Below are 57671 nucleotides of genomic sequence, written 5' to 3'. Positions count from 1 at the left end.
GGGTTGTTGGTGCGTACGGCCCAGCCCTCGATGAAGGCGTGCGGGACGACGTACGGACCGCAGGCGAAGGCGACAGCGGCGGCCAGTGACTCGGACGAGGCATCGGAGTACGCGCCGGCATCCAGCAGGATCTGGGCCTCCACCTTCACCAGGCGGCCGTCGGCGTCCGCGTGGTGGCGGTACCGGAGCAGGGTGGGGTGGCGGTGGGCGTGGCCGAGGAAGGACTCCTCGCGGGTGGCCGTCAGCTTCACCGGGCAGCCGGTCTTCAGCGCCAGCAGGCCGAGCGGGATCTGGAAGCCCGGGTCCTCGCGGTCGCCCGTCGCGCCGGGCACGCCGGTGACGACCAGCTTCACCTGCTCCGGCGGCAGACCGAAGCAGGCGGCGGCCAGATCCCGGTCGGTGTGGGGGTCGGTGGACGCCGTGTAGATCTCGACACCGCCGTCGGGACGCGGCACGGCGAGACCCGCCTCGGCCCCGACGGGGGCCGGGTCCTGGCGGCCGATCCGGTACAGGCCCTCGACGACGGTCGCCCCGGTCGCCTCCGGGTCGCCGTAGCTGAGCGGGATGTGGCGGATCAGATTGCCGTCGGGGTGCAGCGGGTCCGCGGCAAAGGCCTTCTCCGGGTCGGTGACCGGCTCGAGGATCTCGTAGTCGACCATGATCGCGGCCGCCGCGAGACGCGCGGTGTCGGGATGGTCCGCGGCGACCGCCGCGATCGCCTCACCGTGGTGGCGGACGGTCTCGGACGCGAAGACCGGGCGGTCCGCGACCCGGCGGCCGTACGCCGCGTCTCCGGGTACGTCGGCGTGGGTGATGACGGCCCGCACGCCCGGCATGTCGGCCGCGGCGGTGGTGTCGATGGCCGTGATGCGGGCGTGGGGGTGCGGGGAGCGCAGGATCGCGGCCCACAGCAGGCCCTCTGCCCACAGGTCGGAGGCGTACGGGAACGTGCCTTCGGTCTTGGCGCGGGCGTCGGCCTGCGGGAGGGATGCGCCGAGGCCGTGCGCGGGCGGTTCCTGCTGGGGGCCGTCGACCGCCTGGGGCGTCGCGGTGGCCGCGGGGGGCGCAGTGGCCGCGTCGTTGCTCACGCCATGCCTCCGTCATGCGGGTGGGGCTGCACACTACCCGCCCCGGGGGGCGCCTGGTGCGGGATGCGAGCCGCTTCGTCGGCGGCGGGCTCGGCAGCGGCCGCGACGCTCGCCTCGCGCTCGGCGACGACCTCGCGCACGGCGTCGAGGACGCCGCGGTAGCCGGAGCAGCGGCAGAGGTTGCCGCAGAGCGCCTGTCGCGCCTCCAGCTCGGTGGGGGCGTGGTTGCCCTCCAGCAGGTCGTGGACGGTCATGGCCATGCCGGGGATGCAGTAGCCGCACTGGACGGCACCGCACTTGGCCAGGGCGCGCTGGACATCGGACGGTTCCCCGTCCACGGCCAGGCCCTCGACGGTACGCACCTCGGAGCCGGCCGCCGTGGCCGCCGGAACGAGGCAGGAAGCGACGAGCCGGCCGTCCACCTGCACGTTGCACGCGCCGCACTCGCCCTGCGAGCAGCCGTCCTTGGCGCCGGCGAGGCCGAGGCGCTCGCGGAGCACGTAGAGCAGCGACTCGCCGACCCAGGCGTCCGTGACGGGACGGTCGGCGCCGTTCACGCGAAGGACGTAGGAGGTGTGGGGGTGCTCGTCGCTGAGGAGGGAGTCGGAGACGGGGGCCGGGGCTTCGGCTCCTGCACTCGTCGCCGGCACGTCCGCCTCGGCCTCGCCCGCCGCGGTCTCCGCGTGCGGGCCGGCTTCCCGGGCCGTCGCCGCAGCGTCCTGCTCGGGTGCGGGTGCCGACTCGGCGGTCGCAGCCTCGGGGCCCGTTCCGTGAGTCTGCCCGTCGGCCGTCCCTGCCGGGTCCTCCGGCATCGTCGCCCAGGGCGCGGGAGCACCGCCGGGCAGCGTCGCAGGGTAGGCCGTGGCCGCCGCCTCCGGTGCGGGCCCGGCGGCCGGCTCCTCGGCCGGCTCGGGACCGGGGGCGGGCTCCGGATTCGTCGCCCACGGTGCGGTGGCGCCGCCGGGCAGCGTGGCCGGAGGTGTGCCGCCACCGCTCCACTGGGAGGCCAGCACCGATGTGGTGAACTCGCCGGACTCGTCCGAAAGGTCGCCCTGGGCCACCGGGATCGTCCACTGGCCGGTGAGCTCGGTCGGCCCGTCGGCCCCCGGCGCCGGCTCCGCGACCTCCGCGAAGGTCCACTGCTGCGTCGCGTGCGGATCATGGGCCGCCGCGGCGTCCCGCGGCTCCTGAGCGGGCTCGGGCCAGGAGTGTGCGTCCCCGCCCGCTGCGCCGCCCTCGGCGCCGCCCGCGAGTTCCTGGGGCACGCTCCACGTACCCGTCGCCCCCGGGTCCGCCGTCGGGGTCAGCGGTGAGATCGGGGGCGGCACATAGCCGTGCCCCGGCGCCGCGAGCGGTGCGTCCAGCGCGCCGTCCGGGGGCAGCTGGACGAACGCCGTCATGTCGGAGTCGTACTCGCCCTGCGGGATGGGCTGCCAGCGGCCCTCGTAGCGCTGCCCCTGCCTCTGCGGCTGCGGCGGCTGCTCGTTCGGCTGCTGCGAGTCGTTCTCGTCGGTGCTCATGACAGCGCCCTCCCCAGTGCTCGTCGGGCCAGCGCGGCGACCGTGCGCCGCAGATGCAGGATCGCGGGCGGCATCTGCTCGTCGCCCTGCGGATCGGGAATGCAGGCCGCTGCGACGTACTCCCCGAAGGCGGCCAGCGCCTCGGGCGCCAGCGCCCGCTCGCCGTCCCAGTCGATCAGCGACGCGATCCAGCGTTCGGCCTCGAGGGGGCGCAGCGGCATGGGCGCGATCGCGCCGACCGCACAGCGCACTCCTCGCCGCGCCGGGTCGAGGACGACGGCGACGGACGCCGACGCACGGCCGGGGCCGGTACGGCCGGTTGCCTTGAGGAACACCTGCGGGGCGTGCAGCAGCGGCACGCGTACGAAGGCGATCAGCTCGGCCGGTCCCAGCATCTCCCGGCCGGCCAGCAGATGGGAGACCGGGATCTCGCGGCCGGCACCGCCCGGACCCGCGATGACCAGGTCCGCCTCCAGGGCGGCGAGCACGGGAAGGGCGTCGCCCGTGGGTGCGGCGCTGGCGATGTTGCCGCCGAGCGTGCCCGCATTGCGGATCTGCGGCGGCCCGGCGGCTCGGGCGGACGCGGCGAGTGCGGGGATGAGCGCGGCGAAGTCGGGCCGGCCCATCCGGGCGTGGGTGAGGCCGGCACCGAGCAGCGCGTGGCCGTCCTGGTACTGCCAGCCGCGGATCTCGTTGATGCGGCCGAGGCCGACGAGGCCGGCGGGCCGCAGCCGGCCCTTGTTGACGGCCGCCATCAGGTCCGTGCCGCCCGCGACCGGCACGGCGGCGGGCATGGCGGTGAGCGCCGCCACGGCCTCGTCGAGCGAGGTCGGCAGCGTCACGGACTGCGCCGCCTGCGGTGCGTGCGTGGTCAACCCAGCTGCCCCTTCCCGGTGTCCCCGGCTGTCCGTCTGTGTTGCCGTACCGTACGTGCTCACAGCCCGGACGTGGCAACTCTGGCACATCTTCCGAGCAGTCAGACGTGAGGGTCCGCGAAGGGCACATCCGTCCGGGACATCCAGAAGAAGGTGGATAGTCCGTTTTGCCGTGACGGTGGCGTCACGTGCGGGTTGCCGCTCTTCAGCGCTCCTTGTACGACTTTTCCCTGCGACTGTCCACGGTGCCAGGGACTCGTACGCGCGGCACCCGTCTTGAGACAGGGCTCACACGTTTGGGGGCGCCCCCTCGATCGGGCGTCCGAGCACACCCGGACGCTTCTGCCACGGCAACGGGCCTCCGGGCGGCCGGTAGTCGACGCCGAGCGCGTCAAGACGCCTGTAGTGGGAGGACATTCGGCGCTCGAAATCCCCGATGTCACGGTCGTCGGGTGCGGGGAGCGAGGACCAGGCGACCTCGGCGAAGGCGGCCAGGCGCGGGAAGACCTGGTAGTCGACGCGGGAGCGGTCCTGCATGACCTCGGTCCAGGCGTTGGCCTGGGCGCCGAGGACATGGCCCGCCGCCGGGGTGCCGGCGATTTCCGGTGGAACGGGCTCGAAGCGGTAGACGTCCTCCAGGGTGCGGACGTACCCGATCGGCATCGGCTCGTCGTCGCCCGGTGCCTGCCGGTGGTCGAGATAGACCTGCTGCTGGGGGCACATGACGACGTCGTGGCCGGCCCGGGCGGCGGCGATCCCGCCGGCGTACCCGCGCCAGGACGAGACGGCGGCGCCGGGTGCGAGGCCACCCTCGAAAATCTCGTCCCATCCGATGAGGCGGCGGCCCCGCGCGGTCAGCCAGCGGTCGAAATGGCGGATGAACCAGGACTGGAGCCCGTCCTCGTCGGCAAGCCCGAGCTCCCTGATGCGCGCCTGGGCGGCCGGGGACGCCCTCCACTGGTCCTTGGGGCACTCGTCGCCCCCGATGTGGACGAAGGGGGACACCTCTGCGGGGAAGAGATCGAGCACCTCCTCGAAGACCCCTTCGTAGAAGCGGAGGACGGCGTCGGTGGGGGCGAGGACATGCGGGCTGACTCCCCAGTCGTCCAGGACGGAAAGGGGTGTTGTGCCGGTGACGTCGGTGTTGCCCAGTTCCGGATAGGCGGCGATGGCAGCCTGCGAGTGACCGGGGATGTCGATTTCCGGAACCACCGAGATGTGTCGTTCGGCGGCGTACGCGACGATTTCACGGATGTCGTCCTGCGAGTAGTAACCGCCGTGCGGCTTCTCGTCCCAGAGCTCCGAGGCCCGGTGGCCCCATTTCGTGCGCGAGCGCCGGGCACCGACCTCGGTGAGGCGCGGATGGCGATTGATCCGGATGCGCCAGCCCTGGTCGTCGGTCAGATGGAGATGGAAGACGTTGAGCTTGTGCGCGGCGAGCAGGTCCAGGTAGCGCAGGACGTCCTCCTTGGGGAGGAAGTGGCGGGCGACATCGAGCAGGAGACCCCGCCAGCGGAAGCGGGGCGCGTCGTGGATGGTGACGGCGGGGACTTCCCACTCCGCTTTCCTGGCGACCGGGGCCCGGCGGAAGGCGTCCGGACCGAGCAACTGCCGGAACGTCTGGGCGCCCCAGAACACACCCGCCTCGCCGGCCCCGTCGATGGCGACGACGTAACCGTCGGCCGTGAAGCGGTACGCCTCCGGGCTGCCGAGCTCTTCGGCGAGCGACGGGACGATGCGCAGCAGAATGCGGTTCCAGTTGTCCGTGTGCGGTGCGAGCGGATACCCGGTGGCCGCGCCGACGGTCGTTCGGAGCCACCGTGCGACCCGCTCGGTGCCGGGGTGCGCCTCGATCTCGGTCTCGGCATCGATGACATATCCCGTGCCGCCGCCGGGCAGCGAGGCGGACAGCCTCAGCGGAGCCGGGATCAGCCCCACTTCCGGCTTCGGGAATCGGGGATGGCCGCTCATGCCGTCGCTCCTTCACCGCTCGGCCCGGGCCCGGGACCGGGCGCCGCTGTACGAGCACGAGGAAGACGAGTACCGGAATCGTCCTCATGCCGGACACCGCCATGGTCCCACCCGGTCGTCCGTCCGGCCGGCTCGAACTCCGCCCCGGCGCCGGGGGTTTCGGCCGACGGCTCCGCGGATGGCCGCTCCCCGTCCGCGTACGCCCGCGCACCGGCTGCGGCGAGCCGGGGTCGCCTCCGCCGGGAGCCCTCGGCCGCAAGGGACTTCACCGGCTCCCTCGCAGCGATGCGGTGTGAACCGCCCTTCAGGGCACCGATGTTGCCGCCTCCCATGACGCCGGGGCGTTCGCGCCCGGCGACTCGTCCGGCAGCAGCACCCGCACACAGCCGCCGTTGGCACCCTCGTCGCACACCGCGCCGGCTGAAGGCACCGCCGGTCGCCGGCGCCGATCGGCTTTGCCGCCTCGCCCGTGGCGAACGCGGTCGCCCGCCCCCGCACCCGTGCGTCGCTCCGCGCAACGACGCGGGGCCGGCGGCCGGCGGGACTCGAGCACGGCCCCAGGAGACCCCGGCCACTCCGCGCGCGGCGAGCGGCGGCGCGCCCCGAGCGAACGCAGACGGCCTCCGAGGCGCACCGCAGCGCGCCCCGGAGGCCGTCCCGAAAAGGAAGGACCGGTTACTTGTCCTTGCCGCCCTTGTCCTTGTCCTTGTCGCCGCCAGGACCCATGGACTCGTAGATCTCCTTGCACATCGGACAGACCGGGTACTTCTTGGGGTCGCGCCCCGGCACCCAGACCTTTCCGCACAGCGCGACCACCGGAGTGCCGTCGAGGGCACTCGCCATGATCTTGTCCTTCTGGACGTAATGGGCGAAGCGCTCGTGGTCGCCGTCGCCGTGCGACACCTGTGGTGTCGGCTCCACGAGGGTGCCCGTACCTGCCCCGCGCTCGGGCTCGAGAGTGCTCATAAGTGCCAAGGGTACTGAAGGGCGACCGGTTCGGGGTGCGGGGTTCAGTTGAGCGAAGGATCGTCGGGGTAGGTGGCAACCATCGCCAGCTCGTTGCGCTGGCGGCGCAGAACCGACCGCCACAGACTCTCGGGCCGGGGGGACGACACATCGCCCGGCTCGGACTCGACGACGTACCAGGCGCCCTCGGTGAGCTCGTCCTCCAGCTGGCCCGGCCCCCAGCCCGCGTACCCGGCGAAGATGCGCAGGGAGCCGAGGGCCGACGCGAGCAGCTCCGGCGGAGTCTCCAGGTCGACGAGGCCGATCGCCCCGTACACCCGGCGCCAGCCCAGCGGGCCCTCGTCGCCGGGGATGACTGCGACACCGAGCGCAGCATCGAGCGAGACGGGGCCGCCCTGGAAGACCACACCCGGCTCGCCGGCCAGACCCGCCCACGGTTCCAGGATGTCGCCGACGCCGACTGGGGTCGGCCTGTTCAGGACCACGCCGAGCGACCCCTCCTCGTCATGGTCGAGCAGGAGCACCACCGCGCGGTCGAAGTTCGGGTCCGCGAGGGCCGGAGTGGCGACGAGCAGCCGCCCTGTGAGGGAGGACACCTCGGTCATGCGAGACATGATCCCGCATATTCGCCCTCTGCGGGGAGCGGGCGGCGCTGTGTGAACCGACGCAGCTCAGGGCGCACCGCGGCAACGGAAGGGCGCGGAGCCCGGAAGAAACGGATGGTGACCCTCCGCAGGTGCGCCCGAACGGAGCGTATTGTGCCGAATTCATTACGGATACGGGTTGCCCTTGGCCTTACGAAGCAGGGGTAGGAGGGCCTTAACCTTTTCCCTGGCCCCCTGCCCGCCTCCCCCTCGCTCCGCTGGGGGGACCCCTTCGGAACGCGAGATTCATGACCGGCACAGACGATGTACTGCTTGTCCACGGCGGAACCCCGCTGGAGGGCGAGATCCGCGTCCGCGGCGCCAAGAACCTGGTGCCGAAGGCCATGGTCGCCGCGCTGCTCGGCAGTGAGCCGAGCCGGCTGCGCAACGTGCCCGACATCCGCGACGTGCGAGTCGTGCGAGGGCTGCTGCAGCTGCACGGTGTGACGGTGCGCCCCGGCGACGAGCCCGGCGAGCTGATGCTCGACCCGACGCACGTCGAGAGCGCCAACGTCGCCGACATCGACGCCCACGCGGGATCCTCACGGATCCCGATCCTGTTCTGCGGACCGCTGCTGCACCGTCTGGGGCATGCGTTCATCCCGGGGCTCGGCGGCTGTGACATCGGCGGCCGGCCGATCGACTTCCACTTCGACGTGCTGCGCCAGTTCGGCGCGAAGATCGAGAAGCGGGCGGACGGGCAGTACCTCGAGGCGCCGCAGAGGCTTCGCGGATGCAGGATCCGGCTGCCGTACCCGTCGGTCGGCTCGACCGAGCAGGTGCTGCTGACGGCGGTGCTCGCCGAGGGCGTCACGGAGCTGTCGAACGCGGCCGTGGAGCCGGAGATCGAGGACCTCATCTGCGTGCTGCAGAAGATGGGCGCGATCATTTCGATGGACACCGACCGGACGATCCGGATCACCGGTGTCGAGCGGCTCGGCGGCTACACCCACCGGGCGCTCCCGGACCGTCTCGAGGCGGCGTCCTGGGCATCGGCGGCGCTGGCGACCGAGGGCAACATCTATGTCCGCGGCGCCCAGCAGCGCTCGATGATGACCTTCCTGAACACGTACCGGAAGGTCGGCGGCGCCTTCGAGATCGACGACGAGGGCATCCGTTTCTGGCATCCGGGTGGCTCGCTCAACGCAATCGCCCTGGAGACGGACGTTCACCCCGGCTTCCAGACCGACTGGCAGCAGCCGCTGGTCGTGGCGCTCACGCAGGCGGCAGGGCTGTCGATCGTGCACGAGACGGTCTACGAGTCCCGTCTGGGCTTCACATCGGCGCTCAACCAGATGGGCGCACACATCCAGCTGTACCGGGAGTGCCTGGGCGGTTCGGACTGCCGCTTCGGCCAGCGGAACTTCCTGCACTCGGCGGTCGTGTCGGGCCCCACGAAGCTCCAGGGCGCGGATCTCGTCATCCCCGACCTCCGCGGTGGCTTCTCGTACCTGATCGCGGCGCTGGCCGCGCAGGGGACGTCCCGGGTGCACGGGATCGACCTGATCAACCGGGGCTACGAGAACTTCATGGAGAAGCTGGTGGAGCTGGGCGCCAAGGTCGAGCTCCCGCGGGGCGCCGTCGTCTGAGCCGGGGCCCGGGAGGGCCTCGCACCGATCGTCCCCGAGCGCCGGACGTGCTGGACCACCAGCCCGTCCGGCGCTCGGCCGTTTCCGGGCCGCGCACGATCGCGAGGACGCGCCGCGGACGAGCCGCGAGGAATGCCCCAGGGTGCCGCTCCGCCCGCCCGGGCCCGGCAACGTCCGTGCGGGCCATGACACCGCCGGGACACCCGCAGGCGCCCGTACGACGCGACGGAAACGGACCCGAGGATGCCGCGGCCGCCAGGCCGTGCCGCCCGGGCCGCCAGGCCGGGCCGCACGGCACGCCGTAGATCCCGGAACCGACACGGCCCGGGTGCCCGACCACGCCGACCCGGGGCCACGCCCACCAGGGCGCGGGCCCGGGAAACACCCCGGGAGACGGCAAGCATGCGCCGCGGGTACCGGGCGCGGACCCGGAAGGCATGGACCGGCCTCGACATGCCGCCGACGCACGGGCCGCACCGGCCGGGCCGCACGGGCCGCCAGGCCGGGCCGCACGGCACGCCGTGGGGCCCGGAACCGACACGGCCCGGGTGCCCGACCACGCCGACCCGGGGCCACGCCCACCGGGCCGCGGGCCCGGGAAACACCCCGGGGAATGGGCAAGGGCGGCCACCCCGCCCCGGGGTGGCCGCCCTCGTGTCCTGCCGGGGCTTACTTGCCCTTCGCGGCTTCCTTGAGCTTGGAGCCCGCGGAGACCTTCACGCTGTAGCCGGCCGGGATCTGGATCGGGTCGCCGGTCTGCGGGTTACGAGCGGTGCGAGCGGCACGGTGGGTGCGCTCGAAGGTCAGGAAGCCGGGGATGGTGACCTTCTCGTCACCCTTGGCGACGACCTCGCCTACGGTCTCGGCGAGGGCGGCCAGCACGGCGTCGGCGTCCTTGCGGGTCACCTCGGCGCGGTCGGCCAGCGCGGCCACCAGCTCACTGCGGTTCATGTTGTTACTCCCGTGTTCTTCTTGCCTGTGAGGCGTGAGATCGAAGCCGATGCTGCCAGGGCCCTCGGACAGTCCCCGGACCCGGGTCTGCCGTCAGACCCTCGCGCCCGTTTACGCATCCTGCCCCCACCACCGGCGGGAAAGCCAATCCGGCACCCTCCGGAGTCACACGAAAAGCGCCACCGCCTCATCGTGGTGACGTTCCGTCGACTCCTCGGAGACTCCCCGGAGCCGTAGCGGCCCGGAGGCGTGGCCGCCGTACGACCACAGCAGGTGCCTGCCCGGTCGCGGGCTCATGGTCCGCCACCCTAAAGGGGCGTTCCTGACCCCGCGACTCGCGACGCGCCGGGGGCGGGCGTCAGACCGACGTGTTCCCCGTCACGGTGGCGCCTGCCGCCTTCGCGGCCTCCCGTACGGCTCCCGCGACCGCGCCCGCGACCTTGTCGTTGAAGACGGACGGGATGATGTAGTTCGGGTTGAGCTCGTCCTCGGTGACGACATCGGCGAGGGCTGCGGCCGCGGCGAGCATCATCTCCGTGTTCACCGTGCGGGACTGAGCGTCCAGGAGCCCTCGGAAGACGCCGGGGAAGACCAGCACGTTGTTGATCTGGTTCGGGAAGTCGGAACGCCCTGTCGCCACAACTGCCGCCGTCTGGCGGGCGATTGCCGGCTCCACCTCGGGATCCGGGTTCGCGAGCGCGAACACGATGGCACCGTCGGCCATCGCCGCCACGTCCGTCGCGCCGAGCACGTTGGGTGCGGAGACGCCGATGAAGACATCGGCGCCGGCGACGGCCTGCTTCAACGTGCCTGTGACATTCTCGGGGTTGGTGTTGTCGGCGATCCAGCGCAGCGGCGAATCGGGCGCGGCGTCCACGAGATCCTCGCGGCCGGCGTGCACGACGCCATGGATGTCGGCGACGACGGCATGCTTGACGCCCGCCGCGATGAGCAGCTTCAGGATGGCCGTACCGGCCGCTCCGGCACCCGACATGACGACCCGTACGTCCCCAATCGCCTTGCCCACCACGCGAAGTGCGTTGGTGAGGGCCGCGAGCACCACGATGGCGGTGCCGTGCTGGTCGTCGTGGAAGACCGGGATGTCCAGGGCCTCACGGAGCCGCGCCTCGATCTCGAAGCAGCGGGGTGCGGAGATGTCCTCGAGGTTGATCCCGGCGAAGCCGGGGGCGATCGCCTTGACGATCTCGACGATCGCGTCAGTGTCCTGGGTGTCCAGACAGAGCGGCCAGGCGTCGATGCCGGCGAAGCGCTTGAAGAGGGCCGCCTTGCCCTCCATGACGGGCAGTGCGGCCTTGGGGCCGATGTTGCCGAGGCCGAGCACCGCGGATCCGTCCGTTACGACTGCGACGGAGTTGCGCTTGATGGTGAGGCGGCGGGCGTCCTCGGGGTTCTCGGCGATGGCCATGCAGACACGTGCGACACCGGGCGTGTAGATCATGGAGAGGTCGTCACGGTTGCGGATGGGATGCTTGGACTGCATCTCGATCTTGCCGCCGAGGTGCATCAGGAACGTACGGTCGGAGACCTTGCCGAGGACGACGCCCTCGATTCCGCTCAGCTTCTCGACGATCTCGTCCGCGTGCGTCGTGGAGGTGGCCGCGATCGTGACGTCGATGCGCAGCTTCTCGTGGCCGGACGCGGTGACGTCGAGGCCGGTGACCGAACCGCCGGAGGACTCGACAGCCGTGGTGAGCTGGGACACCGCGGTTCCGCTCGCGGGCACCTCCAGTCGGACCGTCATCGAGTACGAGACGCTGGGCGCCGTTGCCATGGCCGAGTTCCTCTGCTTTCCCTAGCTTCATTGCTGCATCGTCCGGCGTCGGCCGGACGAGGCCATCCGATGGTCGCACCTACCTGCCAGTAGCAGGTAATACTGGTCGTTTAGTTTTCGGAAATTATTTTCCACCATACGAGAAGTGCAAGGGAACACAGAAAAGGTCCGCGCCACCAGCGGTGACGCGGACCTCTTCCTTCGTGTTCTCAGTGGCACCGACCCGCCATGCTCGCCTCGCGGCAAGTGGTCGCTCGTGGCGACGAAGGTTGGGCCCGGGGGCTTGGATCGAGCCGGTGCCACAGACAGGCTAACAAAGAGTCCCGGAAGGTGATTCCCCGTCCGGCCAGTTGACCCCGAAAGGGACCCTACGGGAGCAATCCCCCAGGGTCTTTCGTTCGGGCTGGATCGGTGAGCGGGGTCCGGTGCGTGCGATCGCAAGGCGTTGAGGAAGGAGCCCACGCGGAGCGTGGGCCACCGACGACAACGCAGCGCGCGCGTGCCGGGGCACACGAGCCCGGCAAGATCCAAACGAGAGGCCCTAGGGTCTTTCGTTTGGATCAGGCTGGATCGGTGAGCGGGGTCCGGTGCGTGCGATCGCAAGGCGGAGGAAGGAGCCCACGCGGAGCGTAGGCGACCGACGACAACGCAGCGAGCGTGCGTGCCGGACCCCGCGAGCCCGGCAAGATCCAAACGAGAGGCCCTAGCCCTTCAGGAGGCTGGGCACACCGTCCGCGTCCGGCGCATCCGCCTTCCCCGAGACGATGGTGAGCTGCTGCGTCGCCCTGGTGAGCGCCACGTACAGCACCCTCAGCCCTGCCGAGGACTCGCCGCCCGGGGCACCGTTGGAGGAGGTGCCCCCGACGATCTCCGCCGGCGACACGACGACCGTCGCGTCGTACTCCAGGCCCTTCGCCTCCAGCGAGCCCAGCGCCACCACGCGGTCGCCGAGACCGGCCAGCCAGCGGGCGGCCTCCTCACGCCGGTTCATCGCGACCACGACGCCGATCGTCCCGTCGACCTGGTCCAGAAGACGTCGCGCCTCCTCCCGGACCGTACGCTCGAGATCGTCCCGTACGGCGACGAAGCGCGGTCGTACGCCGGTGGAGCGCACCGCGCGCGGGGACCGCATGCCGGGCATCGCCAGGGCCAGCACCCGGGCGGCGAGCTCGGCGATCTCGGATGGATTGCGGTAGTTCACGGTCAGCTCGAAGCGACGGCGCGGGCGGCTGCCCAGTGCCTCGTCCCGGGCCTCTGCCGCCTCCTCCGGGGCCGGCCAGGACGACTGGGCCGGGTCACCCACGACCGTCCAGGTGGCGTGGCGGCCGCGGCGGCCGACCATGCGCCACTGCATGGGCGTGAGGTCCTGTGCCTCGTCGACGATGACATGCGCGTACTCCGTGCGCTCCGCCGCCAGTCGCTCGGCCCGCTCGCGCTGGGTCTCCTCACGCTGCGGCATCAGCTCCTCCAGGCCGGTGAGCTGGTCCAGCGGGTCGAGCTCACGCTTCCTCTTCGGCCGGGCCGGAGTCCCGAGCAGCATCTGCAGCTCGTCGAGCATCGCGACGTCGTGCACGGAAAGTCCGTCGCGCCTCAGGCTGCGGGCGAGCCGGCGGACCTCCCCGGGGTTGAGGATCCGGCGCGCCCAGCGGCCGAGACGCCTCTCGTCGGCCATGGCGTCGAGCACGGCGCGCGGGGTCAGTTCGGGCCACCAGGCGTCCAGGAACGCGATGAACGGCTCCTCCGACGTCACGTCCTCGTCGAAGGACGACCGCAGCTCGGCGGCGAGCTCCGGATCCGTGTGCCTGGCTGTGGCGCCGGACTTGGCGTAGAGGGCGTCGAGCAGCAGTCGCCGGGCACGCGGTCGCAGCAGATTCACCGGCGCGGTGCCGCCCAGCACGCTGTGACGGATGCGCTGGAGCTCCTCGCCCTCAAGCTCCAGGCGCCGCCCGAAGGCCACGACTCGCAGCCGGCCGGGGGCGTCGCCGAGCTCCAGGGCGCCGCGCGACGCCTTGCGCAGCAGCCTCGGCATCCGCGACGAGCCCTTGATCCGGGCGACGGCCGGATCGTCGTAGGCCGTGGCCTCGGCGCCGTCCACCAGGGAGCCGAGCGCGCGGATCGCGACCTGCCCCTCCTCGCCCAGGGACGGCAGCACGCCCTCCGTGTACGCGACGAGGAGCGGGGTCGGCGAGACGACCAGGATGCCGCCCGCGTAGCGCCGCCGGTCCTGGTAGAGCAGATACGCGGCGCGGTGCAGCGCCACCGCCGTCTTTCCGGTTCCGGGGCCGCCCTCGACATAGGTCACGGAGGCGGCCGGAGCGCGGATCACCAGGTCCTGCTCGGCCTGGATGGAGGCCACGATGTCCCGCATGGTGTGGGTGCGGGCCTGGCCGAGCGCGGCCATCAGCGCACCGTCGCCGATGACGGGCAGTTCGACGCCGCCCAGTCTCGCGGTGAGCTCGGGGCGCATCAGATCGTCCTCGACACCGAGGACCTTGCGGCCCTTGGAACGGATGACCCTGCGCCGCACCACCCGGCCGGGATCGACCGGGGTGGAGCGGTAGAAGGGGGCCGCCGCGGGGGCACGCCAGTCGATGACCAGCGGCGCGTAGTCGGAGTCGAGCACCCCGATACGGCCGATGTGGAGCGTCTCCGCGATCTCGGCGGTGTTGTCGTCCCGGATGGCGTCGTCGGCCGGCTCGATCGACGTGTACGCGCCGTCGGGGCCCTTTGTGCCGTCCTTGCCGAGCAGCAGGTCGATCCGGCCGAAGAGGAAGTCCTCGAACTCGTTGTTGAGCCGGTTGAGGTGGATCCCTGCCCGGAACACCTGGGCGTCGCGCTCGGCGAGCGCACCGGGTGTGCCGACCTGGCCGCGCTTGGCGGCGTCGTTCATCAGGAACTCCGCCTCGTGGATTTTCTCCCCGAGACGTCGGTACACCTGGTCCAGGTGTTCCTGTTCCACACCGATCTCGCGGTCACGGACCGTATCGGCTCTGGTACCAACGGCTTCCTGCGCGGCCACCGAGGCCCCCTTCTGACGTGCACTGGGCAGCCGTCAACCGTACGCGAAGGGGGCCGCTGTGTCAGGCGGCGAATCTCAGGCGTCTATCTTCACCAGGCGTTTTCCGTCGAACGTACGGACCTCGAAGTAATCGATGGCGTTCCGCTCCATGGCCACACCGCCGTGCACGTACAGCGGCTTCCTGGCCATCTCGTTCGAGCTGTCCGGCATGCCGTAGCCCCACTTGGGCACGGTCCAGGAGCCCATGACCTCCTCGTCGCCGGTGTTCGAGACGGCGACCAGGTTGCACTTCAGCGGGCCCTTGACGTTCTTGAGCTCCAGGACCCCATGGGTGCCCCAGGCCTTGTCCTCCAGGCCGACTGTCGCACTGACCTTGGTGATCGCGTCGGTGGCCTGGACCTTCTCCTCCATGTGGTTGAAGAAGGCGTCCTCGGCCGGGCTGGTCGGGTGGGGAGCGGCGACACCTGCCGAGGCGTCGTCGTCGGTCACGACCACCGCGACGGTGGGGCCGCCGAGGATCAGGACCGCCGATGCGGCGATCATGTACATGCTGCGCCGTCGCTTGCGGCTGCGCTTGACGGCGACCTCGCCGACCAGCCGGTCCAGCATCTTGGGACTGGGTGCGGTCGGGATCGTCGCGCCGGCCCTGCGCGACGGGGGTTCCATGAGGGTGCTGGTGAAGGGCAGCCCGCCCGGCTGCGGCGGCACGGCGGACAGCTGCCCACCGGGGGAGTCGGCCAGCATCGCCAGCATCGGCTCCATCCCCGCGAACTCCTCGAGGTGGGCGGCGCAGATGTCGCAGCCCGCCAGATGCGCCTCGAAGGCGGTGGCTTCCGCGTCGTCGAGAATGCCGAGGACGTACGCCCCTGCGGTCTCATGTATCGAGCCCTGCTCGGACGGTTCCGACTGTCCGTACTGGCCGTACGGATCCTGCCTGTTCATGCCGTGACCCCCCTCTCCTCCAGAGCGAGCTTCATGGAACGCAGTGCGTAGAAAACACGGGACCGCACGGTCCCGCTGGGTATGCCGAGAGTTTCGGCCGCTTCATTGACCGTACGCCCCTTGAAGTACGTCTCGACGAGTACTTCCCTGTGCGCCGGGGTCAAATCGTCAAGCGCATCCGAAAGCGTCATCAGCCACAACGCCTTGTCGATCTCGTCCTCCGCAGGCATGACCTCCAGCGGCGACGGATCGACCTCCTGCGGCCGGGCCTGCCGGCTGCGGTGACCGTCGATGACGATGCGGCGTGCGACCGTCACCAGCCAGGGTCGGACAGAGCCGGTAGCCCGATTGAGCTGTCCGGCGTTTTTCCAGGCACGGATGAGCGTCTCCTGCACCACGTCCTCGGCCCGCTGGCGATCGCCGGCGACGAGGCGTAGTACATAAGCGAGGAGGGGTCCGGCATGCTCCTGATACAGCGCGCGCATCAGCTCCTCGTCGGGGACGGAGGAACTGGTGCGCGATGTCACAGCTCGATGCCGGGCCTGCCTAGAACGGTCATCGGCCACGGCGGCATCCTTGCGCACCTGAACCTCCCGGTCGAGACCCTGTTTGATGTCTGGACTGCTTCCCTGTCCTCCATGACTACGGAGGCGTCGGCCGATCCACTCAACCGGACCGCGATTTTCTTTCAAGATCTTTTGAGGCCGGCTCCGGGGACAAGTGAACGGGAGGATTCCGGACCGGATTCGGGCAGGGAACGACTGAATCAGGCCAGGTTTTCGGCCGAATCCGGTCAGAACAAGGGCCAGTTCGCACAGCTCGGATCAGGCACGCGCCATGGCCGCCCTGCGGCGGTGCCGGGCCACCCGCTCCCGATTGCCGCACAACTCGCTGGAACACCAGCGCCGGCGCCGCCCGCGTGAGGTGTCGACGTACACACGGCGGCAGTTGTCGCCCTCGCAGCGGCGCAGCCCGGCCCGGGCGACGGGATCGGTGAGCAGGTCCACGGCGTCGCGTGCGACCGCGGCGAGCAGCGTGGCGCACTCGGGCCGCGCGAGCGGCGCACGGAAGAGTGCGCCGTCGTCGCCGCGCACGGCTCTGACGGCGGGCGGGGCGGCATCCGCGGCGAACGCGTTGAGCCCGGTGAGCGCCACCGCGTCCTCGGCTCCGCCGTCGATCTGAGCCCGGACCAGCCGCTCCACGCAGTCGCGGAGTTCCAGGAAGGGCGACACCCAGTGCGCGGTCACCGCCGCGAGGGGTGTTCCCGGGGGCAGCAGCCCGGCCTCCGTCAGCCAGCGGGCGAGCAGCTCGGGCCGGTCCGGCCCCGCCGCCACGAGATCCAGGCAGGCACGCCCGGAATCGAACTTCCACTCGTTCGAACCCATAGCCATGACCATGAGTTCAGAGTGCCCGCGCGGGCCCACGGCCGGAACCCCTCGTACCAGAGGCCCGGCGGGGTCGTCATGCGTCCGCGTACTTCGCGTCCGCCGCCGGGTCGAGCGCCAGCCGGTAGCCGCGCTTCACCACGGTCTGGATCAGGTTGGGAACACCGAGAGCCGAACGGAGCCTGGCCATGGCCGTCTCGACGGCATGCTCGTCACGGCCCGCGCCGGGCAGGGCGCGCAGCAGGTCGGCGCGGGAGACCACCCAGCCCGGTCGGCGGGCCAGCGAGTTGAGGAGGGACATGCCGGCGGGCGGGACGGGCCGCAGGGCATCGTCGACCAGGACCGCCTGGCCGCGGATCTCGAGGCGGCGGCCCGCGACCGGCAGGGTCCTGGCACGCAAGGGAAGTTCGACGCAGAGCAGCTGGACGAGCGGACCGAGCCGGAAGCGTTCCGGCTGGACCGTGTCCAGCCCCCGTGCCTGGAGCGGCACAGCGGTGACCGGTCCGACGCACGCCGGAATCACGTCGTGGCCGAGGGCGTCCAGCAGCTCGGGGAGCAGCGACCGTTCCTCGGCGCGGGAGAACAGCGATGCCGCCGCGGGTGCGCTGGTGAAGGTCACTGCGTCCAGCGACCGTGCCACGGTCGCGTCCAGCAGCCGGTCCAGCGGGGTCACGTCCTCCGGCGGCATCCACCGGTAGACCGGTACACCGACGACCTCCGCTCCCCCGGCCCTCAGTGCCTCCACGAAGCCCGGCAGAGGTTCTCCGTGCAGCTGCAGGGCGATACGCCGGCCCTCGACGCCTTCGGCGAGGAGCCGGTCCAGCACCTCGGCCATCGACTCGGAGGCCGGCGACCACTCCTCGGTGAGCCCGGCCGCCCGGATCGCGCCCTTGACCTTCGGCCCGCGTGCGAGGAGTTCGACCCCACGCAGACAGGCGAGGAGCTCCTCTCCGCAGCCCCAGCCGTCGGCCGCCTCGACCCAGCCCCGGAATCCGATCGCGGTCGTGGCGACGACGACGTCCGGGGCGTGGGCGATGAGTTCCTTGGTCGCGGCAAGGAGTTCGCCGTCGTCGGCGAGCGGCACGATCCGCAGGGCGGGGGCGTGCAGCACGGCCGCGCCGCGCCGCTGCAGCAGCGCGCCGAGCTCATCGGCCCGGCGGGCTGCGGTGACCCCGACCGTGAAGCCTGCCAGCGGGCCGGGAGCGGGAACATGCTGTTCGTCGTACATACCCCCCGAGCCTGGCAAGGGAGCGTGACAGGCTCGGTTCGGCCGCATTTCCTCGTCGTTACGAGACACATCGCCCACGCCCGGTCTCACACTTCGGCGTAGCTGAGCTGGGGCTTCGAATCGGCCGTTGCCTCCGGTGCGGGGACGGGAGCGGGCCGGCGAAGGTATACCGCCCAGGTGACGGTGAAGCACACGGCGTAGCAGAGGAGGAAGGCGACGAACGCTCCCGTCCCGGTGCCGGCCGTCAGGAACGACTGCCGGAAGGCCAGGTTGATGGCGAGCCCGCCGAGCGCACCGACCGCGCCTATGAGCCCCATCGAGGCCCCGGAGAGCCTGCGGCCGTACGCCTCGGCCGCCTCACCCGTCATGCCGTTGGCCAGCGCCTTGGCCTGGAAGATGCCGGGGATCATCTTGTAGGTGGATCCGTTGCCGAGCCCGCTGAGGATGAACAGGCCGGTGAAGCCGATGAGGAAGATGCTCAGCGACTCGGCAACGGAGGCGTAGACGACGACTCCGGTGGCCGCGGCCATCGCGGCGAAGTTCCACAGGGTGATCCTGGCCCCTCCGAAGCGGTCCGCGAGCGACCCGCCGACCGGCCTGATGAGGGAGCCGAGCAGGGGCCCTACGAAGGTGAACGAGGCGGCCTGCAGCGGAGTGCGCCCGAACTGGGTCTGCAGGACGAGCCCGAAGGCGAAGCTGTAGCCGATGAAGGATCCGAACGTGCCGATGTAGAGGAACGCCATGATCCAGGTGTGGCGGTCCTTGACGGCCTCCTTCGCCGCCCCGGTGTCGTTCTTGACGGGCGCGAGGTTGTCCATGAACAGCGCCGAGCAGAGCGCCGCGATCGCGATCAGCGGGATGTAGACGCCGAGGACGATCCTCGGGTGCGCGGCACCGGCCGTGCCGATCACCAGCAGCCCGACGAGCTGCACCACCGGCACGCCGATGTTGCCGCCACCGGCGTTGAGCCCGAGCGCCCACCCCTTCTTCCTCAGCGGGAAGAACGAGTTGATGTTGGTCATGGAAGAGGCGAAGTTGCCGCCGCCGACACCGGTGAGCGCCGCGACCGCCAGGAACGTGCCGTACGACGTCCCCGGCTCCATCACCATGTACGCGGCGCCGGTCGGAAGCAGCAGCAGCAGCGCGCTGAAGACGGTCCAGTTCCGGCCGCCGAAACGTGCGACGGCGAAGGTGTACGGCACCCGGATCGCGGCGCCCACCACGGTGGCGGTCGCGATCAGGAAGAACTTCCCTGCCGGATCGATCCCGTACTCGGGTCCCATGAACAGGACCATCACCGACCACAGGCTCCAGATGGAGAAACCGACGTGCTCGGAGAAGACGGAGAAGGCGAGGTTCCGCCGGGCGATCCGCTCGCCCTTCTCCTTCCAGAAGCCCTCGTCCTCCGGGTCCCACTGCTCGATCCACCTGCCGGCCATGCACGCCTCCACTGCTGCTCCGGGTAGTGGATCCGAACCTAGAGACGGCGGGTTTCAGCCCCGTGCTGTGACGTGACCGGTGTGGAACCTTGCTCTCACCCTGCGCTCAGACCTGCTGTGAGCGCCGCTTCTTGCGCGGAGCACCGTTCGGCCACAGCCGGGGGCGGCGCTTGGCGGCGACGTCCTCCAGCCAGCCCACGGCAACGATCATCAGGCCGATCAGCGGCCAGACGGCGATCAGCATCAGGCACGTGTACGCCGACTCGATGTAGGTCCCCAGATGCTCGTCGACGAACGGGATCTCCCACAAGAGGTCGATGAACGGGATCGTCGCCATGATCAGCAGGTTGTGCCAGAGGTAGATCGTCACGGCCCGGTTGTTGGCGAGGGTGACCAGGGTGTCGAGGTGGGCCAGCTTCCCGGGCAGCTGCTGCCAGGACGGCGAGTACGACAGGAGGATGACGCAGAATCCGAACGACCAGGTCGCCTGGGCCAGCGGGATGTCGTTGAGGTCCCAGCCGTCGGCGGTCAGATGCCAGGAAGCCCACCACAGGCCGAAGGCCATGATCAGCGCGGACCCGGACACCGCCATGTAGCGCGGGACCTTCTGGAAGAGTCCCTCCTGGTGGGCGAAGCCGAGCACCCAGCAGGAGCCGTAGCAGGCGAAGTCGGTGATCGCGTTGCCGGTCTCGCCGGGAATCGTGATGATCCCCGAACCGACGACGGCGGTGAGTCCGAGCGGCGCGAAGAGCGTCGCCCACGGCATCCTGCGGAACGCCCACAGCAGCAGCGGCGAGGCGATCACGAACCAGAGATATGCCCGGATGTACCAGAGCGGGCCCACGGCCTGAACCGCCCAGGTGTTCTCCAGCACCCCGGCGTTGTCACCGCTGTGCCAGGGGTACGGCGGTGCACCGACAGGGACGACGTACCAGGCCAGCTTGATGAACCACCAGATGCCCTCTTCCTTCACCGGCTTCCAGCCGAAGTAGAAGATCACCGGCAGAACGGCCACGGAGAACGCCCACATCGGCGGCAGCAGTCGCCGGACACGCCCCCGGATCACGCTCCACGCGGGCCGCGAGAGCGAGCGCGCCATCAGCGATCCCGCCAGCGCGAACATCACACCCATGGAGGGGAAGACGATCGTCAGCCAGGCCCAGCCGAAGATGTGGTAGACGACGACACGGACCAGGGCGATCGATCGCAGCAGGTCGAGATAGCGGTCGCGGCCGGGCCGCTTCGGTGCGGCCGCCGGGGGCGCCTCGGCCCTGTGCCGTGCCCTGGTCTGGGGCATGCCGCCCATGTCGAGGGAATGGGTGGTCACGCGACGGGCCTCCGGTCTTCACTGCGCTGCCGCTGGCTCGGGATCGAGCCGGGCGCCTCGACCACACCGGTCCTGCGGAGCTTCTGCCAGCGAAGGCGGCCGCCGGTGAGTGCGGTGATCCAGGACTGCAGCAGCACCACGTACATGAGCTGCCGGTAGAGGATCTGCTGGAGGGGCAGCGAGATCAGATGCACCATGCGTTCGTTGTCGAGCCTGAACGCATAGGCGGCACAGACGGCCTGGACGGCGAGGACGCCGAGCCAGGCGACGATGGTCTTCTCGGTGGGGCCGAAGATCAGTCCGTACAGCAGGAACACATCGATGAGCGGTGCGAGCAGCGGGAACAGCACCATGAAGAGCGACACGAGCGGCAGGCCGACGCGGCCGAAGCGGCCGGAAGGACCGCTCTCGATCACGGCCCTGCGGTGCTTCCAGATGGCCTGCATCGTGCCGTACGACCAGCGGTAGCGCTGGGACCACAGCTGCTGCACGGACTCCGGGGCCTCGGTCCAGGCGCGCGCCCGCTCGGCGTAGACGACCCGCCAGCCGTCGCGGTGCATCGCCATCGTGATGTCGGTGTCCTCGGCGAGGGTGTCCTCGCTCATGCCCCCGACCCGTTCCAGGGCCTCACGGCGGAAGGCGCCGACCGCTCCCGGGATGGTGGGCATGCAGCTGAGCATGTCGTACATCCGGCGGTCGAGGTTGAAGCCCATCACGTATTCGATGTGCTGCCAGGCGCCGATGAGGGAGTCACGGTTGCCGACCTTGGCGTTGCCCGCGACCGCGCCGACCTTCGGGTCGCCGAACGGCTGCACCAGCTCGCGGACGGTGGACGGCTCGAAGACGGTGTCGCCGTCCATCATCACGATGATGTCGTGGCGGGCGTTGCGGATGCCGTTGTTGAGGGCTTCGGGCTTTCCGGAGTTGACCTGTCGGACCACGCGTACGTTCGGCAGCCACATCCCGTCGACGAGGTCGGCGGTGCCGTCCGACGAGCCGTCGTCGATGACGATGACCTCGATGGGGTGGTCGCTGGCCATGAGCGAGCGCACCGTGTTCTCGATGCACTCCTTCTCGTTGTACGCGGGGACCAGCACCGTCACCGGCTCGGTCACTGCCGGGCCCCAGCGGAAGCGGCGGCGGCGCACCTTGCGGGCGTGCCCGAAGGACAGCAGCAGCATCAGTCCGAAGCGGGCGATGACGAGCACGCCGATCGCGGCCAGGCCGACGGTCAGGGCGCTGGTGGTCTCCTCCGAGACGGCGACGGCCGCGACCCAGGCCTTGCCCTTCCACAGCTCCGGTCCCGTGACCTTGGTGTGGGCACTCGGCGCGCCGAGTGCCTCGGTCAGATTGGCGAACTCGTAGCCCCGCTTCTGCATCGAGGGCAGGAAGCGGTCCAGCGCGGCGACGGTCTGGGACCGGTCACCACCGGAGTCGTGCATCAGCACGATCGAGCCCTCGGTGCCCTTCGGCGTCGCGCGCTTGATGATCGCCCCGACACCGGGGCGCTTCCAGTCCTCGCTGTCCGTGTTGTTGAACGCGGTGATGTAGCCGCGGCTGCCGATGTACTGCGTCACCGGCCAGGACTTGTCGTCCAGCGCAGCGGAGAACGACGAGTACGGCGGCCGGAAGAGGGAGGTACGGATGCCGGCGGCGCCGGCGATCGCCAGCTGGTTCTGCGAGAGCTCCCAGTCGATGCGGCTCTGGGTCTGGAACGACAGATCCGGGTGGTTGAAGGTGTGCAGGCCTATCTCGTGGCCCTCCGCGACCATCCGCTCCACCAGCTCGGGGTGGCGGGAGGCCATGGTGCCGGTCACGAAGAAGACGGCGTGCGCGTCGAATTCCTTCAGCTTGTCGAGGACCTTCGGCGTCCAGACGGGGTCCGGACCGTCGTCGAAGGTCAGCACCAGCTTCCTGTCGGGGACACTCAGCGCCTTGGGCGTGACACCGCCGCGGGCGTCGATGACGGGGCCGCCCCTGAGGATGTTCTCGGGGACCGTGTCACTGGCGTCCGGGGGCCGCACCCGGTGGTCGGCAAGGATCTCGCTGTGGACGTAGCCGCGGAGCATCAGCATCGCGAGCAGCGCGACCAGGAAAAGCGAGGGCAGCAGATAGCGCATGGGCAGCCTGCGTCGTACCGACGGGCCCTTGCGCTGCCGGCGGGCCCGCCTGTTGGAGGTTGTCATCTACTCTGCGCCTTCCAAGGCCTGCTGGCCGCCGTCCCCCACTGGTGGATCGGTGGGGGGCTCTTCCGTCGGTGCTGTCGCGGTGTCCGAGGGGTCGGGGGACGCCGGCGGGGGCTCCTCCCCTCCGGGACCCCCGTCCGGGGGTGTGGACACGGTGGGGCCGGGATCGGGCAGCCCACCGCCCTCCGTTCCGCCGCCGGGGCCGGTGTCCGTACCGCCGTCGGTCGGGCCGGCGCTCGCGCCGGGATCCGCGGGAGCGCTCGGCCGGCCGCTGGTGCGCGGGCCGCCGGAGCTGCCGTCGGGCTGCTGCGGGATGACGGCACCGGTGGAGTCGGTGGGGGCGGGAACGCCGGGCTCACCGCCCGGGGCCGCCGGCTCGACGGGCGAGTCGGCGGGGGCCGGCTGCTCCTGCACGGTGCTGGGGTTCTTGTCGTCCTCGGGGCCCGGTATCAGCAGCCAGGGTGCCTTCGAGTTGCCGCCGATGAGGGCGACGACCAGGGTGACGGCGTAGCAGGCACAGGCGATGGCCAGCACCCAGCCCAGGCGGCGGAGCTTCTTGCTGCGCCGGCCGCTCTCGTCGACGAACACCGGCCCGTCGGAGCTTTCCTGCGGGGGAGGTCCGTCCTGCGGCTCCGAGAGCTGACGCCCGAGTCCGTCCAGCTGGACGGTGACCTCGTTGGGCTCATGCGTGGGCCCGAAACGGGCGTCTTCTCGCCATTTTTCCACTGCTGTACGCACATCCCCCACTGAACTGAATCGGGTGCGCATCGACATGGCCGGATACCTGTCGCCGGACGCGGGCCCCCACCCTGTCCGAGCGCCCCTAGCACATTGCACCCGGACTATGAATGTAGCGCACGCCGGTGACAGTTGGGTCGCGGTGTCATTTGTTGTCCGACATCAGAGACCGGTCCGTGTCCGGGAGCCAGCCGTCAGGGGGCATTTTCAGCCACGCTTCCTCCCCTGCGAGCCGGGCGGCGGCGGCCCGGAGGGCGTCCAGGCCGGGATGCCTCAGCCCACGCCGCCAGACCAGCGACAACGGCGACAGCGGCACCGGCGCGACGAGCGGGAGCAGCACGGTGCCGGGCATGGGCGGGAATTCGGCGACGGCGAGCACCGGGTGGCGGTATCGCGCCATCACCCGTCCGAACTCCGTCTTGCCGAGAGCGACGGGCGCGGGCGGGGAGATCTTGATGCCGCGCCCCTCGAACAGCCTCCGCGCAAGGTCCGTCCACTCCAGCGTCTTCGGATTGCCGGCCCCCGCGTAGACGTGCTCTCCCGCGAGCGCGTCCAGCTCCACCTGCTCGCGCTCCGCCAGCGGGTGGTCCGCGGGCAGGAGCACGGCCATCCGCTCGAGCCGCACGAGCTGGTGCTCGAGGAGCGCACGGACGGAGGCCTCGAGTCCGGCGAACCGCCCGAAAGACACATCGAGCCGGCCGGCGACGATCTCCGCGGCGGCGCCGGTCAGCCCGCTCTCGAAGCGGGCCATCAGCTCGCAGCCGGGCGCGAGTTCACGGGCCCGCTCCAGCACGCGTCCCGAGACCATGCCCTCGCCGTTGAGATCGACGAGCAACGGACGGTCCGCGTCCGCGAAGGCGGCGGCCAGCTCGTCATGGGCGTCCAGGACCTGTCGCGCATACGGAAGCAGACGTTCGCCCTCGGCCGTGAGCGTCACCTGCCGGGTTGTCCGCAGGAACAGTTCGGCGCCCAACGCGCGCTCCAGGCGTCGGATGTCGCGGCTGAGCGCCTGCTGGGCGACGAACAGCCGGGCGGCGGCGCGGGTGAAGTGCAGCTCGGCCGCGACCGCGGCGAAGGCGCGCAGCAGCCTGGGGTCGATGTCCTGGGGCATGCCGGCGAATTTACAACAGAGGCGGGTCAATGAGGTTCGAACTGGTGTTGGACCCATGCAGTGCCCCGCGGTGAGGCTTGGTCCATGCCGCATACGACCAACCTCAGCAAGCGTCCACGGATGACCACGACAGGAGGAACACTCGTCCTCGCCCCGCCTTTCCAGGAGCCGGGCCGGTCGCGGCCGGCGGGCCCCTACACCCGCCTCTTCCGCACCCCCGGAGCCCGCGCCTTCACCCTCGGCAATCTCATCGCCCGCCTCCCCATGGGGATGTTCGGCGTGAGCGCCGTGATCATGATCGCCGGGGCTCGGGGCTCCTACGCCCTCGCCGGCGCCGTCACCGCGACCGGCCTCGCCGCCACCGCAGTCGTCGCCCCCTGGACGGCACGGCTGGTCGACCGGTACGGCCAGGCGAGGATCGCCGTCCCCGCCACCGCGCTCGCCGTGCTCGGAGCACTCGCCCTGCTGCTGTGCGTGCGGTACGACGCCCCCGACTGGACGCTCTTCGCCTCGTACGCGGCCACCGCCACCATGCCCAACACGGGCGGGATGTCGCGGGCCAGATGGGCGCATCTCTTCAGGGAGGCCACACCGGAGAACGTGGCGGCCCGGCACACCGCGAACTCCTTCGAGCAGGCCGCCGACGAGCTGTGCTTCGTGCTCGGACCGGTGCTCGCGGCCTTTCTCTGCTCGGCGCTGTTCCCCGAGGCGGGCACCCTCGTCGGAGCCCTGCTCCTGCTCACCGGCGTCCTGGTGTTCGCAGCCCAGCGCCGCACGGAACCACCGGTGGCGCCCCGCACATCCGCGGGCTCGCCCCTGCGTGCCCCGGGCATGGCCCCGATGCTCACGGTCTTCGTGGCGACGGGCGCGGTCTTCGGGTCCATGGAGGTCGTCACCATCGCCTTCGCGGACGGCCCGGCGGCGGGCCCGGTACTCGCCCTGCAGGCGGCCGGGTCGTGCATGGCGGGGCTGGCGTACGGCAGGGCGCACCGGAACGCCGGTCTCGCGGCGTGCCTCGCCGCGATGACGGCCCTGATGATCCTGCCTCTGCTGGCGGCGACGATGAGCGGCTCGCTGCTCGTCCTCGCCGGCGCTCTGCTGATCGCGGGCATGGCGACGGCACCGACCATGGTGACCGGAATGGGCATGATCCAGCGCCTTACCCCGGCGGCACAGCTGAACGAGGGGATGACCCTCGCCGTCACCGCGCTGCTCGGCGGCATCGCGGCCGGCTCGGCGGCGGGCGGCTGGACGGTGGAGCACGCGGGTGCGGCCTACGGCTACGCGATTCCGGTCGTCGGGGCGGCCCTCGCGCTGGCGCTGGCTCGTACGACAAAGGCCCGGCTGCCGTAACGGCTGCCGGGCCCTTGCCCACATGGGATGAGTGGAGATGGCGGGAATCGAACCCGCGTCCAACGGTGCAGAATCAGGGCTTCTCCGTGTGCAGTTCGCTGCGATTTTCTCGGCCCCGGAGATCACGCGAACAAGTCTCCGACGGGCTCAGCCACTGTTTGATTTCCCTCTCGACCCCGTGACCGGGTCTAGAGGTTTAGTCCCCTAGCTGATGCCAGGATCCGGGTCGGGAACAGCCCCGGGCTGACACTTCGCAAGTCGCTACTTAGGCAGCGAGGGCGAAGGAATCGCGCTTGGTGTTGGCGATTATTGGTTGCGACATATGGTTTACGAGATCATTGCCGCTTCCTCGACACGCTTCCCCTGCTTCGACATCCGCTGTCGAAACCGATCATCCCCATGTTCATTTTTCAAAGCTGCCCCCTCCGTGGAGGGCAGGTGCCATCGTACGTGACCGACGCCCAAGCGTGCCAGCGCATTCCCTCCTGCCAGGGGTCCGTGCCCCGGTGGAACCACGCGCGGCGTCGGAGGCACGGTCTCCCTCCGGCCCGGGCAGGCCGGCGGGACGGTCAGGAGCGCTGCCGCCGCCGCGCCGCGGACACCGCGCGGTCCGCCTCGCGCCGGTCCTGCTTCTCCCTCAGCGTCTGACGCTTGTCGTACTCCTTCTTGCCCTTGGCGAGCGCGATCTCGACCTTGGCCCGCCCGTCCTTGAAGTACAGGGCGAGGGGCACGATCGTGTGACCCGTCTCCTGGGACTTGGACTCGAGCTTGTCGATCTCGGCCCGGTGCATCAGCAGCTTCCGCTTGCGCCGGGCGCTGTGGTTGGTCCAGGTGCCCTGGCTGTACTCCGGCACGTGCACGTTGTGCAGCCACGCCTCGTGGCCGTCGATCTGGACGAATCCGTCCGCCAGCGAGGCCCGCCCCTGACGCAGCGACTTCACCTCGGTACCCATCAGCACGAGACCGCACTCGTAGGTGTCGATGATGTGGTAGTCGTGCCGCGCCTTCTTGTTCTGCGCGATCAGCTTGCGCCCTTTTTCCTTTGCCATAGTGCGGTCATTTTCGCACTACGAGCCGGTGCCGAGGCCACTCAATACTGTCTTGGCCCGCTCCTCGGCCCGCTCGCCGGCCAAGAGGTCCGGGGTGATGCCCCTTCCGTCGAGGTCACGGCCTGCCGGAGTGCGGTAGTGACCGACAGTGAGCTCGGCGACCGCCCCGTCGGGCAGCTTCTCCGGCATTTGCACGGACCCCTTCCCGAAGGTGCGGGAGCCCACCGTGACCGCGCGGCCCCGGTCCTGGAGCGCCCCCGCGACCAGCTCGGCCGCGCTCATCGTGCCGCCGTCGACCAGGGCCACGACAGGTCTGTCGGTGTCCCCTCCGGAGCCCGCGTAGAGGGCCTTCTGCTCGCCGTGCACGTCGTACGTGGCGACCAGGCCCCCGTCCAGGAAGGCGGAGGCGGCCGTGACGGCCTCGGAGAGCAGCCCCCCGCTGTTGCCGCGCAGGTCGAGCAGCACACCGGCGTCGGCGGGCGCATCGCGCACGGCGTCCCGCACCCGCTCGCCGGTGCCCTTGGTGAACGCCGCAACCTTGATCATCACGGCGTCGCCGCCGAGCCGGCGGACGGTGACGGCCTCGGTGGCGAGCCGGGCCCTGCGCAGGGTCTCGGTCCAGGAGCGTTCCCCGCGCTGGAGGCCGAGAGCGACGGAAGAGCCGGCCGATGCACCCCTGCCGCCCCCGCTGCCGTCCCCGCGCAGCAGGGCGACGACCTGACTGACCGGGCGGCCGTCTATCGGCTTCCCGTCGATCGTCCGCAGCTGATCACCGGTCCGGATGCCGGCCCGCTCGGCGGGGCCGCCGCGCTGGACCCGGGCCACCTCCACCCGGCCGTCGCCGCTTCGCCTCGCCCAGAGACCGACTCCCGTGTAGGCGCCGTCGAGGGCCTGCTCGAACTCCTCGTACTCGCCCTTGTCGTACACCGCCCCCCACCGGTCGCCGCTGCGGCTGACGACCTCCTCGGCGGCGGCCGCACCGGACTTCCCCTCGGCCACGGCCTCGGCCGCCACCCGGGCCAGCTCGTCGCGGTCGACGGTCGTGGCGGCGGCGGCGCGGGCGGCGGGCAGATCCGTCGCCTGCACTCCGTCCCGGGGCAGCAGGTCCGTGGCCGACGCGGTGGCGAGGACGCTCGCGAACAGCAAGGTCAGGGCCGCCCCGCGGCGGTGTCCACGGGGCATCGAGGGTGGTTCGGGGCCCAACATGGCGCCCACTCTAGGACAAGCGGAGGGCGCCGTACGGTGGTTGACCGTACGGCGCCCAGGGCGCTTGTCACACCTTGAGGTACTTGCGCAGAGCGATGAAGGCCGCCACGGCAGGCATCAACAGGCCGATCGCCAGCACCAGTGGCAACTTGGTGATCACGGCGTCCCAGCCGATGAAGTTGACCAGTTGCATCTTCTCGGAGAGCGCAAGGCCGTTGTCGATCAGGAAGTACCGGCCGACCAGCAACAGGACACAGGCGACACCGCCGCCGAGCAGTCCCGCGAAGGCGGCCTCCATGATGAACGGCATCTGGATGTAGAAGCTGGACGCCCCGACGAGCCGCATGATGCCGGTCTCACGCCTGCGGCTGAACGCCGAAACACGCACGGTGTTGACGATCAGCATCAGCGCAATGATCAGCATCAGCCCCATGACGAACAGCGCGGCGACGTTCATGCCGTTCATGAGGTCGAACAGGTTCTGCAGGATGTTGCGCTGGTCCTGGACGGACTGCACTCCGTCCCGGCCGGCGAAGGCGGTGGCGACGACCTGGTACTTCTCCGGGTCCTTCAGCTTGACCCGGAACGACTCCTGCATCTGGTCCGGAGTGATCGTCGCGGCGATGGGGGTGTCGCCGTACTGGTCCCGGTAGTGCTTGTACGCCTCGTCGGCCGACTCCTTGTGAACGGTCTCGACGATGCTGTCCATCTTCTTGAGATCGGATTCGATCTGCTCCTTCTGCTGGGCGGTCACCGCGCCCTTGGAGCATTTCTCGTCCGTCTCCGCGTCGTTCTTGTTGCAGAGGAAGATGGAGACGTTGACCTTGTCGTACCAGAAGTCCTTCATGGTGCTGACCTGCTCACGCATGAGCAGCGCACCACCGAAGAGCGCGAGCGACAGGGCCACGGAGACGATCACCGCGAAGGTCATCGTGAGATTGCGGCGGAGACCGACGCCGATCTCCGACAGTACGAACTGGGCGCGCATGGCGAGTCGTTCAGCCTTTCAGTGCTGGTAGCCGTAGACGCCGCGCGCCTGGTCACGTACGAGCCGGCCCTGTTCGAGCTCGATGACGCGCTTGCGCATCTGGTCGACGATGTTCTGGTCGTGGGTCGCCATCACCACTGTGGTGCCGGTCCTGTTGATCCGGTCCAGCAGCTTCATGATGCCGACGGAGGTCTGCGGGTCGAGGTTGCCCGTGGGCTCGTCCGCGATCAGCAGCATCGGGCGGTTGACGAAGGCACGGGCAATGGCGACGCGCTGTTGCTCACCGCCGGAGAGTTCACCGGGCATCCGGTCCTCCTTGCCGCCGAGGCCGACGAGGTCGAGGACCTGGGGCACGGACTTGCGGATCTCACCGCGGGACTTGCCGATGACCTCCTGCGCGAACGCCACGTTCTCCGCGACGGTCTTGTTGGGCAGCAGGCGGAAGTCCTGGAAAACCGTGCCGAGCTGGCGGCGCATGTGCGGCACCTTCCAGTTCGACAGGCGCGCGAGGTCCTTGCCCAGGACGTGCACCATTCCGTGGCTGGCACGCTCCTCGCGGAGAAGCAGCCGCAGAAAGGTCGACTTGCCGGAACCGGACGAGCCCACGAGGAAGACGAACTCCCCCTTCTCGATCTCCAGGGAGACGTCACGCAGGGCAGGACGGTTCTGCTTGGGATAGGTCTTGGAGACGTTGTCGAATCGGATCACGGGTGCACCACGGTCGGCCGGGAGTAGGTGTGCGTGACCTTACGCGACTGGGCGCGGCAAGCGCAGTCACCGCCCGGTGTTGCGGCATTTGTCCGGTTGAGGAGGCCGTACGGAACGGGTAGCAATCCGACGGGGCGCGCCGAAACGCGCGGAAGCTGGCACAGTGGTAGGGGAACCGATGCGTTTCCCGGAGCGTTGAGCGGACAAGACACGCCGAGGAACGCGGAAAAACGGCTCGGCCCGCGAGTCCGCCGCGCGGGAGGAGGAGAGCGCATGACCTATGACCGACTGGTGTGCGCCAACTGCGCGGCGCCCGTCAGCGAGGGCCGCTGCCCTGTCTGCCGCGCCAACCGGGAGCGCCTCCAGCAGGAGGGCCCCCTGGCGGGCCTCAGCCCTGCCGCGCTGCTGACGCTGCTGGTGGTCCTGGTCGCGGCGGTGGCACTGCTGGCCCACCAGACCGTGTAGAGCCTCGCCGAGGGCTCCACACAGGCCCCTGGCCCGCATTCCGACTCCGAGGACACGACAAAGGGCCCGAGGCGCTGAGATGCGCCTCGGGCCCTTTGTTACGTTCGGTTACAGCCGGTTACGTGCTGGCACGACCGTCGCTCAGGCGGCGGTACGGCCACCGACGAGACGCGGCAGCATCCGGAAGCCGATACCACCGGCGATCATCGTCGCGGCGCCGACCAGCAGGAACGTGGTCTCGGCGGCGCCGGTCTCAGCCAGCTCCTCCTTGGCCTCGCCCTGCTCGACCGGCTGGGAGCCGGCGTTGTCGGTGTCCGTGTTGTTGTCGGCGCACTCGGCGCCGTCGAGGTCCACGGTGCAGGTGCCAGCGCCGCCGTCGGTGCCGCCGTTACCACCGGTCGCGGCAGCGCCACCCGTCGCGTCGGAACCACCCTGGTCGCCGCCCGTGGCGTTGCCACCGTTGCCGCCGTTGGCGTTGCCACCGTTGGCGTTGCCACCGTTGCCGTTGCCGCCGTTGGCGTTGCCACCGTTGCCGTTGCCGCCGTTGCCGTTACCACCGTTGCCGTTGCCGCCGGCATTGCCGTTGCCGCCGTCCTGGCCGGCGTCGGTGCCGCCGACCTGACCCTCGTCGGTACCGCCGTCCTGGCCGGCGTCGGTGCCGCCGACCTGACCCTCGTCAGTGCCGCCGACCTGACCCTCGTCAGTGCCGCCGACCTGACCCTCGTCAGTGCCGCCGACCTGACCCTCGTCGGTACCGCCGACCTGACCCTCGTCAGTGCCGCCGACCTGGCCGGCGTCGACGCCGCCCGGGTCGCCGCCACCGTTCTCGCCACCCTCGACGTCGTTGCCGACGCCGAGACCGACCTCGACACCTTCCTTGGAGACCCCGGCCTCGGCACTGAGGCCCGCAACGTTCACGTCGATCCCGACAGCCTGAGCGGCGCCCGCGGCGGTCAGGGACGCGCCGGCGGCAATCACCGCACCAGCGGCTATCCGTGCCACACGGACCCGCGTCTTCTTGGTCATCTGGCTGCTACCCCCAGTAGCTCTATGTTATTGATGCAGCGTCATGAGGCAGAGGCCGCTGGGGGCCAACTTTCGTCTCCCCCGCCCACACGCGCCCCAGAAATACGCATGCCGCGCGTCAGCCTTCCCACTTTTCACGGACACGTCAAGGTCGTTGCGCGTGCGATGCCCGGAATAGGGGGAGTTGACCAGCGTGCGGGCGTGTAAGTGTGACGTAGTCCCGGAACTGACGGCCCACCAGAGCCAGTTGCCTTGTCGACAAAGCGAGCAAAAGGCTCCGAATGCGTTGCGGCAGCGAACGAAGCGCGGCCACAAGCAGAAGTGCCGGACCCCGAGCAAAGGGTCCGGCACTTCTCCGCTGTCGGTTCCGACTACTTCTCCTGCTGCTTGCGCCAGCGGATTCCGGCCTCCAGGAAGCCGTCGATCTCACCGTCCAGCACCGACTGTGGGTTACCGACCTCGAACTCCGTACGCAGGTCCTTGACCATCTGGTACGGGTGGAGGACGTACGAACGCATCTGGTTGCCCCAGGAGTTGCCGCCGTCGCCCTTGAGGGCGTCCATCTTCGCCTGCTCCTCCTGGCGGCGGCGCTCGAGCAGCTTCGCCTGGAGGACGTTCATCGCGCTCGCCTTGTTCTGGATCTGGGAGCGCTCGTTCTGGCAGGAGACCACGATGCCGGTCGGAATGTGGGTGATGCGGACGGCGGAGTCCGTGGTGTTGACACCCTGGCCGCCCGGGCCGGACGCGCGGTAGACGTCCACGCGGAGCTCGGACTCGTCGATCTCGACGTGGTCGGACTGCTCGACGACCGGGAGGACCTCGACACCCGCGAAGGACGTCTGGCGGCGGCCCTGGTTGTCGAAGGGGGAGATGCGGACCAGGCGGTGGGTGCCCTGCTCGACGGAGAGCGTGCCGTAGGCGTACGGCGCCTTGATCACGAAGGTGGTCGACTTGATGCCGGCCTCTTCGGCGTACGACGTCTCGTAGACCTCGGTGCCGTAGTTGTGCCGCTCGGCCCAGCGCAGATACATGCGCTGGAGCTGCTCGGCGAAGTCGGCGGCGTCGACGCCACCGGCCTCGGCCCGGATGTTCACCAGCGCCTCGCGCTCGTCGTACTCGCCGGAGAGGAGGGTGCGGACCTCCATCTCGTCCAGCGCCTTGCGGACCGACTCCAGCTCGGTCTCGGCCTCCGCGCGGGTGTCCGGGTCGTCCTCGGCCTCGGCGAGCTCGAAGAGCACTTCGAGGTCGTCGATGCGCCCGCGCAGCGCCTCCGCCTTGCGGACCTCGGCCTGCAGGTGCGAGAGCTTGCTGGTGATCTTCTGCGCCGCCTCGGGGTCGTCCCACAGGGACGGCGCCGCCGCCTGCTCCTCGAGCACGGCGATATCTGCCCTCAGCCTGTCGAGGTCCAGGACGGCCTCGATCGACCCCATGGTCGAGGAGAGGGACTTCAGCTCTTCGGATACATCGACGACTGCCACGGGTCCAGCGTAACGGCTGGCCGACGCGTACCGACCCGCCCGTCCGCACCCCGGACCGTTCCCGGACCGTTCCCGAGCCGCTCCAGGGCTCGGTGAGGCCGTTCCAGGGCTGGGTGGGGGCCGTTCTAGGGCTGGGTGGGGGCCGACTGTTTCGAGTCTCGCGGCGGTACGCCCTCGTCGTCGCCGCCCGCCACGAGCCAGCCGCCCACTCCGACCGCGGCCGCCAGCACCAGGCCCGCGACACCGAGCGTGATCCTGCGTCTGCGGACCGCCCCCGCCTTGTGGCGGGCGGAGCCGGGACGGCGCTGGCCCGGGGTGCGGGGGGCACGGGCCGTGCCGCGGGCGCCGCCCGCGAGCTCGTCGGGGCCGGGGACGCGCATGGAGGTGTGGGTGTCCCGGTTGGAGTCGGTGGCCGATCCGGGGACGAGCGGGACGGCGGCCCTGCGGGGCGAGGTGGGCAGGGCCGCGTAGTCCGGTTCCGCGTAGGCGTCGGGCGCCGGTTCCGTGTCCGGCTCGTCCACGTCCAGCGGCGGCATGCCCGCCAGCAGGGGCAGCAGGTCGTGCAGCCGGGCGGCGACCTCCGAGGCACGCAGCCGTGATGCGGGCGCCTTGGCCAGGCACTGGACGATCAGCTGCCACAGCTCGTCCGGGATGCCCGGGAGAGGCACCACGGTCTCGGTGACATGGCGGCGCAGGACGGCGCCGGGGTGACCGCCGCCGAAGGGGGTGAAACCCGCGAGCAGCTCGTACAGGACCGTCGCCAGGGCGTAGATGTCGACGGCGGCCCGCGGCGGCAGGCCCTCGACGATCTCCGGGGCCAGATAGTCCGGCGTACCGATGATCCTGGTCGCCTTGGTGCGGCGCGGGGTGTCGATCAGCTTGGCGACGCCGAAGTCGGTCAGCAGTGCGGGATGCGCGCCGCCGGGGCCGATCGGGCCCTCCATGTCGAGCAGGATGTTCTCCGGCTTCACGTCGCGGTGAACGACTCCTGCCGCATGGGCGGCGGAGAGGCCTTCGGCGACATCGGCGATGATCGCGACCGCGGCCTCGGGGGCGAGCCGGCGCTCGCGGTCGAGGCGGGTGCGCAGGTCGGTGCCGCGGACCAGGTCCATCACCAGGGCCAGATCGTTGCCGTCCACGACCAGGTCACGGACGCCGACGACCCGGGGGTGGTCGAGCCCGAGCAGCGCCGTGCGCTCCTGGACGAAACGTCCGACGAGCTCCTGGTCGGAGGCGAGGTCCTCGCGCAACAACTTGACGGCGACGGGCCCATCGGGCCCCTCGCCGAGCCACACGGTGCCGGCGCTGCCCCTTCCGAGGATCTGGTGGGCGGTGTACCGGCTGCCGATATTCCGTGCCAAGACTGCTCCCTCAGCGGCTGGCGTTGCCCATCAAAGTACGCGGCAATCGGGGTGTTGAGTGCCCCGGATGGCACCAGCCGTCACTTCTGCGGGGCTATTTCCCCCGCGGAAGTCGACATATCGACAGAGTGAGCGCTCCATGTGGAGCGCTCACCCGCTACTGACCGGTGCCCCCTACTGACCGGTGCCCGTACCTGTGCCGGTGCCGGGGTCCGAGGCGAAGAGCTCGTCGATGAACTTCGTCGCCTTCGAGATCCCGTCGCCGATGGCACTCCAGTAGCTCTGTCCTGTGGCGACCCAGTCCTGAAGGAACATCTCCCAGGCCAGCCAGCCCGCACCGACCAGGATCAGCACCATGAACAGGCAGCCCTTGAGGCAGCCCAGGCCGGGGATGCGCATGGGGTTGGCGCTGCGCTGCCGGGGCGGGCGCGGCTCGCGACGCGGACGCTGAGCGGGCTGCTGGGGCGGGGGCTGTTGCGGGGGTGCGTACTGCTGCCTCTGCGGAGGCTGCGGGGCGTACTGCTGCGGGGGTGGGGCGTACTGCTGCCGGGGCTGCGGCGGCGGCTGCTGCTGGGGGCGCTGCCGGTACTGCGGCGGCTGCTGCTGGGGCGCCGGCTGACGCTGCGGGCGGCGGCGCAGGGGGTCCTGGCCGGGATCCAGGTACTGGACCTGGGTCTGCTCGTTGCGGTCCCGGGCGGCCTGCAGCTGGGACTGCCACGGGTGCGGGTCCTCGGGCCCGGGCCGCGGCGGGCCGTCGGGGCGCGGGGGGACGGGCGGCATGACCGCGGTCGGGTCGGCGGCCGCACCGCGCGGCAGCACGCTCGTCGGGTCCGCCGCGCCGGCCGGGCCGCCTGTCTGCGGCAGCACGCTGGTCGCGCCGTTCGGGTCGTACGAGGATGCGTTGCCCGGCAGCATCTGCGTCGCGTCGGCGGCGCCCGGCGCACCCGGGACGGTCGCGGGTGACGGGTCGGGCGCGAGCAGCGCGCCGACGCCTTCCGCGGCCTCGATCTGCGCGGGTGTGGAATGGATGCCGACCCCGGCGGCGACGGTACGAAGGCCGCGGGCGAGGTTCTCGGCACTCGGCCGCTCCCCCGGTTCCTTGCGCAGGCAGCGCTCTATGACCGTCCACAGCGGGCCGGGAACGGTGGACGGACGCCGGGGCTCCTCGCTGAGGTGCCGGTGCAGCACCTCGAGGGCCGTCCCGCCGGCGAACGGGGGACGGCCGGTCACCAGCTCGTACAGCAGGATGCCGGCGCCGTAGACGTCGACGGCCGAAGTCTGCGGTCGGCCCTCGGCGGACTCCGGGGCCACATACGCGGGGGTGCCGACGAACTCGTGCGTCCGGGTCAGGCCCGGGGAGTCCGCGAGGCGCGCGATGCCGAAGTCGGTGAGCATCGGGTGCATCTCACCGTCGCGCTCCGCGAGCAGGACGTTGGCCGGCTTGAGATCGCGGTGGACGACGCCGTCGGCGTGGCTGGCGGCGAGCGCGTCGGCGATCTGGGCCGTCAGCAGGGCGGCCGCGACCGGGGTGAACGGGCCGTTCTCCCGGAGGTAGCGATGCAGGTCCGGGCCGTCGACCAGGTCCATCACCAGGGCGAGCAGATCGCCCTCGACGACCAGGTCGCGGGTGCGGACGATGTTCGGGTGGGTGAGGCGGAGCAGGACGGAGCGCTCGCGCAGGAAGCGCATCACCACGTCCGCGTCGTTCGCCAGCTCCTCCTTGAGGACCTTGATCGCGACCGTCTCGCCGGGCTGGCCGGGAACAGCCGCCTCGGCACCGGCGGTCTCCCGCTGGCGGGCTCGCCAGACGGTGCCCGTGGCACCGCGGCCGAGCGGTTCCTCGAGCAGGTACTTGCTGCCTACCGGCCGCACGTCATGTGCTCCCTGCTGATCGTCGTTCTGGTGGTTCCTGTGTTTCCGGGCCGTGCCCCGGGGGTTCCTTGCATCCGGGCCTCCGGTTCATGGTGGGCCCGACCAGGTGCCCGACCCACTGTAGTGCCGCCGATCGGGTCATCGGCGTGCCCACCGGACATGGCCGGGGGCACCTAAGACGCGTCCGGGGACCGGATGGTTGCCGAACGGGCGTGCCCATGACGGCAGAGGCGATCCCAACCAGGCACTTTTGCGCGCAGAGCCGACCAATCAAGATCACTTGAGGGTGGGTGGCGGGCGGGTTGTCGGCGGCAGGTGCGAGGATGCCTCCAGCACGGAGCTGCGGGGCGGGGAGAGTCCTGCTGCCGTGCCGACCTGCCGGGTGGGGGATCACAGGCGGCTCCCCTGCCGGGCACCCCGCGCAGAAGGGACCGCCGACGGCGATGCAGATCCGGCTGACCGTGCTCGCGCCGCGAAGCGGCCAGTCCACGCAGTCCACTCCCTCCGCCGCGGCACATGTGTGCGATGTGCTCGTCACGGCCCCCGCCGGTACGGCGTTGTCGGCCGTGGCCTCCGGCCTGGCCACGGCCGTGTCGGGCCCGGAGGCGTCGGGGACGATCGTGCTGTACGCCGGGCACGAGCGGCTCGACTCCCAGCGGTGCGCGCTGGGCGAGCCCCCTCTGGTGGACGGCGCGGTGCTGTCCCTCCACGTGCCCGCGCAGGACGACACGGACGACGAGTCCCCGGCCCGGGCCCGGCTGCACGTGGTCGCGGGGCCGGACGCGGGTGGCGTCCATCTGCTCCACGGCGGCCGCATCCGGATCGGCCGCTCGTCAGAGGCGGAGGTGCCCCTCGACGACCCCGACGTCTCGAGGCTGCACTGTGCGGTGACCGTCACGGACGACGGCCAGGTCACGGTCGCGGATCTCGGCTCCACGAACGGCACCGCACTGGACGGCGCGGCCATCGGCACCGAGCAGGTCCGGCTCCTCCCGGGCTCGCTCCTCCGCCTCGGCGAGTCCACCGTGCGGCTGGCCCCGCCGACGGGACCGGCGTCTCTGGCGACCACTCCGGACGGTGAAGGGCATCTGCGGGTGCACGGAGCCCCGGCGGCGGGGCGTGCCGACGACACGGACACGGCGAGCCCGGCGGATCATGCGCGCAGTGACGGGCCCGACGCACCGGACGCCGGTCCCTACGGCCATGAGAGCGGCCGTGAGACCCCCGGCGGACGGCCGACCCCGTCATGGGCCAGGAACGAGGCGGCGGTTCCGGGCCGGACCCGCGGCGGCCCGACGCGGGACGCTGCGGGCGCCGGAACGGGAACGGGAGCGCCGGCCGGTGCGAGCCGCGACGAGGGCTTCACCGTCGGGCGAAGCACCGGGGACAGCGCGGTGGACACGCCGGGGCCGGGCGGATCCCCCCGTGCCGAACGGGAGGACGCGCACGGCTCGGCGAACCGCCCGGACGGCACCGGTCCCGGCGCACAAGGCGCCGCGGGGCGCCGCGGCATGCCCAGCGGCGACACTACCCATGGCGACGGCCGCTGGACGGGCGCGGCGGCAGCGGCATCCGCACCCGTGGCACCCGCGGACGTCGCCGCACGCACCGAGGCGACGGCCGGAGATGCACAGGCCGGGAGCGGCTCGCCCACCGGCGGACAGCGGACGCGAGCCGACGGCGGCGGGCGCAGGCGCGGCATAGGTGCCTGGGCGCGGCGTCTGGCAGCAGGACGGGCGGACGGTTCCCCGGCGGACACGGGCGAGCCGGATGAGCCCGTCGTGGCCGCCGCCGCGCCGCTGGTCGAGACGTGGCCCGACCCCGCCGCCGTGCTCCTCACCGCGCTCGGGCCGGGGCCACGGCTGTGGGAGCGCGGGCCGGGGCATCCCGAGGAGCTCGTCGTCAGGCTCGGGACCGTGGACCGCGCGGACACGCCCTCCGTGCCCGTCACCGTCGGCCTGCGCGAGGCCGGGTCGCTCGGTCTCGCCGGCCCCCGGTCCCGGCTCACCGGACTCGCCAGGTCCGTTCTCGCCCAGCTCGCCGCGCTGCACTCACCCTCGGATCTGGAGATCGTGCTGGTCAGCACGGACCGCGCCAGGCCGCTCGACGAGCGCAAGCGCGACTGGAGCTGGCTCGGCTGGCTGCCCCATCTGCGGCCCGCGCACGGACAGGACTGCCGGCTCCTCGTGGCGTACGACCGGGACCAGGCCGCCGCCAGGGCCGCCGAGCTGACCCGGCGGCTGGACGACGGCCCGCTCGGCCCCGGCTGGCCCAACGCCGACCGGCGCGCGGTCGAGGATGCCGCCGAACGCCACACGGGACCCCGGACCGTGCTGATCCTCGACGGCGACCCCGGATCCGCCGCGCTGCGCGAGACCACGGCCCGGCTGGCCGGCACGGGTGCGGCCGGGGGCATTCACGTCGTCTGTCTGGCCGAGACGCCCGCGGCCTCGCCGCTCTCCCCGGTCGCCGCGACCTACGAGGAGGCCTGCGCGGTGTCCCTCGCATTCCGCGAGTGCGGGGCGGTCGCGCTGCTGAGCGGCGACGTGGCGACGGCACTGCGGCTGCTCCGTACGGCGGCAGGACAGCCCGCCGGGCACGGCACGGTCGCCGTGGTGGATGCGGTCTCCACGGCGTGGGCCGAGCGGTTCGGCCGTGCTCTCGCGCCCTACCGCATGGCGGACACGGACGGCACGGCGGGCGGCCCTGTGCACGGGCGGCGGGTGGCCGTGCCGCTGCCCCGGTCGGCGAGACTGCTGGACGAGCTGGGGCTCGCCCGCGCCACCCCCGCGTCGCTGATGGCCCGCTGGGCGTCCGCCTCGGACGGCACGGTGGTACTGGGCGCGGGCCCGCGCGGACCCCTCTGCGTGGACCTCACCACCGATGGTCCGCACCTCCTGGTGGAGGGCCCGACGGGCAGCGGGCGTACGGAACTGCTCCGTGCGATCGCGGCCTCGCTGGCCGCGGCCGTGCGGCCGGACCGGCTCGGACTTCTCCTGGTCGACGGCGCGGGCGGCGAGCGCGGCGACGGCCTCCTCGCCTGTACCGAGCTCCCCCACGTCACCGAGCATCTGGTGGCGTCCGATCCGGTCCGGATGCGGGCGTTCGCGCAGGCCCTCGGGGCAGAGCTGAAACGCCGCGCCGAGCTGCTGGGCCGGGAGAGCTTCACCGAGTGGCATGCGCGCCGCGGGGTCTCGGAGCGGCTCGTGGGCCAGCGCCCCCCGAGTCCTGCCGAGTCACGGGCCGAGGTCCGGAGCGGGGAACGGACCGAAGGGCGGACAGAGGCGCACGGCGAGTCCCGTGCGGAGAGCCGGGGCGACATCGACCCGCCCTCCAGTGGCACGCTCCGGCTCCGCCCGGCCGGTGCCGGTACGAACGTGGGCGCACCGCACCCGCTGCCCCGGCTCGTCGTGCTCGTCGACGACTACGACGCATTGATCGCCCCCGGGCTGGGCAGCCCCGGACGCCCTGCGGCCGGTTCCGTCGTGCGGGCGCTGGAGGCCGTGGCCAGGGACGGGGAGAGGCTCGGCATCCATCTGGTCGCGACGTCCGCCCGGCCCGACCGCACCGCGGACACGGACCTGGCGCACAGTTCCCGGCTCCGCGTGGTGCTTGACGCCCCGCCCGCGTCACCGGGCCCCGAGGACCCCACCCCCGGGCGCGGCCGCCTCGGACACCCGGACGGACGCGTGACCTCGTTCCAGGGGGGCCGGGTCACCGGCCGTATCCCGCGCACCGCCACGCTGCGGCCCACCGTCGTGGAGCTGGAGTGGGAGCGGATGGGTGATCCGCCTGCCCGCCGCCCCGTCCGGGAACTGGGCAACGGCCCCACCGACCTGGCCCTTCTGGCCAGTGCCCTCGACCGCGCCGCCCGGTCGGTCGACGCCGTACCGCTGCCGCCTCTGACGTCCACCCACTGCTGACGTCCGCCACTGCCGATCCCCTCGGCCCTCCGGCCGGTGATCGCCCGGCCGGCCCATGCCGTCCGACCACGGCCGAGGCCGTCCCGCACCGGGCCTTCGCGCCCCAGGGCTGCCTGACCACACGTCACGAGCCCGTCACGATCACCGGATTGACGGCGAGGGCGCTATTGCCTCGTCCGCGCACCGGGCGTAGACCTGATCGCACGGGACGGAAGCGGTGCTGCCTGCGTCACGGCCGGCTGCGCCCTCCGAAGGCGCACAGCAGAGACGGGGCAGTGATGCGCACAACTCGGACAATCTCAGCTGGTCGAAGGCACAGGACCACCAGGACGGCCGGGGCCTCCCGGACCGCCGGGGCCGCCGCCGTGCTCGTCGCCCTGAGCGTTCTCGCGCTCACCGGCTGCGGCGGCGGCAAGGACAACGGCGGCAGCGGCACACCGGACGGAACCAGCAGCAGCGACTCCGCGCAGTCCGTCCGACTGCCCAGACTGAACGGCGAGAAGATCGAGGTCGCGGCGGTCTGGACGGGTCCCGAGCAGGAGAACTTCACCAAGGTCCTGAAGGAGTTCGAGAAGCGCACCGGCGCCACCGTCACCTTCGTCCCCGCTCAGGACCCGATCGTCAACTTCCTCGGGACGAAGATCGCCGGAGGCAGTCCGCCCGATGTGGCGATGCTGCCCCAGGTCGGGGCGATCCAGCAGGCCGTGGCACAGAAGTGGGCCAAGCCCCTCGGCCCCGAGGCCAAAGCGCAGGTCGCCAAGAACTACGCCAAGGGCTGGCAGGACCTCGGCACCGTCGACGGCACTCCGTACGGCGTGTACTTCAAGGCCGCCAACAAGTCCCTCTTCTGGTACAACAACGCGGTCTTCGAGAACGCCGGCGCAACCGTGCCCAAGACCTGGAAGGACCTCCTGACGACGGCCGAGACGATCTCCGCCTCCGGCGTCACCCCGGTGTCGGTCGGCGGCGCGGACGGCTGGACGCTCACCGACTGGTTCGAGAACGTCTACCTCTCCCAGGCGGGCCCGCAGAAGTACGACCAGTTGGCCAAGCACCAGATCAAGTGGACCGACCCCTCCGTCAAGCAGGCGCTGACGACCCTCGCCGAACTGTTCGGCAAGCCGGCCCTGATCGCGGGCGGCGCGGACGGAGCGCTGCAGACGGAATTCCCGAAGTCCGTCACCCAGACCTTCACCGGGGGCGACCAGCCCAAGGCCGCGATGGTCTTCGAAGGCGACTTCGTCACGATCAACATCGCACAGACCGAGGCCAGGATCGGGACGGACGCCAAGGTGTTCCCGTTCCCCGCGGTCGGCGCCGAGCCCCCGGTGGTGACCGGCGGCGACGCGGCCGTCGCGCTCAAGGACTCCAAGGGCGCTCAGGCGCTGCTGACCTTCCTGGCCTCGCCGGACGCGGCGAAGATCTGGGCCGGGTCCGGTGGCTTCATCTCCCCCAACAAGTCCCTGGACATGGCCGCGTATCCGAACGATGTCCAGCGGGACATCGCCAAGGCGCTGATCGCCGCCGGCGACGACTTCCGCTTCGACATGTCCGACCAGATGCCCCAGTCGTTCGGCGGTACGCCCGGCAAGGGCGAATGGAAGGCGCTCCAGGACTTCCTGAAGAACCCGAAGGACATCGCGGGCACTCAAGCACGGCTCGAGGCCGACGCGGCCAAGGCGTACAAGAGCTGACGCCGCGATGACGGCACCCGGATCATCCCCCAAGGTGCCCTCCGGAGCAGCGCAGGGCACGGCGCCCTCGGCTCACGGCGGCGTACGCAGGAGCGTGACCGGCACCCGCAGGCTCGTGGCCGCAGGCTTTCTGCTGCCCGCCCTCGTGCTGCTGGGCGCGCTCGTGGTCTATCCGATCGGGTACTCGGTGTACCGGTCCTTCTTCGACAAGTCCGGCGGTTCGTTCGCCGGACTCGACAACTACGCCGAGATCTTCACCGACGACACCATCCTCACCGCGGTCAGGAACAATGCGATCTGGGTGGTCGTCGCCCCCGCATTCGCCACGGCCCTCGGTCTGATCTTCGCCGTGCTCACCGAGCGGGTCCGCTGGGGCACGGCGTTCAAACTCGTCGTCTTCATGCCCATGGCCATCTCGATGCTCGCCGCGGGCATCATCTTCCGGCTCGTCTACGAACAGGACCCCGAGCGCGGAGTCGCCAACGCGGTCTGGGTGGGCGTGCACGACACCTTCGCCGAGTCGGCGGGCTACCCCAGAGCGCATCCGCTCCCCGTCCATCCGCTCGAGGCGGCGGGCGGCGGGGCGTTCATCACCAAGGAGCCGGTCACGGCGGGCACCTCCGTGCGCCTCCCCCTGGTCGGAGTGCCGGCGGCGAAGATGCCGGACGACGCAGAGCCGGCGAGGATCCCGGCGACGAGTCAGGACAGGGTCACCGGCACGGCGTGGCTGGACTTCACCCGGGGCGGCGGCGGAAAGCCCAACGGCATCGACGCCGGCGAGCTGGGCCTCGAGGGGCTCAAGGTCGAGGCGGTGAAGGACGGCAAGGTCGTGGCCACCGCCACGGCGGCAGCGGACGGTACGTTCTCGCTTCCCTCGCAGGCCGACGGCGCCCGGCTCAGGCTGCCGGAGAGCAACTTCCGCGAGCCCTACCGCGGAGTCGACTGGCTCGGCCCCTCCCTCGTGACCCCGGCGATCATCGGCTCGTACGTCTGGATGTGGGCGGGCTTCGCGATGGTGCTGATCGCCGCGGGGCTGGCAGCCGTACCGCGCGAGCTGCTGGAGGCGGCACGGGTGGACGGTGCCAACGAGTGGCAGGTCTTCCGGAAGGTGACCGTGCCGCTGCTCGCGCCGGTCCTCGCGGTCGTCCTGGTCACACTGATGATCAACGTGCTCAAGATCTTCGACCTGGTCTTCATCATCGCTCCCGGCTCGGCACAGGACGACGCGAACGTGCTGGCGCTCCAGCTCTACCGTTCGTCGTTCGGCACCGACGCCGACCTCGGCGTCGGCAGCGCCATCGCCGTCCTCCTGCTGCTCCTGGTGATCCCGGTGATGCTGTTCAACATCCGGCGGATGCGAAGGGAGACCCGTCGATGAGCGCCGACAGGACGGGCAACGCGGTCAGCACCGGGAGCACCGCCAGGGCCCGGCAGTCGCTCGCCTCCCGGGTCGCCTCACGGGCCGGCGGCGGGGTCATGCGGGTCTTCCTGGTCCTGGTCGGGCTGTTCTGGCTGATGCCGACCATCGGGTTGCTGCTCTCCTCGCTCCGGTCGCCCGCCGACATCAGTGCGAGCGGCTGGTGGGAGGTCTTCACCGCGCCCGCCCAGCTCACCGCGGAGAACTACACCGGACTGCTGGAGAACGACACCATCACCGACTCGCTGCTCTCCACGGTCCTGATCACCCTTCCGGCCACGGTGCTGGTCGTGGTGATCGGCTCGCTCGCGGGATATGCGTTCGCGTGGATGGAGTTCCCGGGCCGTGACTGGTGGTTCCTGGTCGTCGTCGGACTGCTCGTCGTCCCGGTCCAGGTGGCTCTCGTTCCCGTGTCGAGGCTCTTCGGAGCCGTCGGGATCTTCGAGACGACGGCGGGAGTCGTGATCTTCCATGTCGCCTTCGGGTTGCCTTTCGCGATCTTCCTGCTGAGGAACTTCTTCGCGGAGATCCCGAGAGAGCTGCTGGAGGCCGCGCGGCTCGACGGGGCGGGCGAGATCAGGCTCTTCACACGGGTCGTGCTGCCGCTCGGCGGACCGGCGATCGCCTCCCTCGGGATCTTCCAGTTCCTCTGGGTCTGGAACGACATGCTGGTCGCGCTGATCTTCGCCGACTCCGAGTCGCCTCCGATCACGGTCGCCCTGCAGCAGCAGGTACGGCAGTTCGGCAACAACATCGACGTTCTGGCGCCCGGCGCGTTCGTCTCGATGGTGATCCCGCTCGCCGTGTTCTTCGCGTTCCAGCGGCAGTTCGTGACGGGCGTGATGGCGGGAGCGGTCAAGTAGGCCACCGGCACGGACGGAACGGCCCGCCGGACACACCGGCGGGCCGTTCCACCTGGGACCGAGTTGCCGCCCTGGTCCTCCGGCCGCTGCCGGACTCGACCCGGCCGTCGGGGTTCCCGTTGGCTCAGCTGCAGTTCCACCAGGCGCCCCAGCGGCCCGTGCCCGGGTCGGTGGTGCACCAGAGGGAGCCACTGCCCGCGACACGGACCTCGACGACGCGGACACGGGTGCTGGAGTTCTCGTATGCGTTCGTCACGTCGTCGGCACGGCCGTTGTGCGGCATCTCCTTCCAGCCGCCGCTGCCGGACCAGGCGTGCCAGATGCTGCGTGAGGGAGCGGCGCCGAAGCTCTCCCACGTCGTACCGAACCACTTCACGTCGAGGACGCGGCTGGAATCGGCGAACGTGCCCGTGTAGCCGTAACGGGTGGCGTTCCAGGACTCCGCGCCCGCGGCAACGCGGGGAGCAGCCTCCTTGTCGCCGCCCTGCACGGTCAGGGCCTCGGTGAACTGCGTGCGCCAGTTGTCGGGAAGGGCGGACGTGCCGGTGCCCTGCGCGTTGGCGGGGACCGCGAGCGCGCCGAGGACGGCGAACGCGGCGGCACCCGTCGACAGAGCCGAGCGAACCTTCATGTGCGTCTCCCTGTCAGTTGTGGAAACACGGGGACCAACCGGCCCCGTGGCCACAGCCTTGATGGCCCCGCCCAACGGAACAGCTCACTCCGGCGAACAGACGGCAACCAAGTGCCTACCGCCAAGTTCCTTGCTCCAAGGGGTAGTTGTGGGTCGGGTGAAGGTTGCGTCGGAATCCGGCCGGAAATCGGGCGGCCGCTGCGCCCGCTCCGTCCTCGGCGAGATGCGCTCGGCGCACAACTCCTCGACACAACTCCTCGGCACTGCTCCTCTCGAGCTGCGCCGGATCCGCGTGGGTCAGCCGCGTCGCGTGAGCGCCGCGACCGCCGAAGCCGCAAGATCGTCCAGATACCCCGTCGGCAGTTCACCGCGCACCACCACGAGCCGCCAGTACAGCGGCCCGATGATCAGATCGAGCGCACGGTCCGGGTCCGCCGGCCCGGACAGCTCGCCGCGCGCGACCGCGTCGCGCACCACCAGCGCGGCGACGCCCTGCTGGCTGTCGAGCAGGGCCGCCTTGATCGCGTCGGAGATCTCCGGATGGCGGGCGGCCTCGACGAGCAGATCGGGGATGACCTGGGACGCCACCGGGTGGCGCAGCGCGTGCGCGGCGACTTCCAGGAGCGCCCGCACGTCCCCGTACAGCGAACCGGTCGCCGGGGCCGGCAGCCCCTTGGCAGCGAAGGCCGAGACGAGGTCCAGAACGAGCGACAGCTTGGACTTCCAGCGCCGGTAGACCGCGGTCTTGCCCACACCCGCCCGGCGCGCGATGCCCTCGATCGACATCCGGGCGAAGCCGACCGCGGCCAGTTCCTCGAAGACGGCGGCACGGATCGCTTCGGTGACGTCCTCCCGGAGCACTGCGGCTCCCGCGGGGGCGCGTCGTGGGGTTCCGGGGTCACTGGTCATGTCCAGGATCATACCCGTGACGACGAGACGGTTGCGTTGCGACGTAGATCCGTCCTAACCTCACCGTAGCGACGATACGGGTCCGTTCCGTCGCCTGTGACCCCTCCGGCGAAAGCGACGAGTGTGAGCAGTCAGACGATCACCAGGCCGGTGCCGCCGACGGAAAGCCTCGGCGAGCTCGCCGCCCGGCACGGCCTGACCGTCAGCGGGGCCCGTCCGCCCCTCGCCACGTACATCCGGCAGCTCTGGTCGCGCAGACACTTCATCACCGCGTTCGCGACCGCCCGGCTCACCGCCCAGTACAGCCAGGCGAAGCTCGGCCAGGTCTGGCAGCTGATGACGCCGCTGCTGAACGCCACGGTCTACTACTTCATCTTCGGACTCCTGCTCAGGACCAGCCGCCACGTCCCCGACTTCGTGCCGTTCCTGGTCACCGGCGTCTTCATCTGGACCTTCACGGCCAACTCGGTCATGGCCGGGACCAAGGCCGTCTCGGGCAACATCGGGCTCGTCCGGGCCCTGCACTTCCCGCGCGCCGCGCTTCCCGTCGCTCTCGCCCTGCAGCAGCTTCAGCAGCTGCTGTTCTCCATGGGCGCCCTGGTCGCGATCCTGCTGTTCTTCGGGGAGTTCCCCAAGGCGTCCTGGCTGCTGGCGGTTCCGGCGCTGCTGCTCCAGGCCGTCTTCAGTACCGGCCTTGCGATGGCCGTGGCCCGCGTCGCCGCCCGGACCCCGGACGTCTCCCAGCTGATGCCGTTCCTGCTGCGCACCTGGATGTACGCCTCCGGGGTGATGTTCAGCCTCTCGGCGCAGCTCCAGGGCAGGGACCTGCCGCACGCGGTCGTCGTGGCCCTTCAGTGCAACCCGGCGGCCGTCTACATCGATCTCGTGCGTTTCGCGCTCATAGACAGCTTCACCTCGGCTCAGCTGCCGCCGCACGTGTGGGCGGTCGCCCTCGGCTGGGCCGTGCTCTTCGGGGCGGGCGGATTCCTGTACTTCTGGAAGGCTGAGGAGCAGTACGGCCGTGGCTGAACACATCATCGACCGGACGGATCAGACCGGTCGCACCGACCAGGACCCGACCGGAAAGACCCCCACCGTCGTCGTCGACGGCGTCCACATCACCTACAGGGTCAACGGCACGAAGACCGGCCGCGGCGCCGCCACCGCCGCCCTGAGCCGGATCCTGTCCCGCAAGGCGGACAGGAGCGGAGGGCGCGAGGTCCACGCCGTCAAGGGCGTCAACTTCGCCGCGCACAAGGGCGAGGCGATCGGCCTGATCGGCTCCAACGGCTCGGGCAAGTCCACCCTGCTGAAGGCGATCGCGGGTCTGCTCCCGACGGCCAGGGGCAAGATCTACACCCAGGGCCAGCCGTCCCTCCTCGGCGTGAACGCCGCACTCATGGGCGATCTGACCGGAGAGCGCAATGTCATCCTCGGCGGACTGGCGATGGGCATGACCCGCGACGAAGTCCGCGCCCGCTACCAGGACATCGTCGAGTTCTCCGGCATCAACGAGAAGGACGACTTCATCTCCCTGCCGATGCGGACGTACTCCTCCGGCATGGGGGCGAGGCTCCGCTTCTCCATCGCCGCGGCCAAGAGCCACGACGTCCTGCTCATCGACGAGGCGCTGGCGACGGGTGACGCCACGTTCCAGCGGCGCAGCCAGGAGCGGATCGCCCAGCTGCGCGAGGAGGCCGGGACGGTCTTCCTCGTCAGTCACAGCAACTCGGCGATCACACAGACCTGCGACCGTGCGATCTGGCTGGAGTCCGGAACACTGCGGATGGACGGCCCTGCGAAGGAAGTCGTTGCGGCGTACGAGGCGTTCACCAAGAGGAAATAGCGTCAATTCGCCACATAACGGACTAGGGTGCCGGTCGATGACGACCCAGCAGGCCCCACCCCGCGTCCCCGTAAGGCACCCGCGAACCCTGCGACGACTGCGAAACCGGCAAGGGCTGCGAGCGCTGTGCAACCGATGCGCACCCGGGCGACCCGGTCTCGCACTCGCGGCCGTCTGGGTCGCGACCCGGCTCACGATGCTCGTCCTCCTCGTCCGTGACGACCTCGGCGTCGGCGGCGTGGCCCGGGAGGTGCACGTTCTCTATGCACGCTGGTACGAGCAACTCGTCCAGGGGGCCTTCCCCCTGGACGACGCCACCTGGCAGTACCCGCCCGGCGCGGGGGCGGTGTTCGTCTCACCGGCCCTCCTCCCCTGGCTCAGCTACTTCGAGGCCTTCGTCGCGCTGACCCTCCTCGCCGATGCGGCCGTCGCACTCGCACTCGCACGTGCCGGGCGCCCCGGCGCCTGGCTGTGGACGGGCGGCCTGCCCCTGCTGCTGCACATCCCGCTCGCCCGGTACGACGTCCAGGTCACCGCGCTCGCCGTGCTCTCCCTGCTCGCGCTCCGGTGCCCCCGACCCCGACTCGGTGGCGTGCTCGCCGGGCTCGGCGCCATGGTCAAGGTGTGGCCGGTGCTGACGCTGCTGGGCACCCCCCGGGGCCGTACCACCCGTGCCGCTTGGACGGCGGCAGCCGCATCGGCCGCAGCCCTCCTCGCCCTGCTGGCCCTCGGGTTCTCCCACACCTTGGACTTTCTGCGGCAACAGGGCAGCCGCGGCGTACAGATCGAATCCCTGAGCGGTACCGCACTGCACCTCGCCGGGCTGACGGGGCGGCCGGCCCGGGTGGTCTACCGCTACGGCGCCTTCGAATTCACGGGCCCGTATGTGCAGGACCTCGCCCGGCTCTCCCTGCTGCTGAGCGCCGCTGCCTGCTGCTGGCTGATGCTCTGGCGCGTACGCGCACGGCGCTGGACCGCGGCGACACCATCGGACGCGGCGCTGTGCGCCGTACTCCTCCTCACCGTCACCAGCCGTGTCGTCAGCCCGCAGTATCTGGTCTGGCTGCTCGGCCTGGCCGCGGTCTGTCTCACTTCCCGCCGCACCACTCAGCGCCCGGTCGCCTTGCTGCTGCTTCCCGCGACCGCGCTGAGTTCGCTCGCCTATCCGCTGCTGTACGAGGACGTCATCGCGAGCACCCCGCTGGGCTGTCTGCTCATGGTCGTACGGAACGGTCTGCTGCTGGCTGCGGCCCTGCTCTCCGCACGCCGGCTGTGGCTTGCCTCCGTGACGCCCGGACGCACCTGAGGAACCGGCAGGGAGCAGCAGGGGGCGCCCACCGACACGGCGGGCGCCCCCTCACTCACGCACTCGGATCGGTCAGGTGTGCGCTCGCAGCAGCTGCCGCATGGTCCGCATCGCCACCGACAGGTTCGCCAGGTCGAACGTGTCCGAACCCTGGATCTCCTCCAGCGTCGTGCGCGCCCGGCCGAGGATCGCCGCGTTCTTCTCCTCCCACGCCTTGAAGCGCTGCTCCGGCGTCGAGGCGCCGTTGCCGACGGCGAGCACATCCGCGGTGAGCAGGGCGTGTGCCGCGTAGAGGTCCTCGCGGATGGACGCGCGGGCCATGGACTGCCAGCGGTCGGCCCGCGGCAGCTCGATGATCCGGTCCATCAGCTCGGTGATCCGCAGCCGGTCCCCGAGGTCGTAGTAGACCTCGGCGACTGCCAGCGGGTCCTTGCCCATGCGGTCGGCGATGGCGACGATGTCGAGCGTCGGGAACGCCGACGAGAACCCGGCGACACGCATGGCCAGGCCCTCGGGCACGCCCGCACTCATGAACTCCTCGAGCAGCCCCTGGTACCACTCGAGGTCGGTGCCGCTGAGCATCTTCGGCAGTTCGGCCCAGACGCGCTCGACGCCCGCCGCGAAGAACTCGATCGTCTCGGTCAGTTCCAGCGGCTGCGGGCGGTTGCCGAGCAGCCAGCGGGTGCCACGCTCGACGAGCCGGCGCGAGTGCAGCCGCATCCGGGTCTGGATGTCGGCGGCGACCTTGTTGTCGAGCGCCTCGACGGCGTCCCACACCTCCCCGAGGCCGAAGATCGCGCGGGCGGCGGTCTGCGCCCGGACGATCTCCTCGATCGACGCGCCGGTCTCCTCGCGGAGCCGGTGCAGGAAGGTGGAGCCGCCGGTGTTCACCGTGTCGTTGACCAGGACGGTGGTGACGATCTCACGGCGCAGGGCGTGGTGGTCGACCGCTTCGGTGAACTTCTCGCGCAGCGGCTTGGGGAAGTACGCGTGCAGCAGGCTGCGCAGATAGGGATCGTCCGGCAGCTGGGTGGCGATCAGCTCCTCCGCCACCGTGATCTTGGTGTAGGCGAGCAGAACCGCGAGTTCGGGCTGCGACAGGCCCTGCCTGTTGTTGAGCAGATCGCGGATCTGCCGGTCGTTCGGCAGGAACTCGATTCCACGGTCCAGGGCGCCCTCCCTGCCCAGCCGGCGCATGAAGCGCTGGTGGGCGTGGAGCAGGCTCGGCGACTGGGCGACGGCGTTGGCCAGGGCCACGTTCTGCGCGTAGTTGTTGCGCAGCACGAGCGTGCCGACCTCGTCGGTCATCTCGGCGAGCAGCTTGTTGCGCTGCTTGACGGTCATGTCGCCCTCTGCGACGAGCCCGTTCAGCAGGATCTTGATGTTCACCTCGTGGTCGGAGGTGTCCACGCCCGCGCTGTTGTCGATGGCGTCGGTGTTGACCCTGCCGCCGCCGCGCGCGAACTCGATACGGCCGAGCTGGGTCAGACCCAGGTTGCCGCCCTCACCCACGACATTGACGCGCAGCTCGCTGCCGTCGACGCGGATGGCGTCGTTGGCCTTGTCGCCGACATCGGCGTTGGACTCCGTGGAGGCCTTGACGTAGGTGCCGATACCGCCGTTCCACAGCAGGTCCACCGGAGCCTGGAGGATCGCCTTCATCAGCTCGGCCGGGGTCAGCTTGGTGACGCCCTCGTCGATTCCCAGGGCCTCGCGCACATGCGCGTTGACCGGGATCGACTTGGCGGTGCGGGGGTGGATCCCGCCACCCGGCGACAGCAGTTCCTTGTTGTAGTCGGCCCACGAGGAGCGGGGCAGCTCGAACAGCCTGCGGCGCTCGGCGTAGGAGACCGCGCTGTCCGGGTTCGGGTCGATGAAGATGTGGCGGTGGTCGAAGGCCGCGACCAGCCGGATGTGCTCCGACAGCAGCATGCCGTTGCCGAAGACGTCACCGGACATGTCGCCGACGCCGACGACCGTGAAGTCCTCGGTCTGGGTGTCGTGGCCGAGCTCGCGGAAGTGCCGCTTGACGGACTCCCAGGCGCCACGCGCCGTGATGCCCATGCCCTTGTGGTCGTATCCCGCCGAGCCGCCGGAGGCAAAGGCGTCGCCCAGCCAGAAGTTGTAGGCGATGGCGACCTCGTTGGCGATGTCCGAGAAGGTCGCGGTGCCCTTGTCTGCGGCGACCACGAGGTAGGTGTCGTCCTCGTCGTGCCGCACGACGTCGAACGGCGGCACGACCTCGCCCGCCACCAGGTTGTCGGTGATGTCGAGCAGTGCCGAGATGAAGATCTTGTAGCAGGCGATGCCCTCGGCGAGCCAGGCGTCGCGGTCCACGGACGGGTCCGGGAGCTGCTTCGCGACGAAGCCGCCCTTGGCGCCGACCGGCACGATGACGGTGTTCTTCACCATCTGCGCCTTGACCAGGCCGAGGATCTCGGTACGGAAGTCCTCACGCCGGTCGGACCAGCGCAGACCACCGCGCGCGACCTTGCCGAAGCGCAGGTGCACGCCCTCGACCCGGGGCGAGTACACCCAGATCTCGTACGCCGGGCGGGGCGCCGGCAGATCCGGGATGGCCTGCGGATCGAACTTCATCGACACATAGCCGTGCCACTCGCCGCCGGCCGCCTCCTGGAAGAAGTTCGTCCGGAGGGTGGCCTTGATGACCGTGAGGAACGAGCGGAGGATCCGGTCCTCGTCGAGCGAGGCGACCTGGTCGAGCGCGGCGTCCAGCTCCTCGAGCAGGGCGTCGATCAGCTCGGTACCGGCGCGCTGACGGTCCGGCGCCATACGCGCCTCGAAGAGATTGATCAGCAGCCGTGTGGTGTGGACGTTGTTGAGGAGGGTGTCCTCCATGTAGTCCTGGCTGAAGGTCGAACCGGCCTGCCGCAGGTACTTGGCGTAGGCGCGCAGCACCACGGCCTCGCGCCAGGTGAGCCCTGCGCGCAGCACGAGCGAGTTGAACGTGTCGTTCTCCGCCGCACCGGTCCACACGGCCGCGAAGGCTTCCTGGAAGCGCTCGCGCGCGTCGTCGCCCAGGTAGTCACCGCCGTTGCCCGGGGAGGTCGGCATCCGCAGACCGAAGTCGTACACCCAGGCATGGGTACGGTCCGCGCAGCGCAGCTCGTAGGGCCGCTCGTCGATGACCTCGACACCGAGGCGGTTGAGCACCGGCAGCACGGCGGAGAGGGACACCTGCTCACCGGTCCGGTAGATCTTGAAACGGCGCTCACCGGGAGCGGCGCCGACCGGCTCGTAGAGGGAGAGCGAGAAGTCCTTGCCGGAACGGGTCAGCTGCTCCAGGTGGACCAGGTCGGCGACCGCGGCGCGCGGCGAGTGGTCGGCCTTGTAGCCCTCGGGGAAGGCGTTGCCGTACTTGCGCAGCATCTCGGCCGCGCGCTCCTCGCCGGTCTCGGCGTTGAGGGCTTCGGCGAAGCCGTCGGCCCAGGAGCGGGCCGCCTCGACGAGCCGTGCCTCGATACGGTCCTTGTCGGAGTCGGTGAGGTGGCTCAGCTCGGTGCCGGGGGCGACGCGCACGACGAAGTGCAGCCGGGTGAGCACCGACTCGGTGCTCATGAGGGTGAAGTCGACGCTGGTCCCGCCGAGCTCCTCCTTGAGGATGCCGGTCAGCCGCTCGCGCACGGTGGTGTTGAAGCGGTCACGCGGGAGATAGACGAGGGCCGAGTAGTAGCGGCCGTATTCCTCCTGGCGCAGGTACAGCCGCAGCCTGCGGCGTTCCTGCAGGTAGAGGACGCTGGTGACGATCTCGCGCAGCTTGTCCGGAGGCGTCTGGAACAGCTCGTCGCGGGGGTAGGTCTCCAGGATCTGGAGCAGGTCACGGCCGTCGTGGCTGTTGGGCGAGAAGCCGGCCTGGTCGAGGACCTCGCCGACCTTGCGGCGGACGACCGGCACACGGCGCACGGACTCGGTGTACGCGGCCGAGGAGAACAGACCGAGGAAGCGCCGCTCACCGACGACGTTGCCCTTGTCGTCGAACTTCTTCACGCCGACGTAGTCGAGGTACGAGGGGCGGTGCACCGTCGCTCGGCTGTTCGCCTTGGTGAGGATCAGCAGCTTGTGCTCGCGGGCCTTGGCCCGGGCGTCGGCGGGGAGCCGGTTGAAGGAGGGGCTCACCGGGTGGCCGTGCGCATCGTCGCCGCTGTGGTGCGGGTCGGAGCGGAGGATGCCGAGACCGGTGCCGGGGACAGCCGCAAGGGCGTCTCCGTCGACCAGGTTGTACTCGCGGAAGCCGAGGAAGGTGAAGTGGTCGTCGGCGAGCCAGCGCAGCAGCTCGCGGGCCTCGTCGATGTCCTCGCTGCTGATGTCGTCCGCAGTGGGCTCGGAGGAAAGTTCCTCGGCGATGCGCAGCGCGGCGTCACGCATCTTCTCCCAGTCCTCGACGGCCTCGCGGACGTCGGACAGGACACGGAGCAGGTCGGCGGTGATCTGCTTCAGATCGGCGCGGTCGGTCTCACGGTCGATCTCGACGTGGATCCAGGACTCGGTGAGGGCGTCGTGGGGCAGCGGGGTGCCGTTCGGCTCCTTGCTGAGCACCTCGATGAGCTTGCCGGTGACATCACGGCGGACGACGACCTGCGGATGGATCACGACATGGATGCCGCGGCCCTGCCGGGTGAGCTCGTTGGTGACCGAGTCGACCAGGAACGGCATGTCGTCGGTGACGACCTCGACGACGGAGTGGCTGGAGGTCCAGCCGTTCTCCTCGACGGTCGGGGTGTGCACCCGGACGTTGGCCGTACCCTGCGGACGGTTCTCCGCCAGACGGTAGTGCGAGAGAGCTGCGCCGAAGACATCGACGGGATCGCGATCGGTGAGGTCCTCGGGAGCGGTGTGCAGGTAGTAGCGCTGGAGATACGCGAGAAGCGTGTCCTGGTCAGGACGCTCCCCGCCGTCGGACCCAGTCGGAAGTTGCCCCCCGCCCGGGCTGTGCTCAGCTACCCGGGCGGCCCTCTCGAGCAGCTCGGCCTTGGCTTCGTCCAGCTTGGTCTGCATGTCCTCTGGCTCCTGTCGCGCGCCGTTGCGTGACGTAGGTGAAAAAGATGGCACAGCGCCACGACGCGGAATGTCCGGTCGGTGTCGACGCTATGCCGTGATAGGAGATGCCCGGACTGCAATCAGCCGATTCCGGCGGCAGGCCCGGGGGGCGAAGCGGGCCGCGGCGCCGCGGCCCGCAGGGAAGATCAGCTCGCACCCGGCCGCCGTGGCGTCCCGGGCGCAGTCCCCCGGCTGTCGCCGGGCGGGGCCCCCAGGGGGCGTCACTGCCCCCGCGGCCTATCGCGCTGATCACGGGTCAAGGCTATCGCTCCGCACCCCCGGGCCGTCATGAGCCGTATGTGTACAAAAGCGGGGCCGGAAGTTTGACACTCTGGACAGCGACACGCGGCCTCTTGGCAAACCGGTGCCCGGCGAGGCAGGTTTGCTCCGTGGGCCGAAGAGGGGCAATCGGTCACAAGACACAGCAAGCGGTACCACGCTGCACAAGCGGCACAAGCGGCACAAGCGGAGCCGAGCGGCATCCAGCGGCACCAAGCGACGACAACTCGATACATCGATACCGGGGAGCAGTAGCCATGACTGTGCAGATCCTGATCGTCACCGGCGACGCGGCCGAGTCCCTCGAGGTCCTGTATCCGTACCAGCGGCTCCGCGAGGAGGGGTACGAGGTCCACATCGCCGCACCCGAGCGCAAGAGGCTCCGGTTCGTCGTCCATGACTTCGAGCCGGGCTTCGACACGTACACCGAGAAGCCGGGTTACACCTGGCCGGCCGACCTGGCCTTCTCGGAGGTCGATCCCGGAGCCTACGCGGCGGTCGTCATCCCCGGCGGCCGGGCACCCGAGTACCTCCGCAACGACCCGGAACTCCGCAAGATCCTCAAGTCCTTCTTCGATGCGGACAAGCCCGTGGCCCAGATCTGCCACGGCCCCCTTCTGACGGCCGCCACCGGCAGCCTCACGGGCCGCAGGGTCACGGCGTACCCGGCACTCGAGCTCGACATGCAGGCCGCCGGTGCCTCGTTCCGCGACGCGGAGGCCGTCGTCGACGGCACGCTGGTCTCGTCCCGGGCCTGGCCGGACCACTCGGCCTGGATGCGCGAGTTCCTCACGGTGCTGCGGGCCAAGGCACCGCTGAGCTGACGCCGAGGAGGGGCGGGGGCGTCCCGCGCCCCCGGTCCTTCCTCGCCTGCCGCACCGGCCCCGGGGCCGTTCCGACTGCCGGCTCCGGGTCTCGTCGTACTGCTGTGCGCCGGATGGACAGGCGCTACGCGGCCAGCTCCTCCGCGACCGTCACCGCCTCCGCAAGACTGTCCACGACCGGAACCCCGGCCCTCTCCAGGCTGGCCCTGCTGTGTGATCCACCGGTGTAGAGCACGGCCTTCGCCCCCACGTGTGCCGCGGCCACCGCGTCGTCCACGGCGTCGCCGATCACCACGATCCGTTCCGGCGGAACATTCTCGAGCGCGGCGAGATGGCGCACCATGAACTCCGTCTTGCCCACGTGCGACCCGCCGATCCGGCCGTCCACCCGCACGAAGCGCTCCTCGATGCCGTGCCGCCGGACGACCGGTATGAGCTGCTCGTGCGGGGCCAGCGACAGCAGCGACTGGGTATGTCCTCCTGCCTGTCGCTCGACGAGCAGCTCCGCAGCACCGGCGGTGAGCACACAGGCCTCCGCACGCTGCCAGTAGTGCTTATGGAACACGGCGTCCATCACGGTCCACTCCTCGTCCGTGGGCAGCCGGCCCATGAGCCGCTCGTAGAACCGCGGCACGGGCACGCAGTAGAGATCCCGGTACCGGTCGAGCGTGATCGGCGCCAGTCCTATCTCCGCGAAGGACGCGTTCGTCGCCTCGATGACCGCGTGGATGTCGTCGAGCAGTGTGCCGTTCCAGTCCCAGACCAGATGCGTGCTGTGCTTCCCCATGCAGAGAAACGGTACCGGCAGACTGTGACAACCGGCCGTTTCGGGCAGCCACCGGCGGGAGCGACGGTCCGCTGGTCAGCCGATGAGCCCGGGGATCTCCTGCACCCCGAACCACAGCAGCTCATGGTCGTCGGCGCCGTCCACGATGAACTGCGCGTCGTCGTCCCCGTGGTCCGCCGCGCCCAGCGCATCCACCGCCGCGGACACATCGGAGTGCGCCTCGTCCGCGTCCACGTGGACGGACGCCGCCTTGGCCAGCGGCACCGCCGAGGCGATCCGCACCTCACCGAGCGAGGCGGAGGCGAGCCCCTGCCCGGGGTCGGCGACGGCGGCCCCGTCCGGCACGTCGACGGCGACGACGACCCGGCGCCTGGGTGCGCCGGGGTCTCCGGCGAGCAGCCGGAGCGACGCGGCCGCGGCCCTGCTCAGGGCGGCGTACTCGAGCTCTTCGATGTCGTCGGAGACGTACCACTCGCGCAGGGCGGGCGTCACGGCATACGCGGCGAGCGGCCCTGGGCCCAGCTCGCCCGCCTTGTACGCCTCTGCGAGACCGGGGAGGGTCAGGGGTACATAGACGCGCATGACTGGCCGCTTTCGTCGTCGGGTGAACACCTAAGGATACGTGTGGAGTCCCCCATCGGGCTGCCCCCGCAGGCCTTTTGAGGCGTCGCCCCGGCGCGTCCGCACCACCGCCGGTTCCCGGCGTCCGTACGTCTCCGCTCACCCTGATAGGTGATCTTCTGCCGCCGCCCGAGCAGCGTCCTGGGGCACTTGCGGCCCCTCCTGCCCTGCCCGTACAAGATCCGCACCGGAAGTTACTTGTGGGTATCGAAGGGTCAGCACAGCCATGGACCACACCTCGACCAGGACACGCACCAAGCCCGGCGGTCGCCACGACAGCCGCGGCCCGGGCCGCGCACCGCACCGCCCTCTGTCCCCCGCCGGAGGCAGGACCCGCCTCCCCCGCTACTGGTTCGCCGAACGGCTGCTCTCGGTCCTCAGCGGGGCACGCCCGGTCCACTGGATGCTCGGCCACACCATCGGCGACGCCTACGAGCAGCTGATCCACCTCGCCCCAGGCACCCCGCTGGCCCCGAACGGGCTGCGGCCGGTGGTCCGCCACTGCGACGAGTACATCCCCCGCCCCGGAGTCATCGAGGCCTTCGCGCGCATCGCCACGGGCGACCACGTCCGCGCAATGGCGTTCCGCCTCGAACAGGGGGCCGATCTCCGCTGGCGCTGCGCTGCCGTGGAACTGGGCGGCGAACGCATCGCGGCCACCCCATGAACGCCGGACCCGGGGCGCCGAGGGTGGCCAGGTGTGCACCGGCGGCCCCGCGGAGCCGCTGCCGGACACGGCACACGGGGCGCGGGGACGGCCGCTGCGGCCCACGGCGGCGGTGCGGGGCGGACACCGTCCGTCGCTCCTCGCGAGCGCCCTTCGTGGGCCACTGCAGGCCGGGTGCGGCGGCGCGGGGGCGCAGCCGGCCCTCCTCCTCCGCCAGGCACCGCGAGGGCTCTCGCGACGGCAGCGGCAATCGCCCGTGCGAGGCCGGGCCGAGCGGTTCGGGCGGTCGCGTGCGACATTCCGCGTGGGGGGCGAAGACGGCAGGGGCATCGCCCCTGGCCCGGTCAGCCCGCCCCCCGTACACGACCGTGGCGGCGGAAGAGCCGGAAAGAGCGGCACCACGGGAAACGGCCGCATGGAACGACCGTACGAAACGACCGCAGAAAGGGGCCGCAGAAACGGCCGTGGGGGGGGGGGGGGGGGGGGGGGGGGGAGGGGGGGGGGGGTGGGGGGGGGGGGGGGGGGGGGGGGGGTGTTTTGGTGGGGTGCGGCACTCCTCTTCCTTCTTT

At 70.8% G+C, this 57671-nt stretch carries 44 protein-coding genes and 1 other RNA gene (1 of these 45 running past the window's edge); 12 read left to right on the top strand and 33 right to left on the bottom strand.

The annotated features are described in order from the left end of the window. The 6 genes from AC068D_RS19705 to AC068D_RS19680 all read right to left on the bottom strand — a co-directional run. Window positions 1-1088, bottom strand: partial view of a xanthine dehydrogenase family protein molybdopterin-binding subunit gene (locus AC068D_RS19705; protein ID WP_478824289.1) — the start only. It extends 1243 nt beyond the left edge of the window; only the first 1088 of its 2331 coding nucleotides appear in the window; it begins with the start codon at window positions 1086-1088; the stop codon falls past the left edge of the window. Next, window positions 1085-2608 carry a (2Fe-2S)-binding protein gene (locus AC068D_RS19700; RefSeq protein ID WP_478824288.1) on the bottom strand — a complete coding sequence of 508 codons (1524 nt, stop codon included), beginning with the start codon at window positions 2606-2608 and terminating at the stop codon, window positions 1085-1087. Before AC068D_RS19700 ends, AC068D_RS19705 begins: the two co-directional genes overlap by 4 nt. Beyond that, window positions 2605-3483, bottom strand: coding sequence for an FAD binding domain-containing protein (locus tag AC068D_RS19695; protein WP_478824287.1), 879 nt, complete (start codon window positions 3481-3483; stop codon window positions 2605-2607). The genes AC068D_RS19700 and AC068D_RS19695 overlap by 4 nt, the downstream gene beginning before the upstream one ends. A 288-nt stretch (window positions 3484-3771) precedes the next feature. Continuing rightward, entirely contained in the window at window positions 3772-5454 is a 1683-nt protein-coding gene (locus AC068D_RS19690; RefSeq protein ID WP_478824286.1) for a beta-N-acetylhexosaminidase, read from the bottom strand. 675 nt (window positions 5455-6129) lie between these two features. Beyond that, a complete protein-coding gene (locus AC068D_RS19685; protein WP_384931106.1) occupies window positions 6130-6420 on the bottom strand; it encodes a DUF3039 domain-containing protein in 291 nt (96 codons plus the stop codon). Window positions 6421-6464: 44 nt separating this feature from the next. Then, the gene (locus AC068D_RS19680) at window positions 6465-7025 is read right to left on the bottom strand and encodes a YqgE/AlgH family protein (protein ID WP_478824285.1); all 561 of its coding nucleotides are present in this window, start codon (window positions 7023-7025) and stop codon (window positions 6465-6467) included. A 287-nt stretch (window positions 7026-7312) separates the two neighbouring features. Between AC068D_RS19680 and murA the strand changes: the two genes are divergently transcribed. Next, on the top strand, window positions 7313-8653 hold the full coding sequence (gene murA, locus AC068D_RS19675; RefSeq protein ID WP_478824284.1) for a UDP-N-acetylglucosamine 1-carboxyvinyltransferase: 1341 nt from the start codon (window positions 7313-7315) through the stop codon (window positions 8651-8653). A gap of 669 nt (window positions 8654-9322) precedes the next feature. Here the strand turns inward: murA and AC068D_RS19670 are convergent. The 13 genes from AC068D_RS19670 to AC068D_RS19610 form a co-directional block, all read right to left on the bottom strand. Next, complete coding sequence (locus tag AC068D_RS19670; RefSeq protein ID WP_004571953.1) at window positions 9323-9604, bottom strand: HU family DNA-binding protein; 282 nt, start codon at window positions 9602-9604, stop codon at window positions 9323-9325. A 165-nt stretch (window positions 9605-9769) separates the two neighbouring features. After that, complete coding sequence (locus AC068D_RS19665) at window positions 9770-9901, bottom strand: hypothetical protein (protein ID WP_478824283.1); 132 nt, start codon at window positions 9899-9901, stop codon at window positions 9770-9772. 61 nt (window positions 9902-9962) lie between these two features. Next, window positions 9963-11396, bottom strand: coding sequence for an NAD-dependent malic enzyme (locus tag AC068D_RS19660; protein WP_478824282.1), 1434 nt, complete (start codon window positions 11394-11396; stop codon window positions 9963-9965). Between the two features lie 703 nt (window positions 11397-12099). Continuing rightward, a complete protein-coding gene (locus tag AC068D_RS19655; protein ID WP_478824281.1) occupies window positions 12100-14415 on the bottom strand; it encodes a HelD family protein in 2316 nt (771 codons plus the stop codon). A gap of 75 nt (window positions 14416-14490) precedes the next feature. After that, a complete protein-coding gene (locus tag AC068D_RS19650; RefSeq protein ID WP_478824280.1) occupies window positions 14491-15357 on the bottom strand; it encodes an anti-sigma factor family protein in 867 nt (288 codons plus the stop codon). Next, window positions 15354-15941: a sigma-70 family RNA polymerase sigma factor gene (locus AC068D_RS19645; protein WP_478824279.1), complete on the bottom strand. Its 588-nt coding sequence runs from the start codon at window positions 15939-15941 to the stop codon at window positions 15354-15356. Before AC068D_RS19645 ends, AC068D_RS19650 begins: the two co-directional genes overlap by 4 nt. Window positions 15942-16181: 240 nt before the next feature. Beyond that, entirely contained in the window at window positions 16182-16748 is a 567-nt protein-coding gene (locus AC068D_RS19640) for a CGNR zinc finger domain-containing protein (RefSeq protein ID WP_478824278.1), read from the bottom strand. Between the two features lie 70 nt (window positions 16749-16818). After that, the gene (locus AC068D_RS19635; RefSeq protein WP_478824277.1) at window positions 16819-17970 is read right to left on the bottom strand and encodes a uroporphyrinogen-III synthase; all 1152 of its coding nucleotides are present in this window, start codon (window positions 17968-17970) and stop codon (window positions 16819-16821) included. A gap of 86 nt (window positions 17971-18056) precedes the next feature. Continuing rightward, the gene (locus AC068D_RS19630) at window positions 18057-19409 is read right to left on the bottom strand and encodes a nitrate/nitrite transporter (protein WP_478824276.1); all 1353 of its coding nucleotides are present in this window, start codon (window positions 19407-19409) and stop codon (window positions 18057-18059) included. Window positions 19410-19515: 106 nt separating this feature from the next. Next, window positions 19516-20706, bottom strand: coding sequence for an acyltransferase family protein (locus tag AC068D_RS19625; RefSeq protein ID WP_478824505.1), 1191 nt, complete (start codon window positions 20704-20706; stop codon window positions 19516-19518). A 26-nt stretch (window positions 20707-20732) separates the two neighbouring features. Then, window positions 20733-22856: a bifunctional polysaccharide deacetylase/glycosyltransferase family 2 protein gene (locus AC068D_RS19620; protein WP_478824504.1), complete on the bottom strand. Its 2124-nt coding sequence runs from the start codon at window positions 22854-22856 to the stop codon at window positions 20733-20735. A 66-nt stretch (window positions 22857-22922) separates the two neighbouring features. Continuing rightward, the gene (locus tag AC068D_RS19615; RefSeq protein ID WP_478824275.1) at window positions 22923-23660 is read right to left on the bottom strand and encodes a hypothetical protein; all 738 of its coding nucleotides are present in this window, start codon (window positions 23658-23660) and stop codon (window positions 22923-22925) included. Between the two features lie 145 nt (window positions 23661-23805). Further along, window positions 23806-24771 carry a LysR family transcriptional regulator gene (locus AC068D_RS19610; protein ID WP_478824274.1) on the bottom strand — a complete coding sequence of 322 codons (966 nt, stop codon included), beginning with the start codon at window positions 24769-24771 and terminating at the stop codon, window positions 23806-23808. Between the two features lie 120 nt (window positions 24772-24891). Between AC068D_RS19610 and AC068D_RS19605 the strand changes: the two genes are divergently transcribed. Next, window positions 24892-26124: an MFS transporter gene (locus tag AC068D_RS19605; RefSeq protein WP_478824273.1), complete on the top strand. Its 1233-nt coding sequence runs from the start codon at window positions 24892-24894 to the stop codon at window positions 26122-26124. A 29-nt stretch (window positions 26125-26153) separates the two neighbouring features. Here the strand turns inward: AC068D_RS19605 and ssrA are convergent. The 5 genes from ssrA to ftsE form a co-directional block, all read right to left on the bottom strand. Then, window positions 26154-26523: a transfer-messenger RNA gene (gene ssrA / locus AC068D_RS19600) on the bottom strand. A 170-nt stretch (window positions 26524-26693) separates the two neighbouring features. After that, on the bottom strand, window positions 26694-27173 hold the full coding sequence (gene smpB / locus AC068D_RS19595; RefSeq protein WP_478824272.1) for an SsrA-binding protein SmpB: 480 nt from the start codon (window positions 27171-27173) through the stop codon (window positions 26694-26696). An 18-nt stretch (window positions 27174-27191) separates the two neighbouring features. After that, the gene (locus tag AC068D_RS19590; RefSeq protein WP_478824271.1) at window positions 27192-28379 is read right to left on the bottom strand and encodes a S41 family peptidase; all 1188 of its coding nucleotides are present in this window, start codon (window positions 28377-28379) and stop codon (window positions 27192-27194) included. 67 nt (window positions 28380-28446) lie between these two features. Then, window positions 28447-29367, bottom strand: a complete 921-nt coding sequence (gene ftsX / locus AC068D_RS19585) for a permease-like cell division protein FtsX (protein WP_478824270.1) — start codon at window positions 29365-29367, stop codon at window positions 28447-28449. Between the two features lie 18 nt (window positions 29368-29385). Beyond that, complete coding sequence (gene ftsE, locus AC068D_RS19580; RefSeq protein ID WP_478824269.1) at window positions 29386-30075, bottom strand: cell division ATP-binding protein FtsE; 690 nt, start codon at window positions 30073-30075, stop codon at window positions 29386-29388. A 273-nt stretch (window positions 30076-30348) separates the two neighbouring features. On the opposite strand from ftsE, the gene AC068D_RS19575 reads away from it, so the two are divergent. Further along, on the top strand, window positions 30349-30540 hold the full coding sequence (locus AC068D_RS19575; RefSeq protein WP_384236305.1) for a hypothetical protein: 192 nt from the start codon (window positions 30349-30351) through the stop codon (window positions 30538-30540). Between the two features lie 141 nt (window positions 30541-30681). Here the strand turns inward: AC068D_RS19575 and AC068D_RS19570 are convergent, their stop codons facing one another. The 4 genes from AC068D_RS19570 to AC068D_RS19555 form a co-directional block, all read right to left on the bottom strand. Next, complete coding sequence (locus AC068D_RS19570) at window positions 30682-31566, bottom strand: hypothetical protein (protein ID WP_478824268.1); 885 nt, start codon at window positions 31564-31566, stop codon at window positions 30682-30684. A 371-nt stretch (window positions 31567-31937) separates the two neighbouring features. Then, complete coding sequence (prfB, locus tag AC068D_RS19565; RefSeq protein ID WP_478824267.1) at window positions 31938-33044, bottom strand: peptide chain release factor 2; 1107 nt, start codon at window positions 33042-33044, stop codon at window positions 31938-31940. Window positions 33045-33169: 125 nt separating this feature from the next. After that, window positions 33170-34405, bottom strand: a complete 1236-nt coding sequence (locus AC068D_RS19560) for a serine/threonine-protein kinase (RefSeq protein ID WP_478824266.1) — start codon at window positions 34403-34405, stop codon at window positions 33170-33172. Window positions 34406-34579: 174 nt separating this feature from the next. Further along, the gene (locus tag AC068D_RS19555; RefSeq protein ID WP_478824265.1) at window positions 34580-36277 is read right to left on the bottom strand and encodes a serine/threonine-protein kinase; all 1698 of its coding nucleotides are present in this window, start codon (window positions 36275-36277) and stop codon (window positions 34580-34582) included. Window positions 36278-36720: 443 nt separating this feature from the next. Here AC068D_RS19555 and AC068D_RS19550 point away from each other — a divergent pair, with 443 nt between their 5' ends. The 4 genes from AC068D_RS19550 (at window position 36721) to AC068D_RS19535 (ending at window position 44174) form a co-directional block, all read left to right on the top strand. After that, on the top strand, window positions 36721-40200 hold the full coding sequence (locus AC068D_RS19550; protein WP_478824264.1) for an FHA domain-containing protein: 3480 nt from the start codon (window positions 36721-36723) through the stop codon (window positions 40198-40200). A 278-nt stretch (window positions 40201-40478) separates the two neighbouring features. Continuing rightward, complete coding sequence (locus AC068D_RS19545; RefSeq protein WP_478824263.1) at window positions 40479-41894, top strand: ABC transporter substrate-binding protein; 1416 nt, start codon at window positions 40479-40481, stop codon at window positions 41892-41894. A gap of 7 nt (window positions 41895-41901) precedes the next feature. Further along, entirely contained in the window at window positions 41902-43272 is a 1371-nt protein-coding gene (locus tag AC068D_RS19540) for a carbohydrate ABC transporter permease (protein WP_478824262.1), read from the top strand. After that, the gene (locus tag AC068D_RS19535; protein ID WP_478824261.1) at window positions 43269-44174 is read left to right on the top strand and encodes a carbohydrate ABC transporter permease; all 906 of its coding nucleotides are present in this window, start codon (window positions 43269-43271) and stop codon (window positions 44172-44174) included. Before AC068D_RS19540 ends, AC068D_RS19535 begins: the two co-directional genes overlap by 4 nt. Window positions 44175-44298: 124 nt before the next feature. Here the strand turns inward: AC068D_RS19535 and AC068D_RS19530 are convergent, their stop codons facing one another. Both AC068D_RS19530 and AC068D_RS19525 read right to left on the bottom strand, forming a co-directional pair. Beyond that, entirely contained in the window at window positions 44299-44805 is a 507-nt protein-coding gene (locus AC068D_RS19530; RefSeq protein WP_478824260.1) for a hypothetical protein, read from the bottom strand. A gap of 297 nt (window positions 44806-45102) precedes the next feature. Next, the gene (locus tag AC068D_RS19525) at window positions 45103-45714 is read right to left on the bottom strand and encodes a TetR/AcrR family transcriptional regulator (RefSeq protein ID WP_478824259.1); all 612 of its coding nucleotides are present in this window, start codon (window positions 45712-45714) and stop codon (window positions 45103-45105) included. Window positions 45715-45837: 123 nt separating this feature from the next. Between AC068D_RS19525 and AC068D_RS19520 the strand changes: the two genes are divergently transcribed. Genes AC068D_RS19520 through AC068D_RS19510 form a run of 3 tightly spaced genes read left to right on the top strand, consistent with a single transcriptional unit; the run spans window position 45838 to window position 48866 of the window. Next, on the top strand, window positions 45838-46743 hold the full coding sequence (locus AC068D_RS19520; RefSeq protein ID WP_478824258.1) for an ABC transporter permease: 906 nt from the start codon (window positions 45838-45840) through the stop codon (window positions 46741-46743). Between the two features lie 7 nt (window positions 46744-46750). Then, on the top strand, window positions 46751-47560 hold the full coding sequence (locus AC068D_RS19515) for an ABC transporter ATP-binding protein (protein ID WP_478824503.1): 810 nt from the start codon (window positions 46751-46753) through the stop codon (window positions 47558-47560). Between the two features lie 37 nt (window positions 47561-47597). Then, on the top strand, window positions 47598-48866 hold the full coding sequence (locus AC068D_RS19510; RefSeq protein ID WP_478824257.1) for a glycosyltransferase family 87 protein: 1269 nt from the start codon (window positions 47598-47600) through the stop codon (window positions 48864-48866). 72 nt (window positions 48867-48938) lie between these two features. On the opposite strand, the gene AC068D_RS19505 is transcribed toward AC068D_RS19510, so the two are convergent. Further along, window positions 48939-53882: an NAD-glutamate dehydrogenase gene (locus AC068D_RS19505; RefSeq protein WP_478824256.1), complete on the bottom strand. Its 4944-nt coding sequence runs from the start codon at window positions 53880-53882 to the stop codon at window positions 48939-48941. 578 nt (window positions 53883-54460) lie between these two features. On the opposite strand from AC068D_RS19505, the gene AC068D_RS19500 reads away from it, so the two are divergent. Further along, entirely contained in the window at window positions 54461-55027 is a 567-nt protein-coding gene (locus tag AC068D_RS19500; RefSeq protein WP_478824255.1) for a DJ-1/PfpI family protein, read from the top strand. Between the two features lie 124 nt (window positions 55028-55151). On the opposite strand, the gene AC068D_RS19495 is transcribed toward AC068D_RS19500, so the two are convergent. Together AC068D_RS19495 and AC068D_RS19490 are read right to left on the bottom strand one after the other, a co-directional pair. After that, entirely contained in the window at window positions 55152-55814 is a 663-nt protein-coding gene (locus tag AC068D_RS19495; RefSeq protein WP_478824254.1) for an HAD family hydrolase, read from the bottom strand. Between the two features lie 75 nt (window positions 55815-55889). Further along, entirely contained in the window at window positions 55890-56396 is a 507-nt protein-coding gene (locus AC068D_RS19490; RefSeq protein WP_478824253.1) for a DUF6912 family protein, read from the bottom strand. Between the two features lie 265 nt (window positions 56397-56661). Between AC068D_RS19490 and AC068D_RS19485 the strand changes: the two genes are divergently transcribed. Next, on the top strand, window positions 56662-57102 hold the full coding sequence (locus AC068D_RS19485; protein WP_478824252.1) for an Rv3235 family protein: 441 nt from the start codon (window positions 56662-56664) through the stop codon (window positions 57100-57102). Window positions 57103-57671: the final 569 nt, after the last annotated feature.

Source organism: Streptomyces sp. NPDC043861, assembly GCF_056435905.1.
The sequence above is the reverse complement of the archived record's forward strand: the minus strand, read 5'-3'. Positions and strand labels throughout refer to the sequence as shown.

Bases quoted from the DNA above. Each gene is read 5' to 3' on its own strand.
- AC068D_RS19700 (WP_478824288.1), bottom strand. From the start codon at position 2,608: ATGAGCACCGACGAGAACGACTCGCAGCAGCCGAACGAGCAGCCGCCG.
- AC068D_RS19690 (WP_478824286.1), bottom strand. From the start codon at position 5,454: ATGAGCGGCCATCCCCGATTCCCGAAGCCGGAAGTGGGGCTGATCCCG.
- AC068D_RS19685 (WP_384931106.1), bottom strand. From the start codon at position 6,420: ATGAGCACTCTCGAGCCCGAGCGCGGGGCAGGTACGGGCACCCTCGTG.
- AC068D_RS19680 (WP_478824285.1), bottom strand. From the start codon at position 7,025: ATGACCGAGGTGTCCTCCCTCACAGGGCGGCTGCTCGTCGCCACTCCG.
- murA (WP_478824284.1), top strand. From the start codon at position 7,313: ATGACCGGCACAGACGATGTACTGCTTGTCCACGGCGGAACCCCGCTG.
- AC068D_RS19670 (WP_004571953.1), bottom strand. From the start codon at position 9,604: ATGAACCGCAGTGAGCTGGTGGCCGCGCTGGCCGACCGCGCCGAGGTG.
- AC068D_RS19665 (WP_478824283.1), bottom strand. From the start codon at position 9,901: ATGAGCCCGCGACCGGGCAGGCACCTGCTGTGGTCGTACGGCGGCCAC.
- AC068D_RS19660 (WP_478824282.1), bottom strand. From the start codon at position 11,396: ATGGCAACGGCGCCCAGCGTCTCGTACTCGATGACGGTCCGACTGGAG.
- AC068D_RS19650 (WP_478824280.1), bottom strand. From the start codon at position 15,357: ATGAACAGGCAGGATCCGTACGGCCAGTACGGACAGTCGGAACCGTCC.
- AC068D_RS19640 (WP_478824278.1), bottom strand. From the start codon at position 16,748: ATGGCTATGGGTTCGAACGAGTGGAAGTTCGATTCCGGGCGTGCCTGC.
- AC068D_RS19635 (WP_478824277.1), bottom strand. From the start codon at position 17,970: ATGTACGACGAACAGCATGTTCCCGCTCCCGGCCCGCTGGCAGGCTTC.
- AC068D_RS19630 (WP_478824276.1), bottom strand. From the start codon at position 19,409: ATGGCCGGCAGGTGGATCGAGCAGTGGGACCCGGAGGACGAGGGCTTC.
- AC068D_RS19625 (WP_478824505.1), bottom strand. From the start codon at position 20,706: ATGCCCCAGACCAGGGCACGGCACAGGGCCGAGGCGCCCCCGGCGGCC.
- AC068D_RS19620 (WP_478824504.1), bottom strand. From the start codon at position 22,856: ATGCGCTATCTGCTGCCCTCGCTTTTCCTGGTCGCGCTGCTCGCGATG.
- AC068D_RS19610 (WP_478824274.1), bottom strand. From the start codon at position 24,771: ATGCCCCAGGACATCGACCCCAGGCTGCTGCGCGCCTTCGCCGCGGTC.
- AC068D_RS19605 (WP_478824273.1), top strand. From the start codon at position 24,892: ATGACCACGACAGGAGGAACACTCGTCCTCGCCCCGCCTTTCCAGGAG.
- smpB (WP_478824272.1), bottom strand. From the start codon at position 27,173: ATGGCAAAGGAAAAAGGGCGCAAGCTGATCGCGCAGAACAAGAAGGCG.
- AC068D_RS19590 (WP_478824271.1), bottom strand. From the start codon at position 28,379: ATGTTGGGCCCCGAACCACCCTCGATGCCCCGTGGACACCGCCGCGGG.
- ftsX (WP_478824270.1), bottom strand. From the start codon at position 29,367: ATGCGCGCCCAGTTCGTACTGTCGGAGATCGGCGTCGGTCTCCGCCGC.
- AC068D_RS19575 (WP_384236305.1), top strand. From the start codon at position 30,349: ATGACCTATGACCGACTGGTGTGCGCCAACTGCGCGGCGCCCGTCAGC.
- AC068D_RS19570 (WP_478824268.1), bottom strand. From the start codon at position 31,566: ATGACCAAGAAGACGCGGGTCCGTGTGGCACGGATAGCCGCTGGTGCG.
- AC068D_RS19550 (WP_478824264.1), top strand. From the start codon at position 36,721: ATGCAGATCCGGCTGACCGTGCTCGCGCCGCGAAGCGGCCAGTCCACG.
- AC068D_RS19545 (WP_478824263.1), top strand. From the start codon at position 40,479: ATGCGCACAACTCGGACAATCTCAGCTGGTCGAAGGCACAGGACCACC.
- AC068D_RS19540 (WP_478824262.1), top strand. From the start codon at position 41,902: ATGACGGCACCCGGATCATCCCCCAAGGTGCCCTCCGGAGCAGCGCAG.
- AC068D_RS19535 (WP_478824261.1), top strand. From the start codon at position 43,269: ATGAGCGCCGACAGGACGGGCAACGCGGTCAGCACCGGGAGCACCGCC.
- AC068D_RS19530 (WP_478824260.1), bottom strand. From the start codon at position 44,805: ATGAAGGTTCGCTCGGCTCTGTCGACGGGTGCCGCCGCGTTCGCCGTC.
- AC068D_RS19525 (WP_478824259.1), bottom strand. From the start codon at position 45,714: ATGACCAGTGACCCCGGAACCCCACGACGCGCCCCCGCGGGAGCCGCA.
- AC068D_RS19510 (WP_478824257.1), top strand. From the start codon at position 47,598: ATGACGACCCAGCAGGCCCCACCCCGCGTCCCCGTAAGGCACCCGCGA.
- AC068D_RS19505 (WP_478824256.1), bottom strand. From the start codon at position 53,882: ATGCAGACCAAGCTGGACGAAGCCAAGGCCGAGCTGCTCGAGAGGGCC.
- AC068D_RS19500 (WP_478824255.1), top strand. From the start codon at position 54,461: ATGACTGTGCAGATCCTGATCGTCACCGGCGACGCGGCCGAGTCCCTC.
- AC068D_RS19495 (WP_478824254.1), bottom strand. From the start codon at position 55,814: ATGGGGAAGCACAGCACGCATCTGGTCTGGGACTGGAACGGCACACTG.
- AC068D_RS19490 (WP_478824253.1), bottom strand. From the start codon at position 56,396: ATGCGCGTCTATGTACCCCTGACCCTCCCCGGTCTCGCAGAGGCGTAC.
- AC068D_RS19485 (WP_478824252.1), top strand. From the start codon at position 56,662: ATGGACCACACCTCGACCAGGACACGCACCAAGCCCGGCGGTCGCCAC.